The organism is Salirhabdus euzebyi, from assembly GCF_014207435.1.
Taxonomy (GTDB): domain Bacteria; phylum Bacillota; class Bacilli; order Bacillales; family Alkalibacillaceae; genus Salirhabdus; species Salirhabdus euzebyi.
This window is the reverse complement of sequence record NZ_JACHGH010000016.1, coordinates 1-55,934: the sequence shown is the minus strand read 5'-3', so window position 1 is coordinate 55,934 and position 55,934 is coordinate 1. Positions and strand designations below refer to the sequence as shown.

The 55,934-nt window shown below is 38.8% G+C and carries 70 protein-coding genes, 2 riboswitches and 1 other annotated feature (1 of these 73 running past the window's edge); of the genes, 68 read left to right on the top strand and 2 right to left on the bottom strand.

The features are described 5' to 3' along the window. The 66 genes from secE to salA form a co-directional block, all read left to right on the top strand. A protein-coding gene (secE, locus tag HNQ94_RS18200) for a preprotein translocase subunit SecE (protein ID WP_174497624.1) crosses the window boundary here: on the top strand, positions 1-30 show its end. Its footprint begins 150 nt before the window's first position; 30 of the gene's 180 nt are visible here — the last part of the coding sequence; its start codon lies beyond the left edge, outside the window; it ends in the stop codon at positions 28-30. A 174-nt stretch (positions 31-204) separates the two neighbouring features. Further along, a complete protein-coding gene (gene nusG, locus HNQ94_RS18195; RefSeq protein ID WP_174497688.1) occupies positions 205-738 on the top strand; it encodes a transcription termination/antitermination protein NusG in 534 nt (177 codons plus the stop codon). Between the two features lie 151 nt (positions 739-889). Next, the gene (gene rplK / locus HNQ94_RS18190) at positions 890-1,315 is read left to right on the top strand and encodes a 50S ribosomal protein L11 (RefSeq protein WP_174497625.1); all 426 of its coding nucleotides are present in this window, start codon (positions 890-892) and stop codon (positions 1,313-1,315) included. A 117-nt stretch (positions 1,316-1,432) separates the two neighbouring features. Next, complete coding sequence (gene rplA / locus HNQ94_RS18185; RefSeq protein WP_174497626.1) at positions 1,433-2,131, top strand: 50S ribosomal protein L1; 699 nt, start codon at positions 1,433-1,435, stop codon at positions 2,129-2,131. A 45-nt stretch (positions 2,132-2,176) separates the two neighbouring features. After that, positions 2,177-2,336, top strand: a sequence feature (ribosomal protein L10 leader region). Positions 2,337-2,387: 51 nt separating this feature from the next. After that, entirely contained in the window at positions 2,388-2,888 is a 501-nt protein-coding gene (gene rplJ, locus HNQ94_RS18180) for a 50S ribosomal protein L10 (RefSeq protein ID WP_174497627.1), read from the top strand. 52 nt (positions 2,889-2,940) lie between these two features. Continuing rightward, on the top strand, positions 2,941-3,303 hold the full coding sequence (rplL, locus tag HNQ94_RS18175) for a 50S ribosomal protein L7/L12 (protein ID WP_174497628.1): 363 nt from the start codon (positions 2,941-2,943) through the stop codon (positions 3,301-3,303). A gap of 109 nt (positions 3,304-3,412) precedes the next feature. Then, positions 3,413-4,018: a class I SAM-dependent methyltransferase gene (locus HNQ94_RS18170; RefSeq protein WP_174497629.1), complete on the top strand. Its 606-nt coding sequence runs from the start codon at positions 3,413-3,415 to the stop codon at positions 4,016-4,018. A 605-nt stretch (positions 4,019-4,623) separates the two neighbouring features. Beyond that, positions 4,624-8,178 (top strand): DNA-directed RNA polymerase subunit beta, encoded by a 3,555-nt coding sequence (gene rpoB / locus HNQ94_RS18165; RefSeq protein ID WP_174497630.1) that lies wholly within the window; start codon positions 4,624-4,626, stop codon positions 8,176-8,178. 144 nt (positions 8,179-8,322) lie between these two features. After that, positions 8,323-11,937, top strand: coding sequence for a DNA-directed RNA polymerase subunit beta' (gene rpoC / locus HNQ94_RS18160; protein WP_174497631.1), 3,615 nt, complete (start codon positions 8,323-8,325; stop codon positions 11,935-11,937). 161 nt (positions 11,938-12,098) lie between these two features. After that, positions 12,099-12,350: a 50S ribosomal protein L7ae-like protein gene (locus tag HNQ94_RS18155; RefSeq protein WP_174497632.1), complete on the top strand. Its 252-nt coding sequence runs from the start codon at positions 12,099-12,101 to the stop codon at positions 12,348-12,350. 100 nt (positions 12,351-12,450) lie between these two features. Next, on the top strand, positions 12,451-12,867 hold the full coding sequence (gene rpsL / locus HNQ94_RS18150) for a 30S ribosomal protein S12 (RefSeq protein ID WP_174497633.1): 417 nt from the start codon (positions 12,451-12,453) through the stop codon (positions 12,865-12,867). Between the two features lie 48 nt (positions 12,868-12,915). Beyond that, positions 12,916-13,386, top strand: coding sequence for a 30S ribosomal protein S7 (rpsG, locus tag HNQ94_RS18145; RefSeq protein WP_174497634.1), 471 nt, complete (start codon positions 12,916-12,918; stop codon positions 13,384-13,386). Between the two features lie 44 nt (positions 13,387-13,430). Next, a complete protein-coding gene (gene fusA, locus HNQ94_RS18140) occupies positions 13,431-15,509 on the top strand; it encodes an elongation factor G (protein WP_174497635.1) in 2,079 nt (692 codons plus the stop codon). A 131-nt stretch (positions 15,510-15,640) separates the two neighbouring features. Continuing rightward, on the top strand, positions 15,641-16,831 hold the full coding sequence (gene tuf, locus HNQ94_RS18135; protein WP_174497636.1) for an elongation factor Tu: 1,191 nt from the start codon (positions 15,641-15,643) through the stop codon (positions 16,829-16,831). Positions 16,832-17,269: 438 nt separating this feature from the next. Continuing rightward, positions 17,270-17,578, top strand: coding sequence for a 30S ribosomal protein S10 (gene rpsJ, locus HNQ94_RS18130; protein ID WP_174497689.1), 309 nt, complete (start codon positions 17,270-17,272; stop codon positions 17,576-17,578). Between the two features lie 35 nt (positions 17,579-17,613). Next, complete coding sequence (rplC, locus tag HNQ94_RS18125) at positions 17,614-18,240, top strand: 50S ribosomal protein L3 (RefSeq protein WP_174497637.1); 627 nt, start codon at positions 17,614-17,616, stop codon at positions 18,238-18,240. A gap of 28 nt (positions 18,241-18,268) precedes the next feature. Beyond that, a complete protein-coding gene (rplD, locus tag HNQ94_RS18120; protein ID WP_174497638.1) occupies positions 18,269-18,889 on the top strand; it encodes a 50S ribosomal protein L4 in 621 nt (206 codons plus the stop codon). Then, a complete protein-coding gene (rplW, locus tag HNQ94_RS18115) occupies positions 18,889-19,179 on the top strand; it encodes a 50S ribosomal protein L23 (RefSeq protein ID WP_174497639.1) in 291 nt (96 codons plus the stop codon). Before rplD ends, rplW begins: the two co-directional genes overlap by 1 nt. Before the next feature lie 36 nt (positions 19,180-19,215). Further along, the gene (gene rplB / locus HNQ94_RS18110) at positions 19,216-20,049 is read left to right on the top strand and encodes a 50S ribosomal protein L2 (protein ID WP_174497640.1); all 834 of its coding nucleotides are present in this window, start codon (positions 19,216-19,218) and stop codon (positions 20,047-20,049) included. Between the two features lie 57 nt (positions 20,050-20,106). Then, positions 20,107-20,385, top strand: coding sequence for a 30S ribosomal protein S19 (rpsS, locus tag HNQ94_RS18105; RefSeq protein WP_174497641.1), 279 nt, complete (start codon positions 20,107-20,109; stop codon positions 20,383-20,385). 18 nt (positions 20,386-20,403) lie between these two features. Continuing rightward, positions 20,404-20,745 carry a 50S ribosomal protein L22 gene (rplV, locus tag HNQ94_RS18100; RefSeq protein ID WP_174497642.1) on the top strand — a complete coding sequence of 114 codons (342 nt, stop codon included), beginning with the start codon at positions 20,404-20,406 and terminating at the stop codon, positions 20,743-20,745. 3 nt (positions 20,746-20,748) lie between these two features. Continuing rightward, positions 20,749-21,390 carry a 30S ribosomal protein S3 gene (gene rpsC / locus HNQ94_RS18095; RefSeq protein ID WP_174497643.1) on the top strand — a complete coding sequence of 214 codons (642 nt, stop codon included), beginning with the start codon at positions 20,749-20,751 and terminating at the stop codon, positions 21,388-21,390. Positions 21,391-21,408: 18 nt separating this feature from the next. Further along, complete coding sequence (gene rplP / locus HNQ94_RS18090; protein WP_174497644.1) at positions 21,409-21,843, top strand: 50S ribosomal protein L16; 435 nt, start codon at positions 21,409-21,411, stop codon at positions 21,841-21,843. Next, complete coding sequence (gene rpmC, locus HNQ94_RS18085) at positions 21,833-22,036, top strand: 50S ribosomal protein L29 (protein ID WP_174497645.1); 204 nt, start codon at positions 21,833-21,835, stop codon at positions 22,034-22,036. Before rplP ends, rpmC begins: the two co-directional genes overlap by 11 nt. A gap of 20 nt (positions 22,037-22,056) precedes the next feature. Continuing rightward, entirely contained in the window at positions 22,057-22,320 is a 264-nt protein-coding gene (gene rpsQ, locus HNQ94_RS18080; protein WP_174497646.1) for a 30S ribosomal protein S17, read from the top strand. A gap of 42 nt (positions 22,321-22,362) precedes the next feature. Further along, entirely contained in the window at positions 22,363-22,731 is a 369-nt protein-coding gene (gene rplN, locus HNQ94_RS18075) for a 50S ribosomal protein L14 (protein WP_174497690.1), read from the top strand. A 41-nt stretch (positions 22,732-22,772) separates the two neighbouring features. Next, the gene (gene rplX / locus HNQ94_RS18070) at positions 22,773-23,084 is read left to right on the top strand and encodes a 50S ribosomal protein L24 (RefSeq protein WP_174497647.1); all 312 of its coding nucleotides are present in this window, start codon (positions 22,773-22,775) and stop codon (positions 23,082-23,084) included. 27 nt (positions 23,085-23,111) lie between these two features. Then, positions 23,112-23,651 carry a 50S ribosomal protein L5 gene (rplE, locus tag HNQ94_RS18065; protein ID WP_174497648.1) on the top strand — a complete coding sequence of 180 codons (540 nt, stop codon included), beginning with the start codon at positions 23,112-23,114 and terminating at the stop codon, positions 23,649-23,651. Between the two features lie 25 nt (positions 23,652-23,676). Beyond that, positions 23,677-23,862, top strand: coding sequence for a type Z 30S ribosomal protein S14 (locus tag HNQ94_RS18060; RefSeq protein ID WP_153729912.1), 186 nt, complete (start codon positions 23,677-23,679; stop codon positions 23,860-23,862). 30 nt (positions 23,863-23,892) lie between these two features. After that, the gene (gene rpsH / locus HNQ94_RS18055) at positions 23,893-24,291 is read left to right on the top strand and encodes a 30S ribosomal protein S8 (RefSeq protein WP_174497649.1); all 399 of its coding nucleotides are present in this window, start codon (positions 23,893-23,895) and stop codon (positions 24,289-24,291) included. A gap of 32 nt (positions 24,292-24,323) precedes the next feature. Next, positions 24,324-24,860, top strand: a complete 537-nt coding sequence (gene rplF / locus HNQ94_RS18050; protein ID WP_174497650.1) for a 50S ribosomal protein L6 — start codon at positions 24,324-24,326, stop codon at positions 24,858-24,860. A gap of 33 nt (positions 24,861-24,893) precedes the next feature. Beyond that, a complete protein-coding gene (gene rplR, locus HNQ94_RS18045) occupies positions 24,894-25,256 on the top strand; it encodes a 50S ribosomal protein L18 (RefSeq protein ID WP_174497651.1) in 363 nt (120 codons plus the stop codon). Positions 25,257-25,277: 21 nt separating this feature from the next. Then, on the top strand, positions 25,278-25,781 hold the full coding sequence (gene rpsE, locus HNQ94_RS18040; protein WP_174497652.1) for a 30S ribosomal protein S5: 504 nt from the start codon (positions 25,278-25,280) through the stop codon (positions 25,779-25,781). 13 nt (positions 25,782-25,794) lie between these two features. After that, complete coding sequence (gene rpmD / locus HNQ94_RS18035) at positions 25,795-25,977, top strand: 50S ribosomal protein L30 (RefSeq protein WP_174497653.1); 183 nt, start codon at positions 25,795-25,797, stop codon at positions 25,975-25,977. A 27-nt stretch (positions 25,978-26,004) separates the two neighbouring features. Continuing rightward, positions 26,005-26,445 carry a 50S ribosomal protein L15 gene (gene rplO / locus HNQ94_RS18030; RefSeq protein ID WP_174497654.1) on the top strand — a complete coding sequence of 147 codons (441 nt, stop codon included), beginning with the start codon at positions 26,005-26,007 and terminating at the stop codon, positions 26,443-26,445. Positions 26,446-26,447: 2 nt separating this feature from the next. Continuing rightward, entirely contained in the window at positions 26,448-27,737 is a 1,290-nt protein-coding gene (gene secY / locus HNQ94_RS18025) for a preprotein translocase subunit SecY (protein WP_174497655.1), read from the top strand. A gap of 48 nt (positions 27,738-27,785) precedes the next feature. Beyond that, positions 27,786-28,439: an adenylate kinase gene (locus HNQ94_RS18020; RefSeq protein WP_174497656.1), complete on the top strand. Its 654-nt coding sequence runs from the start codon at positions 27,786-27,788 to the stop codon at positions 28,437-28,439. Then, a complete protein-coding gene (gene map, locus HNQ94_RS18015; protein ID WP_174497657.1) occupies positions 28,436-29,182 on the top strand; it encodes a type I methionyl aminopeptidase in 747 nt (248 codons plus the stop codon). The genes HNQ94_RS18020 and map overlap by 4 nt, the downstream gene beginning before the upstream one ends. Positions 29,183-29,198: 16 nt before the next feature. Beyond that, positions 29,199-29,534, top strand: coding sequence for a KOW domain-containing RNA-binding protein (locus HNQ94_RS18010; protein WP_174497658.1), 336 nt, complete (start codon positions 29,199-29,201; stop codon positions 29,532-29,534). Beyond that, a complete protein-coding gene (infA, locus tag HNQ94_RS18005; RefSeq protein ID WP_174497659.1) occupies positions 29,512-29,730 on the top strand; it encodes a translation initiation factor IF-1 in 219 nt (72 codons plus the stop codon). Before HNQ94_RS18010 ends, infA begins: the two co-directional genes overlap by 23 nt. 35 nt (positions 29,731-29,765) lie before the next feature. Beyond that, positions 29,766-29,879 (top strand): 50S ribosomal protein L36, encoded by a 114-nt coding sequence (gene rpmJ, locus HNQ94_RS18000; RefSeq protein ID WP_003156543.1) that lies wholly within the window; start codon positions 29,766-29,768, stop codon positions 29,877-29,879. A 17-nt stretch (positions 29,880-29,896) separates the two neighbouring features. Beyond that, on the top strand, positions 29,897-30,262 hold the full coding sequence (gene rpsM, locus HNQ94_RS17995) for a 30S ribosomal protein S13 (RefSeq protein ID WP_174497660.1): 366 nt from the start codon (positions 29,897-29,899) through the stop codon (positions 30,260-30,262). A 22-nt stretch (positions 30,263-30,284) separates the two neighbouring features. After that, complete coding sequence (gene rpsK, locus HNQ94_RS17990) at positions 30,285-30,680, top strand: 30S ribosomal protein S11 (protein ID WP_174497661.1); 396 nt, start codon at positions 30,285-30,287, stop codon at positions 30,678-30,680. A 189-nt stretch (positions 30,681-30,869) separates the two neighbouring features. Beyond that, on the top strand, positions 30,870-31,814 hold the full coding sequence (locus HNQ94_RS17985) for a DNA-directed RNA polymerase subunit alpha (RefSeq protein WP_174497662.1): 945 nt from the start codon (positions 30,870-30,872) through the stop codon (positions 31,812-31,814). A gap of 41 nt (positions 31,815-31,855) precedes the next feature. Continuing rightward, positions 31,856-32,218: a 50S ribosomal protein L17 gene (gene rplQ / locus HNQ94_RS17980; RefSeq protein ID WP_174497663.1), complete on the top strand. Its 363-nt coding sequence runs from the start codon at positions 31,856-31,858 to the stop codon at positions 32,216-32,218. A gap of 305 nt (positions 32,219-32,523) precedes the next feature. Continuing rightward, a complete protein-coding gene (locus HNQ94_RS17975; RefSeq protein WP_174497664.1) occupies positions 32,524-33,360 on the top strand; it encodes an energy-coupling factor ABC transporter ATP-binding protein in 837 nt (278 codons plus the stop codon). After that, the gene (locus tag HNQ94_RS17970; RefSeq protein WP_174497665.1) at positions 33,336-34,208 is read left to right on the top strand and encodes an energy-coupling factor ABC transporter ATP-binding protein; all 873 of its coding nucleotides are present in this window, start codon (positions 33,336-33,338) and stop codon (positions 34,206-34,208) included. Before HNQ94_RS17975 ends, HNQ94_RS17970 begins: the two co-directional genes overlap by 25 nt. After that, complete coding sequence (locus HNQ94_RS17965; protein WP_174497666.1) at positions 34,201-34,998, top strand: energy-coupling factor transporter transmembrane component T family protein; 798 nt, start codon at positions 34,201-34,203, stop codon at positions 34,996-34,998. Before HNQ94_RS17970 ends, HNQ94_RS17965 begins: the two co-directional genes overlap by 8 nt. Before the next feature lie 14 nt (positions 34,999-35,012). Further along, a complete protein-coding gene (gene truA, locus HNQ94_RS17960; protein ID WP_174497667.1) occupies positions 35,013-35,780 on the top strand; it encodes a tRNA pseudouridine(38-40) synthase TruA in 768 nt (255 codons plus the stop codon). Positions 35,781-35,849: 69 nt separating this feature from the next. Continuing rightward, positions 35,850-35,951, top strand: a riboswitch (purine riboswitch). A gap of 103 nt (positions 35,952-36,054) precedes the next feature. After that, on the top strand, positions 36,055-36,546 hold the full coding sequence (purE, locus tag HNQ94_RS17955) for a 5-(carboxyamino)imidazole ribonucleotide mutase (RefSeq protein ID WP_174497668.1): 492 nt from the start codon (positions 36,055-36,057) through the stop codon (positions 36,544-36,546). Then, the gene (gene purK / locus HNQ94_RS17950; protein ID WP_174497691.1) at positions 36,537-37,685 is read left to right on the top strand and encodes a 5-(carboxyamino)imidazole ribonucleotide synthase; all 1,149 of its coding nucleotides are present in this window, start codon (positions 36,537-36,539) and stop codon (positions 37,683-37,685) included. Before purE ends, purK begins: the two co-directional genes overlap by 10 nt. Continuing rightward, positions 37,682-38,977 (top strand): adenylosuccinate lyase, encoded by a 1,296-nt coding sequence (gene purB / locus HNQ94_RS17945; RefSeq protein ID WP_174497669.1) that lies wholly within the window; start codon positions 37,682-37,684, stop codon positions 38,975-38,977. The genes purK and purB overlap by 4 nt, the downstream gene beginning before the upstream one ends. A 25-nt stretch (positions 38,978-39,002) precedes the next feature. Next, positions 39,003-39,722, top strand: coding sequence for a phosphoribosylaminoimidazolesuccinocarboxamide synthase (purC, locus tag HNQ94_RS17940; protein ID WP_174497670.1), 720 nt, complete (start codon positions 39,003-39,005; stop codon positions 39,720-39,722). Further along, positions 39,715-39,966 carry a phosphoribosylformylglycinamidine synthase subunit PurS gene (gene purS / locus HNQ94_RS17935; RefSeq protein ID WP_174497671.1) on the top strand — a complete coding sequence of 84 codons (252 nt, stop codon included), beginning with the start codon at positions 39,715-39,717 and terminating at the stop codon, positions 39,964-39,966. Before purC ends, purS begins: the two co-directional genes overlap by 8 nt. Continuing rightward, positions 39,963-40,649 carry a phosphoribosylformylglycinamidine synthase subunit PurQ gene (gene purQ / locus HNQ94_RS17930; protein WP_174497672.1) on the top strand — a complete coding sequence of 229 codons (687 nt, stop codon included), beginning with the start codon at positions 39,963-39,965 and terminating at the stop codon, positions 40,647-40,649. Before purS ends, purQ begins: the two co-directional genes overlap by 4 nt. After that, complete coding sequence (gene purL / locus HNQ94_RS17925; protein WP_174497673.1) at positions 40,633-42,864, top strand: phosphoribosylformylglycinamidine synthase subunit PurL; 2,232 nt, start codon at positions 40,633-40,635, stop codon at positions 42,862-42,864. The genes purQ and purL overlap by 17 nt, the downstream gene beginning before the upstream one ends. Beyond that, positions 42,840-44,264 carry an amidophosphoribosyltransferase gene (gene purF / locus HNQ94_RS17920; RefSeq protein ID WP_174497674.1) on the top strand — a complete coding sequence of 475 codons (1,425 nt, stop codon included), beginning with the start codon at positions 42,840-42,842 and terminating at the stop codon, positions 44,262-44,264. Before purL ends, purF begins: the two co-directional genes overlap by 25 nt. A gap of 29 nt (positions 44,265-44,293) precedes the next feature. Beyond that, complete coding sequence (purM, locus tag HNQ94_RS17915; RefSeq protein WP_174497692.1) at positions 44,294-45,319, top strand: phosphoribosylformylglycinamidine cyclo-ligase; 1,026 nt, start codon at positions 44,294-44,296, stop codon at positions 45,317-45,319. Further along, the gene (purN, locus tag HNQ94_RS17910) at positions 45,315-45,884 is read left to right on the top strand and encodes a phosphoribosylglycinamide formyltransferase (RefSeq protein WP_174497693.1); all 570 of its coding nucleotides are present in this window, start codon (positions 45,315-45,317) and stop codon (positions 45,882-45,884) included. The genes purM and purN overlap by 5 nt, the downstream gene beginning before the upstream one ends. 11 nt (positions 45,885-45,895) lie before the next feature. After that, complete coding sequence (purH, locus tag HNQ94_RS17905; RefSeq protein WP_174497675.1) at positions 45,896-47,434, top strand: bifunctional phosphoribosylaminoimidazolecarboxamide formyltransferase/IMP cyclohydrolase; 1,539 nt, start codon at positions 45,896-45,898, stop codon at positions 47,432-47,434. A gap of 21 nt (positions 47,435-47,455) precedes the next feature. Then, complete coding sequence (gene purD, locus HNQ94_RS17900) at positions 47,456-48,724, top strand: phosphoribosylamine--glycine ligase (RefSeq protein WP_174497676.1); 1,269 nt, start codon at positions 47,456-47,458, stop codon at positions 48,722-48,724. Positions 48,725-48,729: 5 nt separating this feature from the next. Further along, a riboswitch (ZMP/ZTP riboswitch) is annotated at positions 48,730-48,814 on the top strand. Positions 48,815-48,880: 66 nt separating this feature from the next. Beyond that, on the top strand, positions 48,881-49,720 hold the full coding sequence (locus HNQ94_RS17895) for a bifunctional 5,10-methylenetetrahydrofolate dehydrogenase/5,10-methenyltetrahydrofolate cyclohydrolase (protein WP_174497677.1): 840 nt from the start codon (positions 48,881-48,883) through the stop codon (positions 49,718-49,720). A 177-nt stretch (positions 49,721-49,897) separates the two neighbouring features. Then, positions 49,898-50,335, top strand: a complete 438-nt coding sequence (gene rplM / locus HNQ94_RS17890) for a 50S ribosomal protein L13 (RefSeq protein WP_174497678.1) — start codon at positions 49,898-49,900, stop codon at positions 50,333-50,335. Positions 50,336-50,356: 21 nt separating this feature from the next. Further along, positions 50,357-50,749: a 30S ribosomal protein S9 gene (rpsI, locus tag HNQ94_RS17885; RefSeq protein ID WP_174497679.1), complete on the top strand. Its 393-nt coding sequence runs from the start codon at positions 50,357-50,359 to the stop codon at positions 50,747-50,749. 258 nt (positions 50,750-51,007) lie between these two features. Continuing rightward, complete coding sequence (gene cwlD, locus HNQ94_RS17880) at positions 51,008-51,733, top strand: N-acetylmuramoyl-L-alanine amidase CwlD (protein ID WP_174497680.1); 726 nt, start codon at positions 51,008-51,010, stop codon at positions 51,731-51,733. 78 nt (positions 51,734-51,811) lie between these two features. Continuing rightward, positions 51,812-52,867, top strand: coding sequence for an iron-sulfur carrier protein/transcriptional regulator SalA (gene salA, locus HNQ94_RS17875; RefSeq protein ID WP_174497681.1), 1,056 nt, complete (start codon positions 51,812-51,814; stop codon positions 52,865-52,867). A 78-nt stretch (positions 52,868-52,945) separates the two neighbouring features. On the opposite strand, the gene gerD is transcribed toward salA, so the two are convergent. Next, positions 52,946-53,602, bottom strand: coding sequence for a spore germination lipoprotein GerD (gene gerD / locus HNQ94_RS17870; protein WP_174497682.1), 657 nt, complete (start codon positions 53,600-53,602; stop codon positions 52,946-52,948). A 146-nt stretch (positions 53,603-53,748) separates the two neighbouring features. Here gerD and HNQ94_RS17865 point away from each other — a divergent pair, with 146 nt between their 5' ends. Continuing rightward, positions 53,749-54,411, top strand: coding sequence for a KinB-signaling pathway activation protein (locus HNQ94_RS17865; RefSeq protein WP_174497683.1), 663 nt, complete (start codon positions 53,749-53,751; stop codon positions 54,409-54,411). A 23-nt stretch (positions 54,412-54,434) separates the two neighbouring features. Here HNQ94_RS17865 and pdaB read toward each other — a convergent pair whose 3' ends face one another. Beyond that, positions 54,435-55,199, bottom strand: a complete 765-nt coding sequence (gene pdaB, locus HNQ94_RS17860; protein ID WP_174497684.1) for a polysaccharide deacetylase family sporulation protein PdaB — start codon at positions 55,197-55,199, stop codon at positions 54,435-54,437. 138 nt (positions 55,200-55,337) lie between these two features. Between pdaB and HNQ94_RS17855 the strand changes: the two genes are divergently transcribed. Then, positions 55,338-55,586: a hypothetical protein gene (locus HNQ94_RS17855; protein WP_174497685.1), complete on the top strand. Its 249-nt coding sequence runs from the start codon at positions 55,338-55,340 to the stop codon at positions 55,584-55,586. Positions 55,587-55,934 lie beyond the last annotated feature (348 nt).

Here is a 55,934-nt window from a genome sequence, read left to right as displayed (position 1 = left end):
TCGCAATTCCTTGAACTATTTTTTGAATAAACATATGAAATTTATGTTATAATGTAAAATATAGTATGTTTGGTAAAAAAACCCGTTATGCGGGTTTTTTCATATTGTCTCGTTTTTTGCTGCTTTATATGCAGAATGAGCTAGGTGAATGATCGTTTTAATTTTTAAATAAGGGAGGGAAGGGCAAGCCATTTGTCCTATTCTATGGAAAAACATTGGTATGTTGTTCATACTTACTCCGGGTATGAAAATAAAGTAAAAGCTAATCTTGAAAAACGTCTCGAATCAATGGGGATGACTGATAAAATATTTCGTGTTATTGTCCCTGAAGAGGAAGAGACAGAAATTAAAAATGGTAAGAAGAAAACGTCAAAGAAAAAGTTCTTTCCAGGTTATGTCCTAGCTGAAATGGTCATGACAGACGATTCGTGGTATGTAGTTCGTAATACTCCAGGAGTAACTGGTTTCGTTGGATCAACTGGTTCTGGTTCAAAGCCAACCCCTCTCTTACCGGAAGAAGTAGAAACCATTTTGAAACGTCTAGGAATGGAAGAAACTGTAACAGATATTGATATTGAAATGAAGGAAAACGTTCGAGTAACAGAAGGACCGTTTGCGAACTTTACTGGTACTGTTGAGCATATTGATATAGATAAGCAAAAACTTAAAGTTCATGTGAATATGTTTGGACGGGAAACACCTATAGAATTAGACTTCTCACAAATAGAAAAGATATAAGTTTTACAAATTACACTTGCATTCAATTTGTAAAAATGCTAAAATTCTTATGTTCTTTATGCCTCGAGTATAAATGGATTTACATTAGATAGGAATGAGTGGGAGGGGGAAACCCCATTTACCACATCACGGACTTAAGGAGGTGTGTCTCGTGGCTAAAAAAGTAATTAAAGTAGTAAAATTGCAAATCCCTGCAGGTAAAGCAAACCCAGCGCCACCGGTAGGACCTGCATTAGGTCAAGCTGGTATTAATATCATGGGCTTCTGTAAGGAATTTAATGCACGTACAGCAGAACAAGCTGGTTTGATTATTCCGGTAGAAATTACGGTTTTTGAAGACCGTTCATTTACATTTATTACGAAAACCCCGCCTGCTGCAGTTCTTCTTAAGAAAGCAGCTGGTATTGAATCTGGATCAGGTGAACCGAACCGCAATAAAGTCGCAACTGTAAAGCGTGATAAAGTACGCGAAATTGCTGAAACAAAAATGCCTGATTTAAATGCTGCTGACGTGGAAGCTGCTATGCGTATGGTTGAAGGTACAGCGCGTAGTATGGGTATTGTTATCGAAGACTAATCCCACAACGGCTTTCAAGGATGCTAAAAAGGTTGCGGGGGTATAATAATAACCCTTACGCAACCTTTTATAGTGGGAGGTAAAACCGTTAAAACCACATTTTGAGGAGGAAAAGGTATGGCTAAAAAAGGTAAAAAGTATGTAGAAGCTTTAAATCTTGTTGACCGTACAAAGTCTTACGAGATTTCAGAAGCGATTGAGCTTGTTAAGAAAACAGCAACAGCGAAGTTTGATGAATCAGTAGAAGCGGCATTCCGTTTAGGAGTTGACCCTAAGAAAGCTGATCAACAAATTCGTGGTGCGATGGTACTACCAAATGGTACTGGTAAAACACAAAAGGTTTTAGTGTTTGCTAAAGGTGAAAAAGCGAAAGAAGCAGAAGCTGCTGGCGCTGATTATGTAGGAGATGCTGATTACATTAGCAAAATCAACCAAGGTTGGTTTGAATTTGATGTAGTTGTAGCTACTCCAGACATGATGGCTGAAGTTGGTAAGCTTGGACGTGTTTTAGGACCAAAAGGCTTAATGCCAAATCCTAAAACAGGAACAGTTACTTTCGAGGTGGAAAAAGCAGTTAACGAAATTAAAGCTGGTAAAGTTGAATACCGTGTTGATAAATCCGGTAACATCCATGTTCCAGTTGGAAAAGTATCTTTTGAAGATGCTAAGCTACAAGAAAACTTCGTAGCTTTAGTAGAGCAATTGCTAAAAGTTAAGCCTCAATCTTCAAAAGGAACTTATATGCGTAATGTTACAATTGCTTCTACTATGGGTCCTGGTATCCGTGTAGATGTATCTGGATTAGTTCGTAAATAGTATTTGACTTTTAATATAAAGTCCAATATAATATTTTACGTTGCTTAATTAAATATAAAATTACCGTAGACAGTAGGTGCGAGTGATCGCTTAATTTCCTGCCGAGGTGTATTGAATCTATATATTACGTACATGAATAGTGTATGTTTGTGGATATAAATACAATGCCTCCATGGTCTACATGGAGGCATTTTTATTTGTCTCTTATGACACAATGCGCATAAAACGGTATGAAATAGTTACAGGAGGTGGAAGGATGAGCAAAATAGTTGAACAGAAAAAACAAATCGTTACAGAAATTGCTGACAAGTTTAAAGAAAGCAAATCGACAATTTTTGTTGACTATCGTGGGCTAGATGTTGCGGAAGTAACAGAACTACGTCAAAAACTACGTGAAGCTGATGTTGAATTCAAAGTATATAAAAATACAATGACACGTCGTGCATCTGCAGAAGTAGGATTTGAAGGTCTGGAAGAAGTTTTAGTTGGTCCTACAGCTATTGCTTTTAGTACAGAAGATGTAGTTGCTCCAGCGAAAGTGTTAAATACTTTTGCGAAAGACCATAAAGATCTGGAAATCAAGGGTGGAATTATTGAAGGTAATATTGCAACTCTTGATCAAATTAAGGAACTTGCAGATCTTCCATCATACGAAGGTCTACTATCTATGCTACTCAGCGTGCTACAAGCACCTGTACGCAATTTCGCTTATGCAACAAAGGCTATTGCGGACCAAAAAGAAGAAGCGGGCGCTTAATTGCCTGACATACGTGATATAAAAAAACAAAAATTCTAAGGAGGAACAAAAAATGACAAAAGAACAAATTATTGATGCGATTAAAGAAATGACAGTTCTTGAATTAAACGATCTTGTAAAAGCTATCGAAGAGGAATTTGGTGTAACTGCTGCTGCTCCAGTTGCTGTTGCTGGTGCTGCTGGTGGAGAAGCTGCTGAAGAGCAAACTGAATTTGATGTTGTTCTTGAAAGTGCAGGAGCTTCAAAAATTAAAGTTGTTAAAGCAGTTCGTGAAATCACAGGTCTTGGTTTGAAAGATGCTAAGGATCTTGTAGATAACGCTCCTAAAGCTGTTAAAGAAGGAATCGCTAAAGAAGAAGCAGAAGAAATTAAAGCTAAACTTGAAGAAGCGGGTGCTTCTGTAGAAGTTAAGTAATTCTAGATATAAAGATAGCAAAGCTCGCTGTATAGGCGGGCTTTTGCTGTTTTGATGGAAGATGTCAGAATAGTGTACGCTAAAATTATTGGTTAGCGGGGTAGATAAGATGCCAGAACATTATTACTCGAAAAAACCGTCTTCAAAAAGTGAAAGAACGAAGTGGGATTTTGTTTTAAGGGGCAATAATTTTACATTTACCTCCGATTACGGTGTTTTTTCGAAAAATGAAGTCGACTTCGGATCTAGATTGCTTGTCGAATCTTTTGAAGAGCCGAAGGTAGAGGGAAATATATTAGATGTTGGTTGTGGATATGGTCCTATAGGGTTAAGTCTTGCCAAATCATTTCCTACTCGTCATGTTCATATGGTAGATGTTAATCAGCGGGCTATTGAGTTAGCGCGATTGAATGCGACTAATAATGAGGTTGCAAATGTTTCTGTTTTTGAAAGTAATCTTTTTGAGAATGTGAAGGATACAAAATATGCTGCAATCTTAACAAATCCTCCAATACGTGCAGGGAAGCAAGTGGTGCATAGCATTCTAGTAGAAAGTTATGATTATTTGGCTGAAAAAGGAACGTTGTGGGTAGTCATTCAAAAGAAGCAAGGTGCTCCCTCGGCGATGAAAAAATTAGAGGAAATTTTTGAGCAAGTAGATGTTGTAAAAAAGGATAAAGGATACTTTATTTTAAGGGCGGAAAAGTTTGACTGACCTATTATCGTATGCTAATATTAAAAAATGCCAATAGAAATTTTTCTTTGTCAAGTGAAATTTTTAACCAATTTAGCGTATATTTCACTTTCTTTACCGGTAATACTGGTAAAATCAAAGAAATAATAAGGTTGTTCTGTATGGCTTTTCTTTTTTTACGTATAAAAAGAAACAAAATGAATGGCCAATTTCAGTATAATGCAAATTGTTGGGATGGTCTAGTATCAACTTTTACATACGTGCATACTGGGATCTGGCAAATGAACTTCTTTGTTTAATATATCAAAGAAGTGATGAAAGGAACACTCATTCGTAGATTTTTTTTACGAATGTTTAATAAAATGCTTCTGTAGTATAAAAATTCTACAGTAAGCACGTTCGGCATGCCTTTTGCCGGACCGTTTGTTTTTTATACTTTTTAGTTACATAAAAGGCTTGAAAGTATGAGGAAATAAGGTGTGGGTTTGTCTTTTGGCATTACTCCATCTTTCTAATACTTTATGAAAATTAACTTTGTTAATCGATTAAAGTATTTGAAGAACGCAGCTTTCGCTAGCAATGGCGAACAGCTCATGTTTTTCCAAATAAATTAGCTTGTTTGAGGGGTGAATCAGTTGACAGGTCAACTAGTTCAATACGGTCGACTTCGCAAACGTAGAAGTTACGCGCGCATCAGTGAAGTATTGGAATTACCAAACCTTATCGAAATCCAAACTGCATCTTATGAGTGGTTTCTTGAAGAAGGTTTGAAAGAAATGTTTCATGACATTTCCCCAATTGAGGACTTTACAGGCAACTTATCTTTAGAGTTTGTCGACTACAGTCTTGGAGAACCTAAATACCCAGTAGATGAAACAAAAGAGCGAGATGTCACGTATTCTGCTCCTCTACGCGTGAAGGTTCGTTTACTTAACAAAGAAACAGGGGAAGTAAAAGAGCAAGAAGTGTTTATGGGAGATTTTCCACTCATGACAGATACTGGCACGTTTGTTATTAATGGAGCAGAACGTGTAATTGTATCACAGCTAGTACGTTCACCAAGTGTTTACTTCAGTGATAAAATCGATAAAAACGGTAAAAGAGGCTATACAGCAACTGTTATCCCTAATCGTGGAGCATGGTTAGAATTTGAAACAGATGCTAAAGATGTTGTTCATGTGCGAATTGATCGTACAAGAAAGCTTCCTATTACTGTATTACTTCGTGCTTTAGGTTTTGGTACAGATGAAGAAATCATTGATTTAATCGGTGAAAATGAATATTTGAAAAACACATTAGATAAAGACAACACAGAAAATAGTGAGAAAGCCTTACTAGAAATATATGAACGCCTTCGTCCGGGAGAACCGCCAACAGTGGATAACGCAAAAAGTCTACTTGTTTCACGTTTCTTTGACCCGAAGCGATATGATTTAGCGCACGTTGGACGATACAAGATGAACAAAAAACTTCATATTAAAAATCGTTTGTTCAATCAGACATTGGCCGAAACGGTTGTAGATGAAGAAACAGGAGAAGTTCTTGGTAGAAAGGGCGACAAGATTGATCGCCGTCTACTAAACAAACTACTACCTTATTTAGAAGGTTCAGATGAAAACTTCGGGGATCAAATTCTAGAGCCGCATGAAGGTGTATTAGAAGACCCTGTTCGTGTACAGTCTATCAAAATTATGGATCCTTCAGATAAAGAGGGAGAAAGAACTTTAAATGTAATCGGTAACGCGGGTGTTGAAAATGCAATTAAGCATATTACTCCTGCTGACATCATTGCATCTATAAGCTATTTCTTTAACTTGTTGCATCAAGTTGGAGATACCGATGATATTGATCATTTAGGTAATCGCCGACTACGTTCTGTTGGTGAATTGTTACAAAACCAGTTCCGTATCGGGTTATCTCGTATGGAACGTGTGGTACGCGAGCGCATGTCCATCCAAGATACGAATTCCATCACACCACAACAATTAATCAATATTCGTCCAGTTATAGCTTCTATGAAAGAGTTTTTCGGAAGCTCTCAATTGTCTCAATTTATGGATCAAACAAACCCGTTGGCTGAATTAACGCATAAACGTCGTCTATCAGCTCTAGGGCCTGGTGGTTTAACGCGTGAGCGTGCAGGCTTTGAAGTTCGTGACGTTCACTATTCCCATTATGGTCGTATGTGTCCAATTGAGACACCAGAGGGTCCAAACATTGGTTTGATTAACTCCTTATCTTCTTATTCAAAAGTTAATAAGTTCGGTTTTATTGAAACGCCATATCGTCGGGTTGATCCGGATACTGGTAAAGTCACAGACCAAATTGATTATTTAACTGCTGACGAAGAAGATAACTATGTAGTTGCACAGGCTAATGCGAAACTAGGCGATGACGGATCATTTTTAGATGATGAAGTTATAGCTCGTTTCCGTGGAGAGAACACAGTTGTACCACGTGAAAAACTTGACTACATGGATGTTTCTCCTAAACAAGTTGTTTCTGCTGCAACGGCATGTATTCCTTTCTTGGAAAACGATGACTCGAACCGCGCATTGATGGGTGCGAACATGCAACGTCAGGCGGTACCTTTGTTACAGCCAAGATCACCAATTGTCGGAACTGGTATGGAATATGTATCCGGTAAAGACTCTGGTGCTGCTGTTATCAGTCTCCATGACGGGATAGTGGAAAGAGTAGAGGCAAAAGAAGTTCATGTACGTCGTATTTCTATGGTAGATGGTAATGAAGTAAAAGGTGACGTTGATCGTTACAAATTACAAAAGTTCATCCGTTCTAACCAAGGAACATGTTACAACCAAAAACCGATTGTTGAAAAAGGAGAACGAGTGAAGAAGGGTGATATCCTTGCTGATGGTCCTTCCATGGAACAAGGTGAGCTTGCCTTAGGTCAAAACGTTCTTGTAGCCTTTATGACATGGGATGGTTATAACTATGAGGATGCCATCATCATGAGTGAACGTCTTGTAAAAGACGATGTGTATACATCTGTTCATATTGAAGAATATGAATCAGAAGCTCGTGATACGAAACTAGGCCCTGAAGAAATTACACGTGATATACCGAACGTTGGGGAAGATGCTCTTAAGAACCTTGACGAACGTGGAATTATCCGTGTTGGTGCTGAAGTATCAGATGGTGATTTATTAGTAGGTAAGGTTACGCCTAAAGGTGTAACAGAACTTACTGCTGAAGAAAGATTATTACATGCGATATTTGGGGAAAAGGCTCGCGAGGTGCGAGACACATCCTTAAGAGTTCCTCATGGTGGGGGCGGTATCGTTTTAGATGTTAAAATATTTAATCGCGAAGATGGCGATGAATTACCTCCGGGTGTAAACCATCTAGTGCGTGTATATGTTGTTCAGAAGCGTAAAATTTCTGAAGGGGATAAAATGGCGGGTCGACACGGAAACAAAGGTGTTATTTCCCGAATTTTACCTCAAGAGGATATGCCGTATTTACCAGATGGCACTCCTGTAGATATTATGCTTAATCCATTAGGGGTACCTTCCCGTATGAACATTGGTCAGGTGTTAGAACTTCACCTCGGTATGGCGGCAAGAAAGCTAGGTATTTATGTAGCTTCTCCTGTATTTGATGGTGCGAGGGAAGAAGATGTTTGGGAAACGCTTGAAGAGGCAGGACTCCCAAGAGATGCAAAAACAGTTCTTTATGATGGAAGATCTGGTGAGCCATTTGATAATCGTGTGTCTGTTGGTGTTATGTATATGATTAAACTTGCACACATGGTTGATGATAAACTTCACGCTCGTTCAACTGGACCTTACTCACTTGTTACGCAACAGCCACTTGGTGGTAAAGCGCAATTTGGAGGACAGCGTTTTGGAGAGATGGAGGTATGGGCGCTTGAAGCTTATGGTGCAGCATACACTCTTCAAGAGATTTTAACCGTAAAATCAGATGACGTTGTTGGTCGTGTGAAAACATATGAAGCTATCGTTAAAGGTGATAATGTTCCAGAACCAGGTGTTCCGGAGTCATTCAAGGTATTAATTAAAGAACTTCAAAGTCTTGGCATGGATGTAAAAATTCTTGCTGCTGATGAAACAGAAATTGAAATGCGAGACAGTGAAGATGATGACCATTCAGCTGAGCAGTTGAATGTAAATATGGAACAACGAGAAGATGCTAACTAATTCTAATAAAGAAAACTAGGCTTAGCGTCAAGTTTATGACGAAAGCCTAAGTCTTTCTTGTACTATCATTCGACTCAACACATGAAAATCCGATAGTAGAACAAATTTAGGGTAAACCTGGATACTATAAGGGAGGTAGGCCCCTTGTTGGACGTAAATAACTTTGAATTTATGAAAATTGGTTTGGCTTCACCCGACAAGATTCGATCTTGGTCACATGGTGAGGTAAAGAAACCTGAAACGATTAACTATCGTACACTAAAACCAGAAAAAGACGGTTTGTTTTGTGAAAGAATTTTTGGCCCACAAAAAGACTGGGAATGCCATTGTGGCAAGTACAAACGCGTACGCTACAAAGGTATTGTTTGTGATCGTTGTGGTGTAGAAGTAACAAAATCAAAAGTGCGACGAGATCGTATGGGTCACATTGAACTGGCGGCTCCAGTTTCTCACATTTGGTATTTTAAAGGTATCCCAAGTCGAATGGGCTTGGTTTTGGATATGTCGCCTCGAGCTTTAGAAGAAGTTATCTACTTTGCGGCATATATCGTTACTGATGTAGGTGATACGCCTTTAGAGAAGAAACAATTACTCTCTGAAAAAGAATATCGCCAATACCGTGAGAAATATGGTCAAACGTTCCAAGCTCAGATGGGTGCAGAAGCAATCCGCAAACTATTACAAGATATCGATCTTGTTAAAGAGGTTGAAGCACTAAGAGAAGAACTTAAAACAGCCCAAGGACAACGGAGAACACGCGCTATCAAGCGTTTAGAAGTACTAGAATCATTCCGTCATTCTGGCAATAATCCTTCTTGGATGATTTTAGACGTGTTACCAGTTATCCCTCCTGAACTACGACCAATGGTTCAATTGGATGGTGGGCGTTTTGCTACTTCTGACTTGAATGATTTATATCGTCGTGTAATAAATCGTAACAACCGCTTAAAGCGTTTGTTAGATTTAGGTGCACCAAGTATTATTGTGCAAAATGAGAAGCGTATGTTACAAGAAGCTGTAGATGCGTTAATTGATAATGGACGAAGAGGTCGACCTGTAACCGGACCAGGTAACCGTCCGTTGAAATCACTTTCACATATGTTGAAAGGTAAGCAAGGGCGTTTCCGTCAAAACTTACTTGGAAAACGTGTTGACTATTCAGGTCGTTCTGTAATTGTTGTAGGGCCTAATTTGAAAATGTACCAATGTGGTCTTCCTAAAGAAATGGCGATTGAGTTATTTAAACCTTTTGTCATGAAAGAACTGGTTGATCGTGGCTTGGCTCATAATATTAAGTCTGCAAAACGCAAAATTGAAAGATTACATCCGGAAATTTGGGATGTGCTTGAGGAAGTTATCCGAGAGCATCCGGTATTATTAAACCGTGCACCAACGCTTCACCGTTTAGGTATTCAAGCGTTTGAACCTACATTGGTAGAAGGTCGTGCAATTCGTTTGCATCCATTAGTATGTACAGCATACAACGCTGACTTTGATGGAGACCAAATGGCTGTTCACGTTCCTTTATCAGCGGAGGCGCAAGCGGAAGCTCGTATTCTAATGCTTGCTGCACAAAACATTCTTAATCCTAAGGATGGTAAGCCGGTAGTAACACCGTCACAGGATATGGTGTTAGGAAACTACTACTTAACGTTAGAACGTAAAAATGCAGTTGGTGAAGGAATGGTATTTAAGGATCTTAACGAGGCAGTTATTGCTTATCGTAACGGCTACGTACATTTACACACTCGTGTAGCAGTACATGCGGGATCTTTAAATAATCAAACTTTTACAGAAGAACAAAAAACGATGTTGATTTTAACGACAGTAGGGAAGTTAATCTTTAATGAAATGCTACCAAATGAATTCCCGTATATTAACGAACCTACAGCAAGTAACTTGGAAGTAAAGACACCTGAAAAATACTTTGTACCTAAAGGGACAAATATTAAAGAAGAAATTGCTAGTCGTGAACTCATTCCGCCGTTTAAGAAAGGTATCCTAGGAGATATTATTGCGGAAGTGTTTAAGCATTATAAGATTACAGAAACTTCTAAAATGCTTGACCGCATGAAGGACCTAGGTTTTGAATACTCTACAAAAGCTGGTATTACAGTAGGTGTTTCTGACATCGTTGTATTACCTGAAAAACAAGAAATTCTTGATAGATCACAAGAGAAGATTGATAAAGTGATGAAGCAGTTCCGTCGTGGTTTAATTACTGGCGAAGAACGCTATGATCGAGTGATTGCAATTTGGACAGAAGCAAAAGATGAAATTCAAAACAAATTAATGCAATCACTAGATACATCAAATCCAATCTTTATGATGAGTGATTCTGGTGCTCGTGGTAACGCATCTAACTTTACACAGTTAGCAGGTATGCGTGGTCTAATGGCAAACCCGTCTGGACGAATTATTGAACTTCCAATCAAATCGAGCTTCCGTGAAGGATTAACTGTATTAGAATACTTTATCTCTACTCACGGTGCGCGTAAAGGTCTTGCGGATACAGCCTTAAAGACAGCTGACTCAGGTTACTTAACTCGTCGTCTAGTTGATGTTGCTCAAGACGTAATTGTTCGTGAAGACGATTGTGGTACGGATAGTGGTTTAACCGTTAGCACGTTAAGAGATGGAGATGAAATTATCGTTCCATTGATTGACCGTTTAATTGGCCGTACAGCATTTAAAACAATTAAACACCCTGAAACAGGTGAAGTAATTGTTAGTCGGAATGAATTGATTACAGAAGATATTGCGAAAGAAATTATTAATGTAGGTATTGAAGATGTCTATATCCGCACAGTATTTACTTGTGATACGAAGCATGGCGTATGTAAAAAATGTTACGGACGAAACCTTGCTACAGGACAACAGGTTGAGGTTGGTGAAGCGGTTGGTATTATTGCCGCTCAATCAATCGGTGAACCTGGTACACAGTTAACAATGCGTACATTCCATACAGGTGGGGTTGCCGGTGATGATATTACACAAGGTCTTCCTCGTATCCAAGAAGTATTCGAAGCGCGTAATCCGAAAGGGCAAGCTGTTATTAGTGAAGTGCTAGGAACTGTTAGCGAAATCAATGAAGTCAAAGACAAAGTTGAGATTGTTGTACAGGGTGAAGTAGAATCACGTACGTATACAGCACCATATAATGGACGCCTAAAAGTTGGAGTCGGTGACAAGGTGGAAGCTGGTCAAGAATTGACTGAAGGTTCCATCGACCCTAAAGAACTATTGAAAGTTAAAGGTACTAGAGGGGTTCAACAATATTTATTAAAAGAAGTACAAAAAGTTTATCGTATGCAAGGTGTAGAAATTAGCGATAAGCATATTGAGGTAATGGTAAGACAAATGCTTCGCAAGATTCGAGTTATTGAATCTGGAGATACAGAAGTGTTACCTGGATCCCTTATTGAAATTCATCAATTTAAAGAAGCTAATAGAGAAGTATTAATTAACGAGGAACAACCAGCAATTGGGAGACCAGTTCTTCTTGGTATTACGAAGGCTTCTCTTGAAACAGATTCATTCTTATCTGCGGCATCTTTCCAAGAAACAACTAGAGTTCTTACAGATGCAGCAATTAAAGGTAAGCGTGATGAATTGTTAGGATTGAAAGAAAATGTCATTATTGGTAAACTAGTTCCTGCTGGTACAGGAATGAATAGATACCGAAAAATTGATATGAAGAAAAATGAAGAACAAGAAATTGTTTCTGATGTAGTTACAGAAGAAATTACAACTCAGTAACAAGTGTTTACTAGGTAAATGGGAAGTGCCTTGATATTACCTAAACAAGGTGATAAACAACTATTATTCATACTTTGAGAATTCCATTGACATTCACAATGTAGGATGATAATATATTCAAGGTGCTTCCGTTTAACCTTGTTACTTTGGAGGATTTATTAATGTCTTATGAAAAAGTGACACAGGCTAAGTCGAAAGTAATTATAGGTACAAAGCAAACTTTAAAGGCCATGAAAAATGGCGAAATAAAAGAAGTTGTTGTTGCGGAAGACGCAGAACAACGAGTGACAGAAAAGGTAGTGCGCTTAGCGAAAGAATTAAACATTCCGGTTTTACCTGTTCATTCTATGAAAGAACTAGGAAAATCATGTGGGATAGATGTTGGTGCAGCTACGGTCGCTATTAAAAGATAAGGATTTGGCAGATTCCTCTGCTGAAACTTTGTTTTTTTGCTTTTTTATGAACCACCTGGATGTGTGGTATTACAATATGAATGAAAGGAGGACACATATCATGCCTACAATTAACCAACTTGTGCGTAAAGGTCGTACTTCTAAAACAAAGAAATCTGACTCTCCAGCACTAAACAAAGGTTATAACAGCTTCAAAAAAGCTCAAACTAATTTATCTTCTCCACAAAAACGTGGTGTTTGTACACGTGTAGGTACCCTTACACCTAAGAAACCGAACTCAGCTTTGCGTAAATATGCACGTGTTCGTTTAACTAACGGAATTGAGGTTACTGCGTATATCCCAGGAATTGGCCATAACCTTCAAGAGCATAGTGTTGTATTGATCCGTGGTGGTCGTGTAAAAGACTTACCAGGTGTTCGTTACCACATCGTACGTGGTGCGCTTGATACTGCAGGTGTTGAAGGTCGTCAACAAGGCCGTTCTAAGTACGGTACGAAAAGACCTAAACAAAAATAATAGAATACAATCTAGAATTCTATAGCAAACTTGAAAGGAGGGTATCGCATGCCTCGTAAAGGACCAGTAGCTAAACGTGATGTATTGCCAGACCCAATTTATAATTCTAAGCTTGTAACAAAATTGATCAATCAAATCATGGTTGATGGTAAACGTGGAACTGCACAAAAGATTCTATATAGAGCTTTTGAATTAGTGAAAGAACGCAGTGGCCAAGAGCCAATGGAAGTATTTGAGCAAGCAATGAAAAACATTATGCCAGTATTGGAAGTGCGCGCTCGTCGTGTTGGTGGATCAAACTACCAAGTACCGGTTGAAGTTCGCCCTGAGCGTCGTCAAGCATTAGGACTTCGTCACATTGTTCTTTATTCTCGCCAACGTGGAGAGAAAACAATGGAAGAGCGTCTTGCTAACGAAGTTTTAGATGCAGCAAACAATACAGGTGCATCTGTTAAAAAGCGTGAAGATATGCATAAGATGGCAGAAGCAAACAAAGCATTTGCTCACTATCGTTGGTAGAATATTAATTCAACTAAATTTTACTCTAGGAAGGAGAAAGATTCATGGCTAGAGAGTTCTCCTTGGAAAGAACGCGTAATATTGGTATCATGGCTCACATCGATGCCGGTAAAACAACTGCAACAGAGCGTATTCTTTTCTATACAGGAAGAATCCATAAAATTGGGGAAACTCACGAAGGTGCTTCCCAAATGGACTGGATGGAACAAGAACAAGAACGTGGAATTACAATCACTTCTGCTGCTACGACAGCTCAATGGAAAGATCATAGAATCAACATTATCGATACTCCAGGGCACGTAGACTTCACAGTGGAGGTAGAGCGTTCACTACGTGTACTAGACGGTTCAGTTGCGGTACTAGACGCTCAGTCTGGTGTTGAACCACAAACAGAAACAGTGTGGCGCCAAGCAACAACTTATGGCGTACCACGTATTGTTTTCGTTAACAAGATGGATAAAATCGGCGCAGATTTCCTATATTCTGTAGGAACTATGCATGATCGTCTTGGAGCTAACGCTCACCCAATTCAACTTCCAATTGGTGCGGAAGATGAATTTGAAGGTATTATCGATCTTATTGAGATGGAAGCATTTTTCTATCTTGATGATTTAGGTACTCGTGCAGAGGCTCGCCCTATTCCTGATGAATATAAGGATCAAGCGGAAGAGTATCGCACTAAGTTAATCGAAGCAGTGGCTGAATTAGATGAAGATCTAATGATGCGTTATTTAGAAGGGGAAGAAATTTCAAACGAAGAACTTAAAGCTGCTGTACGTAAAGCAACTTTAACTGTTGAATTCTACCCTGTACTATGTGGATCAGCCTTCAAAAACAAAGGTGTTCAGCTTTTAATTGATGCAGTAATTGATTACTTACCATCACCATTGGATGTACCTGCAATTGAAGGTCATATTCCTGACACTGATGAAAAAATTGTTCGTAAATCTGATGATAAAGAACCATTCTCAGCACTTGCATTTAAAGTTATGACGGATCCATATGTAGGTAAACTTACATTCTTCCGTGTGTACTCTGGTACATTAGATGCAGGTACTTACGTTCAAAACTCAACGAAAGATAAGCGTGAGCGTGTAGGACGTATTCTACAAATGCATGCGAACTCTCGTGAAGAAATTGCAACAGTTTACTCAGGTGATATTGCTGCGGCTGTTGGTTTGAAAGATACTAGTACTGGTGATACTTTATGTGACGAGAAAAGCCTTGTTATCTTAGAGTCTATGGAATTCCCTGAACCAGTTATTTCAGTAGCGATTGAGCCTAAGTCAAAAGCAGACCAAGACAAAATGTCTGTAGCACTTGGTAAACTTGCTGAAGAAGATCCAACATTTAAGACAGAAACAAACCCTGAAACAGGTCAAACAATCATCTCTGGTATGGGTGAACTTCACTTAGATATCATTGTTGATCGTATGAGACGTGAATTCAAGGTTGAAGCAAATGTTGGTGCTCCGCAGGTTGCGTACCGTGAAACTTTCCGTTCTTCTGCTGAAGTTGAAGGTAAGTTTGTACGTCAGTCCGGTGGTCGTGGTCAGTTTGGTCACGTTTGGGTTAAATTCGAACCAAACGAAGAAGGCGCTGGCTTTGAATTCGTAAACGCAATCGTTGGTGGTGTTGTACCACGTGAATACATCCCTTCTGTTGAGGCTGGTATTAAAGAGTCTCTAGAAAACGGTGTATTAGCTGGTTATCCACTAATCGATGTTAAAGCAACATTATATGATGGTTCTTACCATGATGTTGACTCTAGTGAAATGGCGTTTAAAGTTGCAGCTTCTATGGCATTAAAAGCAGCTAAGAATAAGTGTAGTCCTGTTATTCTTGAGCCTATGATGAAAGTAGAAGTTGTTATCCCAGAAGAATACATGGGTGATATCATGGGTGACATCACGTCACGTCGTGGCCGTGTAGAAGGTATGGGTGCTCGTGGTAATGCGCAAGTTGTTAATGCGTTCGTACCACTTTCAGAAATGTTTGGATACGCAACTGCATTACGTTCTAACACGCAAGGTCGTGGAACATATACAATGCACTTCAGTCACTATGAAGAAGTTCCAAAATCAATTTCTGAAGAAATTATTAAGAAAAATAGTGGACAGTAATTGATTTTTCTTTAACTATCCATTATAAAGTAGTTATAAGCTTGGAAGTGTGCGAAAAACACTGTACACTTCCGAGTATATATAAATACAAAAATCCATAAGATTATTTATTTTTGAAGGAGGAAATATAAATGGGTAAAGCAAAATTCGATCGTTCTAAGCCCCACGTTAACGTTGGTACAATTGGACACGTTGACCACGGGAAAACTACTTTAACTGCAGCAATCACTACTACTCTTTTCAACAAATACGGTAGAGGTGAAGCACGCGCATACGATTCTATCGATGGTGCTCCAGAAGAGCGCGAGCGTGGTATCACAATCTCAACTGCACACGTTGAGTATGAAACTGACAACCGTCACTATGCACACGTAGACTGCCCAGGTCACGCTGACTATGTTAAAAACATGATCACTGGTGCTGCACAAATGGACGGAGCTATCCTAGTTGTATCTGCAGCTGATGGCCCAATGCCACAAACTCGTGAGCACATTCTACTTTCTCGTCAAGTAGGTGTACCTGCGATCGTAGTATTCTTAAACAAATGTGACATGGTAGATGACGAAGAGCTTCTTGAACTAGTAGAAATGGAAGTTCGCGACCTATTAACTGAGTATGACTTCCCTGGTGATGATGTACCAGTTATTAAAGGTTCTGCTCTTAAAGCTCTTGAAGGTGAAGAGCAATATGTTAACGCTATTTTTGAATTAATGGAAGCTGTGGATGAGTATATCCCAACTCCAGAACGTGATACTGACAAGCCATTCATGATGCCAGTTGAGGATGTATTCTCAATCACTGGTCGTGGTACAGTTGCAACTGGCCGTGTTGAGCGTGGTCAAGTTAAAGTTGGTGACGAAGTTGAGATCATTGGTCTTGCTGAAGCTCCATCTAAAACAACTGTAACTGGTGTTGAAATGTTCCGTAAACTTCTTGATTACGCTGAAGCTGGTGACAACATTGGTGCTCTACTTCGTGGGGTTTCTCGTGATGACATCAACCGTGGCCAAGTTCTTGCTAAGCCAGGAACTATTACTCCACACACTAACTTCAAAGCTGAAGTTTATGTACTATCTAAAGAAGAAGGTGGACGTCATACTCCATTCTTCACAAACTACCGTCCGCAGTTCTACTTCCGTACAACTGACGTAACTGGTATTTGTCAACTTCCTGAAGGCGTTGAAATGGTAATGCCTGGCGATAACGTTGAAATGACAGTTGAACTTATTTCACCAATCGCTATCGAAGACGGAACTAAGTTCTCTATTCGTGAAGGTGGACGTACAGTAGGCGCTGGCGTTGTTGCAAAAATCGAAAAGTAAGTTTTACTTACTAATCTATATGAAAACAGGTGGATTATTATTAATCCGCCTGTTTTTTTGTGCCAAGACAGCCGGATGAACAGAAAAAAATGCAGTGCACAAATGCCAGGCACTCGGGGACTGAACGCTTTTTGTGCTCCGCATACGGTGCGGTGCTAGCAGTTGTTTTTGTGATTTTTTTTCGTATGCAAAAAACAACCGCTTTTTTCCATTTGAATTTATTTTCGAATGTATGTATAATATTTTGAGTGTCAATGATGAATATAGAAATTCATGGTTGCATAACGCCTTTAAATTCTATATAATATGTAATGTTGGTCATAAAAGGCGATGATGCGGAAGGTTGCTGACACACCCGGCCCCTTTGCCATGGCGGGTGTAAGGAAATTTTCGCGGAGAATGTCTATTTAAAAAATGGGCGAAGAAGGAGGGAAAATAATGGCAAAAGAAAAGATTCGTATTCGTTTGAAGGCTTATGATCACAGAATTCTTGATCAATCAGCTGAGAAAATTGTAGAGACAGCGAAACGTTCTGGTGCAAATGTTTCAGGACCAATTCCGTTGCCTACAGAAAAAACAGTTTACACAATCCTACGTGCGGTGCACAAATATAAGGATTCACGTGAGCAATTCGAGATGCGTACACATAAGCGTCTAATCGATATTGTGAACCCGACACCACAAACTGTCGATTCTTTAATGCGTTTGGATCTACCATCCGGCGTGGACATTGAAATTAAACTATAAAAAATAAAATTTGATTTAATTAGGAGGTGTAACGGATGGCGAAAGGAATCTTAGGTCGAAAAATTGGAATGACTCAACTTTTCAATGAGGAAGGCGAATTAGTACCAGTGACTGTTGTTCAAGCTGATCCTAACGTAGTATTACAAGTTAAGACAGTTGAAAATGACGGTTATGAAGCTATTCAGTTGGGTGTATCAGATAAAAAACCAGTTCGATCAAACAAACCTGAAAAGGGTCATGCTGAAAAAGCAAATACAACCCCTAAGCGCTACATTCGCGAAATCCGTAATGCAGATCTTGGCAACTATGAAGTTGGTCAAGAAGTGAAAGTAGATATTTTTGAAGCTGGAGAAAAGATTGATGTAACAGGTACTTCTAAAGGGAAAGGTTTCCAAGGTGCTATTAAGCGTCATAACCAGTCTCGTGGACCTATGAGTCACGGTTCTCGTTATCACAGACGCCCAGGTACTATGGGTCCTATTGATCCTATGCACGTATTGAAAGGGAAAAAACTTCCTGGACAAATGGGTGGCGAAACGGTAACAATTCAAAACCTAGAAGTTGTTAAAGTAGATACTGAAAACAATCTATTACTTATTAAAGGTAATGTTCCAGGTGCGAAAAAATCTTTCATTCAAATTACAAGTGCGGTAAAGGCGTAATAACTATTAAATGAAGGGAGGATATGTCATGCCTAAAGTAGCACTATTTAAACAAGATGGCACAAAAGCTGGTGATATCGAACTAGCAGAAGCTGTTTTTGGTATTGAGCCAAACACACATGTTTTACATGAAGCTGTTCATGCACAGCGTGCGTCATTGCGTCAAGGTACGCATAAAGTTAAAAATCGTTCTGAAGTAAGCGGTGGTGGCCGTAAGCCATGGAGACAAAAGGGAACTGGCCGTGCACGTCAAGGTTCTATTCGTTCTCCTCAATGGGTTGGTGGAGGAACAGTATTTGGTCCTACTCCAAGAAGCTACAGCTATAAACTACCGAAAAAGGTTCGTCGCTTAGCTTTAAAATCTGCTCTATCTAGTAAAGTTGTAGAAGAAAACATTATTGTTTTAGATGCTCTTTCTATTGAAGCTCCAAAAACAAAAGATGTTATTAAATTACTAGAAGGCTTAAAAGTTGAAAGTGCATTAATTGTTACTGCTGATTTAGATGTAAATGTTGAGCGTTCTGCTAACAACATTCAAGGAGTTAAAGTGTTGACTGTTGATCAAGTTAACGTACTTGATTTGTTAACGCATGACACACTAGTAATCACTAAAGATGCAGCCGATAAAGCAGGGGAGGTGCTTGCGTAATGAAAGATCCGCGTGATATTATTAAGCGCCCTGTAATTACTGAGGCATCAGCTGATTTAATGGCAGAAAAGAAATATACATTCGAAGTGGACCCTAGAGCTAACAAAACAGAAATCAAAGTTGCAGTTGAACTGATTTTTGGAGTAGAAGTTGATAAGGTTAACACATTGAATAAAAAAGGTAAGTTTAGAAGAATGGGTCGTCACGGAGGATATCGTCCGGACCGCAAGAAAGCAGTTGTAACTTTAACACCTGATAGCAAAGAACTAGACTTCTTTGAAGGTGTTTAATCGTAAATAGACTATTACTGAAGGAGGGAATTTGAGATGGCGATCAAAAAATACAAGCCAACCTCAAACGGTCGTCGTGGAATGTCAGCTTCTGATTTTGCTGAGATTACTACGAGTCAACCTGAGAAATCCTTGCTTGCACCGCTTAGCAAAAAAGCTGGTCGTAACAACCAAGGTAAGTTGACTGTTCGTCATCAAGGTGGCGGCCACAAGCGTAAGTACCGTATTATCGACTTCAAACGTGATAAAGACGGAATACCAGGACGCGTTGCTACTATTGAATATGATCCGAACCGTACATCTAACATCGCATTAATTAACTATGCAGATGGTGAAAAACGTTATATTCTAGCACCAAAAGGTCTAGAAGTAGGTCATGAAATTCAGTCTGGTGAAGGTGCTGACATTAAAGTTGGTAACGCACTAGAACTTAGAACAATCCCTGTGGGTACAATTATCCACAATATCGAGTTAAAACCAGGACGTGGTGGACAGTTAGTTCGTTCAGCTGGAGCACAAGCTCAAATCCTTGGTAGAGAAGATAAATACGTTCTTGTACGTTTAACTTCTGGTGAAACACGTATGATCTTAGGAACTTGCCGTGCTACTATCGGTCAAGTAGGTAACCTTGATCATGAGCTTATCAATATTGGTAAAGCTGGACGTAATCGCTGGAAAGGCAAACGCCCAACTGTACGTGGATCTGTTATGAACCCAGTTGATCACCCACACGGTGGTGGTGAAGGTCGTGCACCAATCGGTAGACCATCTCCAATGTCACCATGGGGCAAACCAACTCTTGGTCTTAAAACGCGTAAGCGTAACAAAGCTTCTGATAAGTTTATCGTTCGTCGTCGTAAGAAAAAATAGCGTGATTGAAAGACGATAACAGATATTAGTCTGTCAATTGCGAAGGGAGGTTTATTCATGGGTCGTAGTTTGAAAAAAGGACCTTTCGTTGATGATCATTTGATGAAAAAAGTGGAAAATTTAAACGAAGCTGATAAGAAACAAGTTGTTAAAACTTGGTCTCGTCGTTCAACAATTTTCCCAAACTTCGTGGGACACACGATTGCAGTATATGATGGACGCAAGCATGTACCGGTATATGTTACGGAAGATATGGTCGGCCATAAATTAGGTGAATTCGCACCTACTCGTACGTATAAAGGCCATGCTGGCGACGATAAGAAAACAAAACGCTAATGAGAGGAGGCACACAAGATGCAAGCTAAAGCAGTTGCAAAAACCGTTCGTATTGCTCCTCGTAAGGCTCGTTTAGTGGTTGACTTAATTCGAGGAAAAGATATTGGCGAAGCTTTTGCTATATTAAGCCATACTAATCGTGCGGCTTCTCCAATTGTTGAGAAAGTTCTAAAATCAGCTATAGCAAACGCTGAGCACAATTATGAGCTAGACCCTGAAAGTCTATTTATTTCAGAGGCATTCGTGGATGAAGGTGTTACATTGAAACGTTTCCGTCCTCGTGCGATGGGTCGTGCATCACAAATTAACAAACGCACTAGCCATATTACGGTTATTGTATCAGAAAAGAAGGAGGGATAATCTGTGGGTCAAAAAGTTAACCCGATAGGTCTACGAGTTGGTATTATTCGTGACTGGGAATCAAAATGGTACGCTGGAAAAGATTTTTCAGACTTACTTCATGAAGATATTAAAATTCGTGAATATATTGAAAACCGTCTAAAAGACGCGGCTCTTTCCTCTGTAGAAATCGAACGTGCAGCTAGCCGTGTTAACATTACTATCCATACTGGAAAGCCGGGTATGGTAATCGGTAAAGGTGGATCTGAAGTAGAAGCACTTCGTAATTCACTTAACAACCTTACAGGTAAAAAAGTTCATATCAACATCGTTGAGGTGAAAAGACCTGAATTAGATGCTACTCTTGTAGCTGATAACATTGCACGTCAGTTAGAAAATCGTGTTTCTTTCCGTCGTGTCCAGAAGCAAGCTATTCAACGCGCTATGCGTGCCGGTGCTAAAGGTATCAAAACTCAAGTATCAGGACGTCTAGGCGGTGCAGATATTGCTCGTGCTGAACATTATAGTGAAGGAACTGTACCACTACACACTCTTCGTGCAGATATTGATTATGGAACTGCAGAAGCAGACACAACTTACGGTAAACTAGGTGTTAAAGTGTGGATTTATCGTGGAGAAGTCCTTCCAACTAAGAAAAACAAATAAGGAAGGGGGATTTGCAATATGTTAATGCCTAAACGCGTAAAGTATCGTAAACAATTTCGCACAAGCTTAAAAGGTAAAGCAAAAGGTGGCACTAACGTTTCATTTGGTGAGTATGGATTACAAGCTTTAGAAGGTGCTTGGATCACTAGCCGTCAAATCGAAGCTGCACGTATTGCCATGACACGTTATATGAAACGTGGAGGTAAAGTGTGGATTAAAATCTTCCCAGATAAGCCGAAAACAGCTAAACCTTTGGAAGTACGTATGGGTTCTGGTAAAGGTGCTCCTGAAGGATGGGTTGCAGTAGTAAAACCTGGTAAGATCATGTTTGAAATTGCAGGTGTTTCTGAGGAAGTAGCTCGTGAAGCATTACGTCTTGCTTCTCACAAATTACCGGTTAAAACGAAATTTGTAAAACGTGAAGAAATTGGTGGTGAAAATAATGAAGGCTAATGAAATAAGAGAATTAACCACTGCCGAAATCGAACAAAAAGTTAAATCATTAAAAGAAGAGCTCTTTAACTTACGCTTTCAATTAGCTACAGGACAACTTGAAAATACTGCACGTATTCGTGAGGTACGTAAGGCGATTGCTCGTATGAAAACCGTTGTTCGTGAGAGAGAGTTAAGTACAAATAATCGATAATTGAGAGGAGGTCTGCCTCAATGAGTGAACGCAGCGATCGTAAGGTTTATACTGGCCGCGTTGTTTCAGACAAGATGGATAAAACAATCACTGTCTTAGTAGAAACATATAAATTCCATAAGCTTTATGGAAAACGTGTAAAATACTCAAAGAAATTTAAAGCGCATGATGAAAATAATCAAGCGAAACAAGGCGATATCGTAACGATTATGGAGACTCGCCCACTATCTGCTACAAAACGTTTTCGTTTAGTAGATGTTATTGAAGAAGCAGTAATCATTTAATAAAGTTCGCTCGGAATGTTTCCGAAGGGAGGTAACAACGGTATGATTCAACAAGAAACACGTTTGAAAGTTGCTGATAATTCTGGTGCTCGTGAAGTTCTAACTATTAAAGTACTAGGCGGATCAGGCCGTAAAACTGCCAATATTGGTGATGTAATTGTTTGCACAGTAAAACAAGCAACACCAGGTGGCGTTGTCAAAAAAGGTGACGTGGTGAAAGCTGTTATTGTCCGTACAAAGAGTGGAGTTCGTCGTAAAGATGGTTCTTATATCAAGTTTGACGAAAATGCTGCCGTTATTATCCGTGACGATAAAAGCCCGCGCGGTACACGTATATTTGGACCTGTTGCGCGTGAGCTTCGTGACAATAAATTTATGAAAATAGTTTCTTTGGCTCCAGAAGTTCTATAGAAACTAATTTTGATCAGGCCTTGTAAGGAGGTGCACTAAACATGCATGTAAAAAAGGGCGATAAAGTGTTAGTTATAACTGGTAAGGATAAAGGCAAACAAGGAAATGTCCTTGAAGCTTATCCGAAGAAAAATCGTGTTCTTGTAGAAGGTGTTAATCTTGTTAAAAAACACGCAAAACCTTCTCAAGACAATCCACAAGGTGGAATCTTAACACAAGAAGCTGCAATTCACGTTTCTAACGTGATGCCAGTAGATCCTAAATCTGGCGAACCAACACGTGTTGGATATGATAATGTTAACGGAAAAAAAGTGCGTATCGCAAAAAAATCCGGTGAACCATTAGATAAATAAGTCTAACGGCGAAAGGAGGGCTATCTGATGAACGAACTTAAGTCTAAATATCAAGATGAAATCGTTCCATCTTTAATGGAAAAGTTCAACTATGACTCAGTTATGGAAGTACCTAAAGTAGAAAAAATCGTAATTAACATGGGTGTTGGTGACGCAGTACAAAACGCAAAAGCTCTTGATAATGCGGTAGAGGAACTAACCCTAATTTCAGGTCAAAAACCTGTAGTAACACGTGCGAAGAAGTCAATCGCTGGTTTTCGTCTTCGTGAAGGCATGCCAATCGGCGCGAAAGTAACAATTCGTGGCGAGCGTATGTATGAATTCCTTCATAAGCTTGTTGCTGTATCACTACCACGTGTACGTGATTTCCGTGGTATTTCAAACAAAGCTTTTGACGGACGTGGAAACTACACTCTAGGTGTTAAAGAACAATTGATTTTCCCTGAGATTGAGTACGATAAAGTCGATAAAGTACGTGGTATGGACGTTGTAATCGTAACTACTGCGAACACAGATGAAGAAGCGCGTGAACTTTTAACTCAACTCGGAATGCCTTTTAAAAAGTAGCCCCGAGTTACAAAGGAGGTAAATTATGGCGAAAAAATCCATGATTGCGAAACAAAAACGCGACCAAAAGTTTAAAGTGCGTGAGTACACTCGTTGTGAGAGATGTGGCCGTCCACATTCTGTAATTCGTAAATTTAAACTTTGCCGTATATGTTTCCGTGAATTAGCATATAAAGGTCAAATTCCAGGCGTTAAAAAAGCTAGCTGGTAAACCCCCATATAGGGAAGGAGGTAATTGACAATGACAATGACAGATCCGATTGCAGATATGCTTACTCGTATCCGTAATGCCAACATGGTACGTCATGAAAAACTAGAAGTGCCTGCTTCTAAATTGAAGAAGGAAATTGCTGATATTTTAAAGCGTGAAGGTTTTATTCGTGATTATGAGTTCGTAACGGATGAAAAGCAAGGTCTTCTTCGCTTATTCCTTAAATTCGGACCTAATAACGAACGTGTTATTACAGGCCTTAAGAGAATTAGTAAACCTGGTCTTCGTGTTTATGCGAAATCAGATGAGCTACCAAGAGTTCTTAACGGATTAGGTATTGCTGTAGTATCAACTTCAAAAGGTCTATTAACGGATAAAGAAGCACGTCAACAAGCTGTTGGTGGCGAAGTGCTTGCATATGTTTGGTAATTGATAACCCAGAGTGACAGGAGGTGTAAGGAATGTCTCGTGTAGGTCTTAAACCATTAGAGATCCCTGAAGGGGTAGAAGTTAAGGTTAACGGTGAGAATGTAACAGTCAAAGGTCCTAAAGGAGAATTGACTCAAAACTTCCACCAAGACATGACTATTAAAATAGAAGGTAACGTTCTTACAGTAGAGCGTCCATCTGATAATAAAGAACATCGTGCTTTGCACGGAACTACTCGAAGCATCATCGGAAACATGGTTGAAGGTGTATCAAAAGGTTACGAAAAGAGCCTTGAAATCATCGGTGTTGGATACCGTGCACAAAAACAAGGAAACAAAGTTATTGTGAACGCTGGTTATTCTCATCCAGTAGAAGTTGATGAAGTAGAAGGTATTGAAGTAGAAGTACCAGCTAACACAAAAATTATCGTTAAAGGTATCGATAAAGAAAAAGTTGGAGCTGTTGCTGCTAACATTCGTGCAATCCGTCCACCAGAGCCTTATAAAGGTAAAGGTATTCGTTATGAGGGCGAAGCTGTACGTCGTAAAGAAGGTAAAACTGCGAAATAATGTTCACGTAAGGAACAGAAAGGAGTGACCTAGATGATCACTAAGCAAGACAAAAACGTTGTACGTAAAAAACGTCATGCGCGTGTACGTCGTAATCTTTTTGGTACTGCTGAACGTCCACGTCTTAATGTGTATCGTTCTAACAAGCACATTTATGCTCAGCTAATTGATGATCTGAATGGTGTAACAGTTGCAAGTGCTTCTACAGTTGACAATGAAGTAGCAGTAGAAGGCTCTAGTAATGTAGACGCTGCTAAGAAAGTCGGAGAAATCCTTGCGAAACGCGCTTTAGATAAAGGCCACAAATCAGTTGTGTTTGATCGCGGAGGTTACTTATATCACGGACGTGTTAAAGCTCTAGCAGATGCTGCTCGCGAAGCTGGTCTTGAATTTTAAACGTAAAAAGGAGGGAAAAACATGCGCACAAACATTGATCCTAACAAATTGGATCTTGAAGAACGTGTAGTTACTGTTAACCGTGTAGCTAAGGTTGTAAAAGGTGGACGTCGTTTCCGTTTTACTGCTTTAGTTGTAGTAGGTGATAAAAATGGCCATGTAGGTTTCGGAACAGGGAAAGCTCAAGAAGTACCTGACGCAATCCGCAAAGCTATTGAAGATGCTAAGAAAAACTTAATTACAGTACCTATCGTTGGTACAACAATTCCTCATGATATTATCGGTGAGTTTGGTGCAGGAAATATTCTTCTTAAACCAGCTTCTGAAGGTACAGGAGTAATTGCTGGTGGCCCGGTACGTGCGGTACTAGAACTTGCTGGTGTTGGTGATATCTTGTCTAAGTCATTAGGCTCTAACACACCAATCAACATGGTTCGTGCTACAGTAAATGGACTAAAGTCACTTAAACGTGCAGAAGAAGTTGCAAAACTACGTGGTAAGTCAGTAGAAGAACTGTTAGGATAAGGAGGGAAAAAACATGGCAACTAAATTAGAAGTTACCCTCACTAGAAGCCTGATCGGAAGACCTGAGGATCAACGTAAAACAGTAAAAGCTTTAGGACTTAGAAAAATCCGTCAAACAGTGGTTCATGAAGATTCACCTGCAATTCGTGGTATGGTGAATAAAGTGTCCCATCTTGTTTCGGTAAAAGAAGCTTAATCATAAAAGCTAAGAGGAGGTGCTACCATGAAACTCCATGAATTAAAATCTGCAGAAGGAACTCGCAAAAAGCGTAACCGAGTAGGACGCGGGATGGCATCTGGTAACGGTAAGACTGCTGGTCGTGGCCATAAAGGTCAAAACGCTCGTTCAGGTGGTGGTGTTCGCCCAGGTTTTGAAGGTGGTCAAATGCCATTATTCCAACGTCTTCCTAAGCGTGGATTTACAAACATTCACCGTAAAGAGTTCGCAATTGTTAATTTGGATACGTTAAACCGTTTTGATGAAGGTACAGAAGTTACTCCGGAATTGTTGATCGAAACTGGAGTAGTGAGCAACATGAAGTCAGGCGTTAAAATTCTGGCTAAAGGTAATTTGGAAAAGAAATTAACTGTAAAAGCTCACAAGTTCTCTGCTTCAGCTAAAGAAGCTATTGAAGCAGCGGGCGGTCAAACTGAGGTGATTTAATCATGTTCCGTACACTCTCCAATTTTATGCGCGTAACAGACATTAGACGGAAAATTCTATTCACCTTAATGGCCTTAGTAATTTTTCGCCTTGGTACGTTTATCCCTGTGCCATTTACAAATAAAGATGCAATAGACTTTATGAATGAAACAAATGTATTTGGTTTTCTAGATACATTTGGAGGTGGAGCATTAAGTCAATTCTCTATCTTCGCAATGGGGATTATGCCATACATTACAGCTTCCATCGTCATGCAATTATTGCAAATGGATGTTGTACCAAAATTCGCTGAGTGGAAAAAACAAGGTGAAGTAGGGCGTAAAAAGCTAGCTCAGTTTACTCGTTACGGTACTGTTGTATTGGCTTTTGTTCAAGCAATCGTTATGTCAGTTGGTTTTAACGCTATGACTGGTGGTCAATTAATTGGTAACCCTGGATTTTTCACTTACTTGATTATTGCCATTGTGTTAACTGGTGGTACTACTTTCCTGATGTGGTTAGGTGAACAAATTACCGCTAACGGTGTAGGTAATGGAATTTCCATTCTAATCTTTGCTGGTATCGTTGCTGCTATTCCAACAGGGGTAAACCAGTTGTATGAAAAATACATCACTGGTGCAGGCGACCAGTTATTTATAAATCTTGTAATTGTAGCATTGATCGTGTTAGTAGTTCTTGCAATTGTAGTTGGAGTAGTGTTCATTCAACAAGCATTACGTAAAATTCCAGTACAATATGCAAAACGACAAGTGAATCGTTCTCCAGTTGGTGGACATTCAACACATCTACCATTGAAAGTTAATGCTGCGGGAGTTATTCCAGTAATCTTTGCTATATCATTTCTTATTGCTCCTAGAACAGTCGCAGGATTTTTCGAAGGACCAGTAGCAGATTTTATAGAAAGAATCTTTAACTACGAAGAACCTATTGGAATGCTAATCTATGTAGCTCTAATCATTGCATTCACATACTTCTATTCATTTGTTCAAGTTAATCCTGAGCAAATGGCAGAAAACCTAAAGAAACAAGGCGGGTATGTTCCAGGTATTCGTCCAGGTAAAAATACAGAAACGTATTTGACTCGAGTAATGTATCGTTTAACTTTTGTTGGGGCTATATTCCTTGCAGCCATTTCTGTTTTACCAATTGTTTTAGGGTCGTTAGCAGGCTTACCATCAGCTGTTCAAATTGGAGGAACGAGCTTGTTAATCGTAGTAGGTGTTGCACTTGAGACAATGAAACAACTAGAGAGTCAATTAGTAAAACGCCACTATAAAGGTTTTATTAAATAAACAGCCCATTATGCTTGGTATGGTTAAATGAGAGCGAGGGGAAAGAACTTGAATTTAATTTTAATGGGACTGCCTGGTGCCGGCAAAGGTACACAAGCAGAAAAAATTGTTGAAAAGTATGGAATCCCTCATATCTCAACAGGAGATATGTTCCGTTCTGCCATTAAAGAAGGAACAGAGTTAGGTAATAAAGCAAAATCTTTTATGGATAAAGGTGAACTTGTACCAGATGAAGTAACGATTGGTATTGTTCGTGAACGTTTAGGCAAACCTGATTGTAAAAAAGGTTTTCTGCTAGATGGATTTCCTAGAACGATAGCGCAAGCAGAAGCTCTAGAAAATCTATTAACAGATATGGATTCTAACATTGATTATGTTGTTCATATTCGAGTTCCACTGGAGAAGCTAATTGACCGTTTAACAGGACGACGAATTTGTCCGACTTGCGGTGCTACCTATCACGTTGAATATAATCCTCCTAAACAAGAGGGGTTATGTGATATAGATGGAAGCGAACTAATTCAACGGGACGATGACAAACCTGCAACAGTTAAGAATCGCCTTGATGTTAACATGGAACAAGCGCAACCTTTGTTAGACTTTTATGATCAAAAAGGTTACTTGGTTACGATTAATGGTGATCGAGAAATTAACGAAGTTTTCGTAGAAATTGATCAAAAGCTCGGAGGAATTTCTTCATGATCATTTGCAAAACACCACGTGAAATCGAAATTATGCGTGAGGCTGGTAGAATCGTTGCTTTAACGCATCAGGAGCTACAAAAGAATATACAGCCAGGTATCACAACAAAAGAATTGGATGTTATTGCTGAGAAGTTGATTCGCAGCATGGATGCAATTCCTTCCTTTAAAGGGTATAATGGTTTCCGTGGAAGTATTTGCGCTTCTGTAAATGAGGAATTGGTTCATGGGATTCCAGGTAATAGAAAGCTTAATGAAGGTGACATCATCAGTATTGACATTGGTGCTAAATACAACGGTTACCACGGTGATTCTGCATGGACGTATCCGGTAGGGGAAATAGATGATGAAACACAAAGACTGTTAGATGTTACAGAAAAGTCTTTATTTAAGGGCTTAGATGAAGCGAAGGCTGGAGTGAGGTTATCTAATATTTCTCACGCCATTCAGTCCTACGTCGAGCCAAAGGGATTTTCTATTGTGAGAGAATATGTTGGTCATGGAGTTGGTCAAGAACTGCATGAAGATCCACAAATTCCACACTATGGTCCTCCTAATAAAGGACCAAAGTTGAAACCAGGAATGGTTTTAGCAATAGAACCAATGGTTAACGCAGGTGAAAGATATGTTCAAACGTTAGAAGATCAATGGACCGTTGTAACTGTTGATGGTAAACGCTGCGCTCATTTTGAGCATACAATAGTCGTTACAGAAGATGGTTTTGATATATTAACAAAAGCCTAAGTGATGGTGATGATTTTTGAGTGAAACTGATTCGAGTCCGCGAATAGGTCAGATTGTTCGTATCGTTCAGGGCCGTGAGTTTGGACAGTTTGCGATTATTATAGATATAGTCAATGAACGTCTCGTTTTATTGGCAGACGGTGAGAAACGCAAATTTGACAAACCAAAATTAAAAAACTTGCAACATATTGAGCTGTGTGAGTATGTTTCACCGGAAGTTAGAAGTAGTTTATTAGAAACTGGTCGAGTTACAAACGGTAAATTGCGTTTTGCCTTATCAAAATTTGTCAATGAAAATTTGATTGATTTGAAGAAGGGAGATCAACTCGATGGCGAAAGACGATGTAATTGAAATGGAAGGTACAGTAATTGATACTTTACCTAACGCGATGTTTAAAGTGGAATTAGAGAATGGCCATACTGTATTGGCACACATTTCTGGGAAGATGCGAATGCACTTCATTCGTATTTTAGCTGGTGACAAAGTAACAGTGGAACTTTCACCTTATGATTTATCAAAAGGTCGAATTGTTTACCGTTACAAGTAAAAGTGAATGCTCCGAGTAAAAAGGAGGTAAGAGAAATGAAAGTAAGACCGTCTGTTAAACCGATTTGTGAAAAATGTAAAGTTATTCGCCGTAAAGGGAAAGTAATGGTTATTTGCGAAAATCCAAAACACAAACAGAAACAAGGATAAAGGAGGTGCGTCTCTAAATGGCACGTATTGCAGGTGTTGACATTCCTCGTGATAAGAGAATTGTTATATCTTTAACTTACATCTATGGTATTGGTAAAACAACAGCAGAAAAAATCGTTGAAGCATCAGGTGTTTCTAGTGAAACACGTGTACGCGATTTAACAGAAGATGAGTTAGGCCGAATCCGTACAGCAGTTAACGATTTTACTGTTGAAGGTGACCTTCGTCGTGAAATTTCATTAAATGTTAAACGTTTAATTGAAATCGGTTCTTATCGTGGAATCCGCCATCGTCGTGGATTACCAGTAAGAGGACAGAATACGAAGAATAACTCCCGTACGCGTAAAGGTCCTAAACGTACAGTTGCGAATAAGAAAAAATAACGCAAAGGAGGTAAGCTAAATAATGGCTCGTAAAACTACAGCAACACGTAAAAAACGTAAAGTCAAAAAGAATATTGACTCGGGTGTGGCTCATATCCGATCAACATTCAACAACACAATTGTAACAATTACAGATACACATGGTAATGCAATTGGATGGAGCAGTGCTGGTGCTTTAGGATTTAAAGGTTCTCGTAAATCTACACCATTTGCTGCACAAATGGCTGCTGAAGCTGCTGCAAAATCTTCTATGGAACATGGTTTGAAAACGATAGAAGTAGCAGTTAAAGGCCCTGGTGCAGGACGTGAAGCAGCAATTCGTGCTCTTCAAGCTGCAGGCCTTGAAGTAACAGCGATTGTTGATGTTACACCGGTACCTCATAACGGGTGCCGCCCACCAAAACGTCGTCGTGTTTAATATCGTTTTGTATAGACATTTGTCACCCTGTCTATAATGGGTTATGATAGCTAAAAACACCATGGCACGGACAACAGGACATTCCGGTTTCACGTGCAAGCACGGGGGACTTGCCTACCTGAGGAATTTCGGTTAGACACCAGTGCTTGTCTAGCCGGGGTTTCGACGTTTTGAAGGAGGGTTTTATTGATGATTGAAATTGAAAAACCAAAAATTGAGACGGTTAAAGTAAGCGAAGATGCGACATTTGGTAAATTTGTTGTGGAACCACTAGAACGTGGTTATGGAACAACAATGGGTAACTCACTAAGACGTATCCTATTATCCTCTCTTCCAGGAGCAGCAGTAACATCTATACAAATTGACGGAGTTCTTCATGAGTTCTCAACAGTTGATGGTGTAGTAGAAGATGTTACAACCATTATTTTAAATCTGAAGAAGTTGGCTTTAAAAATCTATTCTGATGAACCTAAAACAATGGAAATTGATGTTCAAGGAGAAGGAAAAGTTACGGCTGCAGACATTACGCATGATAGTGATGTGGAAATCCTAAATCCGGATTTGCATATTGCTACACTATCAAGCAATGCTCATTTGCGTATGCGTATTTTTGCAGAACGTGGACGTGGGTACCGTCCTGCAGAGGACAACAAGCGAGAAGACCAACCAATCGGCGTTATCCCTGTTGACTCAATCTTCACACCTGTATCACGTGTGACTTTCCAAGTGGAAAACACTCGTGTTGGTCAAGTGGCAAATTTTGATAAGTTAACATTAGATGTATGGACAGATGGCAGTATTCGACCAGAAGAAGCAGTATCGTTAGGTGCAAAAATATTCACAGAACATCTCAATATATTTGTAGGTCTTACAGATGAAGCTCAAAACGCAGAAATCATGGTAGAAAAAGAAGAAGATCAAAAAGAGAAAGTACTTGAAATGACTATTGAAGAACTTGATCTTTCTGTTCGATCTTACAACTGTTTGAAACGCGCTGGAATTAATTCGGTTCAAGAACTAGCTCAAAAATCTGAAGAAGATATGATGAAAGTTCGTAACCTTGGCCGTAAATCACTTGATGAAGTAAAAATTAAATTGCAAGACCTTGGATTAGGCTTGCGTAATGATGATTAATTAAGGCATCTTAAGATTTTCCGAAAAAGGAGGGAATCGATATGGCTAAAGCTAAGCTTGGTCGTACAACTGATCAACGCATGGCATTACTCCGTAACCTTGCCACAGATTTAATTGTACATGAGCGGATTGAAACTACTGAGGCGAAAGCAAAAGAGCTTCGTTCAGTTGTAGACAAAATGATTACTCTTGGTAAACGCGGTGATTTGCATGCGCGCCGTCAAGCTGAATCATTTTTGCGTAAAGTAGAAGCAGGTGAAGAGGAAACTCAAACTGCTTTGCAAAAACTTTTCGCAGAAGTTGCACCACGTTATGAAGACCGTCAAGGTGGTTATACACGCATCCTTAAATTAGGTGCGCGCCGTGGAGACGGAGCTAACATGGTGATCATTGAACTAGTTTAATGATACGATACGATAAAAGGGTAGGACAGCATCTTTAACAAGAGGTTGGTTCCCACCCTTTTTTTGTTGCTCTTATATTGAAAATCAAAATCAGTATAGCTGGACCTAAACCACCTCTATATATCGAGGAATATGATAGTTTTTAGTATAGGGCAATGACGCTCTTAAATATAAATGCACTTACCAAAAAATATGTGTACATTTCATTTAAGAAATAATCTTTCCTTTTGTGATAAAATGGGAACAAGTATTATATTACCCGGGAAATACAAGTGTGAGAAGAGAAGAGCGGAGGGAAGAAATAGATGAGCAGCTTTATAGAATTTAAACACATACACTTTAAGTATCAGCAAGGCGAGGATTGGGCTTTAAAGGATGTATCCTTTCATATAGAAGATAATGAGTGGGTAGCTATTATTGGTCATAATGGTTCAGGGAAGTCCACTATAGCTAAATTAATGAATGGCCTTCTATTTCCACAGGAGGGAGAAATACGAGTTCAAGACTTAGTTGTGAATGAAGAAACGATATGGGATGTTAGAAAGAAAGTTGGGATGGTATTTCAAAATCCTGATAATCAGTTTGTTGGGACAACCGTTGTAGATGATGTTGCTTTTGGATTAGAAAATCATGGTATACCCCGAGAAGAAATGATTACACGTATAGATAATAGCTTACGTGCTGTTAATATGGAAGATTATTATAATCATGAACCTCATCGACTATCTGGGGGGCAAAAACAGCGTGTTGCTATCGCTAGCGTATTGGCTGTGGCACCGGAACTTGTTATTTTTGATGAGGCAACGGCTATGCTAGACCCAAAAGGAAGAGCGACCATTATGGAAACGGTCCAACAGGTAAGAGAGACTAAAAATGTTTCTATTGTAACGATTACCCATGATCTAAATGAGGTTACTTTTGCTGATCGTGTTATTGTCATGAACGAAGGAAAAGTCTGGTTTGAAGGAACACCAAGAGAAGTCTTTAAGCAACACGAAGAACTTCAGAAGATTGGTTTAGATACTCCTTTTGTAACACAAGTTTCAAGGGTGCTAGAATCGAAAGGAATCAACTTAGTAAAAGAACCTATAAATCATAAGGAATTGATGGATGAGCTATGGACATTATATTCAATAAAGTAAGTCATATATATCAACCGAACACACCCTTTGAATTTAAAGCTTTAGAGAATGTGTCTTTTCACATACAATCAGGCTCTTATGTAGCTATAATTGGTCACACGGGTTCAGGAAAGTCTACCCTCATTCAGCACCTTAACGGTTTAGTTAAACCAACTAGTGGTGAAGTAAAGATTGGTGATTATGTCATAACACCCGAGAAAAAACTGAAGGACGTTATGACATTAAGAGAGAAAGTCGGCATTGTTTTCCAATACCCTGAACATCAACTATTTGAAGAAACTGTGGAGAAGGATATATCATTTGGTCCACAAAATTTCAATATAGCTCAAGAGGTTGTTCAAAAGCGCATCCCTGAATTATTAAAGGCTGTTCAATTACCAGAAAACATTTTACAGCGATCCCCATTTGATTTGAGTGGCGGTCAGATGAGGAGAGTAGCTATTGCTGGTGTTCTAGTTATGGATCCAAAGATTCTCGTGTTGGATGAGCCGACAGCCGGTCTAGATCCAAGGGGGCAAAAGGAAATAATGGATATGTTTTATCGAGTACATCAAGAAGAAGAAAGAACGACGATACTCGTAACACATAGTATGGAAGATGCCTTAAAATATGCGGATCATGTTATTATAATGGATCACGGAAAAGTTTACATGGAGGGTCCTCCTTTAGAAATATTTAAAGATCAGGAAGCTTTAAATAACGTTGGATTAGACATACCAGAAGTCATACAATTTTTAAATAAATTAGAATCAAAATTTCATATTAGTATCCCTTTTCGGGGACAGTCCGTCGAACAGTTAGGCAAGGAAGTGGCGGAAGCGTTCAAAAGGGGGGATAAGAGTGAGTAACTCTTTTATTATAGGGCAATATGTACCAGGAAGTTCAATTGTCCATCGATTAGACCCCCGCACGAAAATTACGATTATTTTCTTTTTTGTCATTATCATATTTTTTGCAAATAATTTACTCAGTTATGGCGTTCTTGCGTTTTTCGCGCTATTAAGTATGTTTACTACGAAGATAAAAATATCGTATATATTAAAAGGGTTAAAACCTGTTTGGTTTATTGTTATTTTTACCTTTATCCTTCATTTACTTGTAACGAAGGATGGCGAAGTGTTGTTTTCTATATTTTCTTTTGAAGTGTACTCGGGAGCTTTATATAAGGGGTTAGAAATTTCTTTGCGTTTTACCCTATTAATTTTGATGACTAGCCTCCTCACACTCACCACAACGCCTATTTCGATTACAGATGGAGTAGAAAGCATGTTAAACCCTTTACGAAAAATTCATTTTCCTGTACATGAACTCGCTTTAATGATGTCTATTTCGTTACGTTTCATTCCAACGCTAATGCAAGAAACGGAAAAGATTTCAAAAGCACAGGCTTCAAGGGGTGTTGACTTCCGTACGGGAAAGATGAAAGAAAGAATAAAAGCCGTTGTCCCACTTTTAGTTCCTTTATTTGTTAGTGCCTTTAAACGAGCGGAAGAACTAGCTATGGCAATGGAAGCCAGGGGATACAATGGTGGGGAAGGTAGAACAAAGTTTCGGGAGTTAAAGCTACAACGTGTTGATGCTTTTATTTTCATCTTCTCAGCATTAATTTTAGTCGTTTTTTTCTTTACTAGAGTATAAAAAGGATGAGATGGATGCAAAGAGTGAAATGTACCATTCGGTATGATGGAACAAACTTTTATGGGTTTCAAGTACAACCAAATAAACGAACAGTCCAATTAGAGGTAGAGAATGCACTACAGAAGATGCATAATGAGTTGATTAGAATAATCCCTTCTGGTAGAACAGATACTGGAGTGCATGCTGTTGGACAGGTTATTCATTTTGATAGTCCTTTAACTATTGATGAAAAAGGTTGGAAAAAAGCACTAACTTCATTACTTCCATCTGATATTCAAATAGTAGACGTAAAAAAAGTAGAGGATTCTTTTCATGCTCGGTATGATGTGCAACAAAAGGAGTACCGCTATCGAATCCACAATTTTTCCGAAAGAGATATTTTCAGAAGAAATTATGTGTGTTATGTCCCAGAGTTGCTTCATATTGATAAAATGGAAGAGGCGTGCACGTATTTAAAGGGCACACATGATTTTACATCTTTTAGTTCAGCCAAGTCGACTGTCAAAGGTGATAAAATTAGAACATTGTATGACGTTCGTTGTTTGAAGGAAGGAAATGATATTGTCATTCGGGTAGTAGGAAGTGGATTTCTTTACAATATGGTTAGAATTATAGCTGGAACATTAATTGAAATAGGCAAAGGAAAAAGGTTACCAGAGGATATTCAACCTATTATAGAGGGTAAGGACCGGTCGCTTGCTGGTAAAACAGCACCACCTCAAGGGTTATACTTATGGCACGTATCTTATAATGAGGACTTTACGAACATTAAATATAAATAAAATAAATTTGTTCGTAAAAATAGATGAAATCAATATTGTGCCGTGTTATAATGTCGATGAATCCATTAAAAATATATAATATATACCTCTCATATAAAGTTGGGAATATGGCCCAAAAGTTTCTACCTAGTTACCGTAAATAACTAGACTATGAGGGGAAGTGTATCTATGCTTTGAATAGAATTTTTCAAGGTGCAGTCTACTTTCTCTCGTTTATTTGAGGGATTGTGACTGCACTTTTTTGCTTTATAAAACATAGTGGAGTGGTGATAAAGTGAAACCGTTAGTTGGCGTTATTATGGGGAGTACATCTGATTGGGAAACAATGATTCATGCCTGCAAAATACTTGAAGAATGTGGAGTGCCGTATGAGAAAAAGGTCGTATCAGCCCATCGCACTCCTGACTACATGTTCCAATATGCTGAAAATGCAAAAAAGAAAGGTTTAAAAGTAATTATTGCTGGAGCCGGTGGCGCTGCCCATTTACCAGGAATGGTAGCTGCTAAAACAACTCTTCCTGTCATCGGGGTGCCAGTTAAAACAAGTACATTAAATGGGTTAGACTCGTTACTATCGATTGTTCAAATGCCTGGAGGTGTTCCAGTAGCAACAGTCGCTATTGGTAAGGCAGGTGCAACAAATGCAGGTTTATTAGCATGCCAAATACTAGCTACGCAATATAAAGAGTTTGATGAAAAAATAGAGCAGCGTCGTGAAGAAACGAAACAAAAAGTGGAACAAAGCAGTGAGGAGCTATCGTTGTGAAAACAATTTTACCTGGACAGACAATAGGCATTATTGGTGGGGGTCAACTCGGTAGAATGATGGCTATTGCCGCAAAAGAAATGGGCTATAAAATTGCTGTGCTAGACCCTACTAAAAATTCTCCTACTGGACAAATAGCTGATATGGAAGTGGTTGCGCCTTTTCATGACCTAGATGCAGCAAAACGTCTAGCTGAAACGAGCGATATTATTACATATGAATTTGAAAACATTGATGTAGGAGTTTTAGCTTGGCTCGAGGACCATGCTTACTTACCCCAAGGAAGTGAGCTAATAAGAACGACGCAAGATCGTGCTTATGAAAAAGAGGCTATAGAAAAAAGTAATGCTAAAGTTGTTCCTTATTATCTAGTAAATACGTTAGAAGACTTAACTAAAGCGACACAAATTATTGGTATTCCTTCCGTTTTAAAAACACGAAGAGGCGGATATGATGGCAAAGGTCAAGTAATGATTCGTGATGAGGCAGACGTAAAAGAGGCAAAAACACTATTAAAGTATGGCCCTTGTATTTTGGAAAAGTTTTTAGACTTTGAACAGGAAATTTCTGTTGTTGTCAATCGGAGTGTAGCTGGGGAAACAAAGGCTTTTCCAGTAGCTGAAAATATTCATGTGGACCATATTCTAATGCAATCTATTGTACCTGCAAGAATTTCCGAAAACATCAAAACCCAGGCAGAGAGTTTAGCTATTAATTTAGCGGAATCTATGCAAATGGTTGGTACTTTAGGTGTTGAAATGTTTTTAACGAGAGACGGAGACATTTTCATTAATGAACTCGCACCTCGCCCGCACAATTCGGGTCACTACACAATGAATGGTTGTAACACTTCACAGTTTGAACAACACATAAGAGCTATTTGTAATTGGCCATTAGGCTCTACTAAGCTTATAGATCCTATTGTTATGATGAACATTCTCGGTGAACATATGGAAAAAACGATTGAAGCAATACCGCAATTTGACTCCTGTAAGCTCCATTTATATGGCAAGGATGAAGTAAAACACAAGCGTAAAATGGGTCACCTTAACATATTAGGTGAAGATGTTGAAAGCATCATTGAAAAAATAAATACACTTACTATTTGGTTGCCAGATAAACAGGAGGCTAAACAATGATTGAAAGATATACACGACCAGAAATGGGAGCAATTTGGACAGAGGAAAACAAATTTCAAGCTTGGTTAGAGGTAGAAATATTAGCTTGTGAAGCTTGGTCCGAGTTAGGAGTTATTCCGAAAGAAGACGTAGAAAAGCTTCGTGAAAAAGCATCTTTCCAAATAGAACGAATTCATGAAATTGAAGAGGAAACTAGACATGATGTGGTTGCTTTTACACGCGCTGTTTCGGAAACAGTAGGGGAAGAAAGAAAATGGGTCCATTACGGGTTAACTTCAACAGATGTTGTAGATACAGCCCTGTCTTATTTAATAAAACAGGCTAATAACATATTACGGTTAGACATCCATCGCTTTATCGATATTTTAAAAGAGAAAGCAAAGGAACATAAATATACCTTGCAAATGGGACGTACACACGGAGTTCATGCAGAACCAACAACATTTGGATTAAAGCTTGCTCTTTGGTATGAAGAAATGAAAAGAAATTTAGAACGATTCGATCATGCAGCTAAAGGGATAGAGTTCGGTAAAGTTTCTGGAGCTGTTGGGACGTATGCAAACATTGACCCGTTCGTAGAGCAATACGTATGTGAAAAGTTAGGGTTAACGCCTGCCCCAATATCAACACAAACACTTCAACGAGACAGACATGCTCATTATTTAGGTGCGTTGGCTTTAATTGCAACGTCTATTGAAAAAATGGCAGTAGAAATACGAGGATTGCAAAAAAGTGAAACACGTGAAGTGGAAGAGTTTTTTGCTAAAGGGCAAAAGGGCTCCTCTGCAATGCCGCATAAACGTAATCCTATTGGATCGGAAAACATGACTGGGTTATCCCGTGTTATAAGAGGATATATGCTAACGGCCTATGAAAACGTTCCTTTATGGCATGAAAGGGATATTTCTCACTCGTCTGCCGAACGAATTATTTTACCTGATGCAACGATTGCCCTCAACTATATGTTAAATCGTTTTGGCAACATTGTGAAAAACTTAACTGTATTTGCGGACAACATGAAACAAAATATGGAGCGGACATACGGATTGATATTTTCACAACGTGTGCTTCTTCGTTTAATTGATAAAGGAATGGTGAGAGAAGAAGCGTATGACCTTGTTCAGCCGCTTGCCATGGAAGCTTGGGAGACAAAGATGCCTTTTAAACATTTAGTTCAAGCAAATAAAACAATTACTTCTGTATTAAGTGATGGGGAAATAGAAGACTGCTTTGATTATAAATACCATTTAAGTAAAGTAGATATGATATTTGAGCGTTTAGATTTAGTTTAAAAAGCCAAGAAAAGGGATGGTTTTTATGCAAAAAGGTCAGCTCGTATATGAGGGTAAAGCAAAAAGATTGTATGAAACAGACCAACCTGATGTGTTGTGGGTTGAGTATAAGGATAGTGCAACTGCTTTTAACGCGGCCAAAAAAGCAACGATTGTAGGTAAAGGTAGATACAATAATGAGATTTCATCCCTCATTTTTCGTATGCTTCATAATCGGGATGTTACGAATCACTTTATCCAACAGTTATCGGAAACGGAGCAACTAGTACAAAGAACTACTATTGTACCTATAGAAGTTGTCGTCCGTAATGTTATTGCAGGTAGCTTAGCAAAACGTTTAGGGAAAGATGAAGGCATCTATCTTCCTAAGCCAATTGTGGAATATTACTACAAGGATGACGCTCTAGGTGACCCACTTATTAATGAAGATCATATTGACTATTTACAAATTGCTTCACAGCAGCAGCTGATGGACATTAAAAACCAAGCCCTAAAGGTGAATGACATTTTATCGGATATTTTCACTAGTTGTAATGTTAGATTAGTTGATTTCAAACTAGAGTTTGGGATAGATAGAGCAGGTAACGTATTACTGGCAGATGAAGTTTCACCAGATACTTGTCGTCTTTGGGATATAGAAACGAATAAGAAATTAGACAAGGATGTCTTTAGACGAGATATTGGAAGTCTTACAGAAGCATACGATATCATTTTACAACGATTAAAGGGGGAGCAAAATGTATAAGGTAAAAGTTTTCGTGACGTTAAAAAATGGTGTGTTAGATCCTCAAGGGAAGGCTGTAAAGGGAGCTTTACATAGTATGGAATATACAGCTGTACATGATGTACGTATCGGAAAATATATGGAATTAGAAATAGAGCAATTAGACAATATTGAAAAGACAGTAGAAGAAATGTGTCATCGCCTGTTAACAAATCCTGTAATGGAAGACTATCGTTATGAGGTTGAGGAGGTTATTACTCCATGAAATTCGCTGTAGTAGTGTTTCCTGGATCTAATTGTGACATCGACATGTTCCACGCTGTTCAGGACGGGTTAGGAGAAGAGGTCGAATATGTTTCCCACACGACAACAGATTTAACTGGCTATGATGCTATTTTACTTCCTGGTGGGTTTTCCTATGGCGATTATTTACGTACAGGCGCTATCGCACAGTTCTCTCCGATCATGGCAGCAGTTAAGGAAGCGGTTGAACAAGGTAAACCTATCTTAGGTGTATGCAATGGCTTTCAAATTTTATTAGAATCAGGCATTTTACCTGGTGCTATGAAGCGAAACGAACATTTAAAATTTTTGTGCCAAAATGTTCAGTTAAAAGTAGTAAACAATGAATCTATGTTCACGAGCAGATATGAAAAGGAAGAAATCATAACCATCCCGATTGCACATGGAGAAGGAAACTATGATTGTGATCAGGAAACATTAGATCAATTGAAGAAAAACAACCAAATTTTATTTCAGTATGAGGGTGTAAATCCGAATGGTTCCAAAGAAAACATTGCAGGGATTATGAATAAAAGCGGAAACGTGTTAGGAATGATGCCACACCCAGAGCGTGCGGTTGACTCATTACTTGGATGTGCTGATGGTTTACGTTTGTTTCAGTCTATTCTTACATACTGGAGGGAAAAACATGTCATTACTTCTTGAGCCAAATACAACAAAAATTAAAGAAGAGAAGCTGTATCGAGAAATGGGTTTAAGTGATGAAGAATTCTCTAAGATAGAAGAACTTCTAGGTAGAGTGCCAAACTACACGGAAACAGGTTTATTTTCTGTTATGTGGTCAGAACATTGTAGCTATAAAACGTCTAAACCGATATTAAAGAAGTTTCCTACAAAAGGTGATCGCGTTTTACAAGGGCCTGGTGAAGGTGCTGGTATTGTGGATATAAACGATGGGCAGGCAGTTGTATTTAAAATTGAGAGCCATAACCATCCATCTGCCATTGAACCATATCAAGGTGCTGCAACTGGTGTTGGAGGTATTATCCGTGACGTATTCTCAATGGGTGCTAGACCAATTGCATTATTAAACTCGCTTCGTTTTGGCAAGCTCGATAACCCAAGAGTAAAGTATTTGTTTGAAGAAGTAGTGGCAGGAATTGCTGGCTACGGCAACTGTATTGGCATTCCTACTGTCGGTGGAGAAATTCAATTTGATGATTGCTATAAAGGAAATCCACTTGTTAACGCCATGTGTGTAGGCTTAATTAATCATGAGGATATACAAAAGGGTCAAGCAAAAGGAATCGGTAATACGGTAATGTATGTAGGGGCATCGACTGGCCGGGATGGCATTCATGGTGCAACTTTTGCATCGGATGAATTAACAGATGTTTCAGATGAGGATCGTCCAGCAGTACAAGTAGGAGATCCCTTTATGGAAAAGTTATTAATGGAAGCGTGTTTAGAATTGATTAAGTCAGATGCACTTGTCGGTATTCAAGATATGGGAGCAGCTGGTTTAACTTCTTCTGCAAGTGAAATGGCAAGTAAAGCAGGAACTGGTATTGAACTTAATTTAGATGAAGTGCCACAACGGGAACTAAACATGACTCCTTATGAAATGATGTTATCTGAATCCCAAGAACGAATGTTAGTAGTTATAAAAAAAGGTCGTGAGCAAGAGGTAGTAGACTTGTTTAAAAATTACGATCTAGAAGCGAAATCAGTGGGTGTAGTAACAGATAACCAACGCTTCCGTCTTTTTCATAAAGGAGAAGTTGTCGCTGATGTTCCAGTTGATGCTTTAGCGGAAGATGCACCTGTTTATTATATGCCTTCAAAAGAACCAGCTTATTTCAAGGAAATGCAGGAACTAGAAATAGCCATACCACAAGTGAGCAATTACAATGAAATGCTACTAAAACTCTTAACGCAGCCTACCATTGCAAGTAAAGAGTGGGTTTATAATCAATATGACTATATGATTCGAACAAATACGGTTGTTGCTCCTGGCTCCGATGCTGCCGTTTTACGAATAAGAGGGACGAATAAGGCGTTAGCGATGACAACGGATTGTAATAGTAGATATTTATATTTGGATCCGGAAACAGGTGGGAAAATTGCTGTAGCGGAAGCGGCTCGAAATATAGTATGTTCCGGTGGAGAACCGTTGGCAATCACAGATGGAATCAATTTCGGAAATCCAGAAAAACCAGAAATCTTCTGGCAGCTTGAAAAAGCAACAGATGGAATGAGCGAAGCGTGTGAAAGGTTACAAACTCCTGTCATTGGTGGGAACGTATCCCTTTATAATGAAACGAATGGAAAGGCTATCTATCCTACTCCTATCGTTGGGATGGTTGGATTGGTTCACGATGTTGAGCATATTACGACCCAATCCTTTAAAGATGTGGGAGATCTTATTTATGTCATTGGTGAAACGAAGCCTGAATTTGGAGGTAGTGAGCTTCAACAAATAGTAGATGGGGATTACAGTGGGAAAGCACCTACTATTGATTTGCAGGTAGAAGCTAAACGACAAAAACAGCTTTTAGAGGCGATTCAAGCAAATGCAGTTGCATCTGCACATGACCTTTCAGAAGGTGGTTTTGCGGTAGCTTTGGCAGAATGTTTAATGGGTACGTCCTCGTTAGGAGCATATGTACAAGTGACAGGTGAGGAAGTCTCTGCACTGTTTAGTGAAACGCAATCACGTTTTGTCGTATCTGTATCACCAAATAAAAAAGAAGCGTTTGAACAAAAAGTAAAAGAGGCTATATGTATAGGCCATGTAACAAATAACGGATTGATCACGATTATAAACGAAAATGGAAATCCTCTTGTCGAAATGAATGTGTCAGAAATGAACAAAGCTTGGAAAGGGGCTATCCCATGTTTGCTGAAATCAGAGGCTTAAACGAGGAATGTGGCTTGTTCGGTGTGTGGGGTCATAAGGACGCTTCGCATTTAACGTACTATGGCTTACATAGTATGCAGCATCGCGGACAAGAGGGGACGGGTATTGTCGTTTCCGATCAACAACAATTGAAACAAAAAAAGGGTTTGGGCTTAGTAACAGAAGTATTTAATGAACAAATCTTAAATGAATTAACAGGAGATGCTGCTATCGGCCATGTTCGTTATTCTACTGCAGGAGGGGGCGGCTATGAAAATGTTCAGCCCTTCCTTTTTCACTCACAAACAGGATCGCTCGCTTTAGCACATAACGGCAATCTAGTAAACGCAATGGCATTAAGAAAGCAATTAGAAGGTGATGGGAGTATTTTTCAAACAACCTCTGATACAGAAGTGTTGGCCCACTTAGTAAAGAAAAGTAACTATTTACCGTTAGAAGTACGGATAAAAAATTCGTTACCTTTATTAAAAGGTGCATTTGCTTTTCTCATAATGACAGAAAATGAATTATACGCTGCATTAGATCCATTAGGTATGAGACCATTATCATTAGGAAAAATGGATGGAGCTTGGGTTGTGGCGTCTGAAACGTGTGCCTTTGATGTTGTTGGAGCCGAGTATGTCCGTGAAATAGAGCCAGGAGAACTAGTAATTATTGATCAACATGGCGTTAGATCTGAACAATATATTACGAAAGAAGAGCGGGCGATTTGCTCCATGGAGTATGTGTACTTTGCTCGACCTGATAGTAATGTAGACGGGATTAATATTCACTCCGCACGAAAAGCACTAGGTAAACAATTAGCCAAAGAGGCGCCTATTGAAGCGGACGTTGTGACAGGTGTTCCGGATTCTAGTATTTCAGCAGCTATAGGCTTTGCAGAAGAATCCCATATTCCTTATGAGTTAGGGTTAATTAAAAATCGGTATGTTGGTCGAACGTTTATAAAGCCTTCTCAAGAACTTCGGGAAAAAGGGGTACAAATGAAACTATCTCCGGTCCGAAAAATAGTAGAAGGCAAGCGCGTCGTGATGGTAGATGACTCTATCGTACGGGGCACGACATCACGGAGGATTGTAAACATGCTACGTGAAGCGGGGGCAAAGGAAGTACACGTGCGGATTAGTTCCCCGCCAATTACTCACCCTTGTTACTACGGGATTGATACATCCTCTTCAGAAGAGTTAATTGCTTCCTGGAACAGTGTAGAGGAAATTCGCCAAATAATTGGGGCCGATTCTCTTCGCTTTCTATCAATTGATGGAATGCTAGAAGGTATTGGTAGACCTAGTTTGATGAAAAACTGTGGACAATGTTTGGCTTGCTTTACCGGAAAGTATCCGACAGAAATATATAAAGATACAGTACGTCCGCACGAAAAGGTAGGGCTTACTTACTAATATAGGAACGGGAATAGGAGCGATTCATGATGGTAGATGCATACAAAAAGGCTGGGGTAGATATTGAAGCGGGTTATGAATCCGTTCGCCGAATGAAAAAACATATTCAAAAAACAAATAGACCAGAAGTTCTTGGGGCTATTGGTGCTTTTGGAGGTATGTTTGATTTATCTGCTCTAAATATGAAAGAACCTGTACTCGTTTCTGGAACAGATGGAGTCGGAACAAAGCTGATGCTAGCATTCCAAATGAATAGGCATGATACAATAGGCATTGATGCAGTTGCAATGTGTGTGAATGATATTGTTGTACAAGGAGCAGAGCCATTATTCTTTTTAGATTATCTTGCATTAGGGAAAGCAGATCCTGCGAAAATTGAGCAGATTGTAAAAGGGATTTCGGAAGGGTGCATGCAGGCAGGTTGTTCGCTTGTTGGTGGAGAGACAGCTGAAATGCCGGGAATGTACGCACCTGAAGAGTATGATGTGGCAGGTTTTGCAGTTGGAGCGGTAGAGAAATCTAAAATCATCAGTGGTGCAAACATTGAAGCTAAAGATGCATTGATTGGTATACGATCTAGTGGACTACATAGTAACGGCTTTTCTTTAGTAAGAAAAGTATTACTTGATGAAGGTGGTTTTCAGTTAGAAGACTACTATTCCAAATTTGATAAAACAATTGGAGAAGAATTACTCACTCCAACTCGTATATATGTAAAGACAATTATAGAACTGTTGCAAAAATATGAAGTAAAGGGTATGGCCCATATAACTGGTGGGGGTTTTTATGAAAATATTCCAAGAATGTTACCAAATGGTTTAGGTGCCAAAATTGGCTTAGGCACTTGGAACCCACATCCAATTTTTGAACTACTTCAACAGACGGGACAATTATCCAAAGAAGAAATGTTTTCCGTTTTTAATATGGGGATAGGTATGGTGTTGGCTGTTTCCGCTAACGTTGCAGACGAGGTGATTGACACACTTATAGCTTTGGGGGAGAAGGCCTATAAAATTGGTGAAGTATCCGCAGAGAGTGGTGTCGAACTTGATTAAAAAGAAAATTGCTGTGTTTGCATCAGGGAGCGGTACTAATTTTCAGTCCATTGTAGATGCAGGATTAAAAGAATCTACAGCTTTTAAGGTCGAAATACTCGTTTGTGATAAGCCAAATGCTAAAGTAATAGAACGTGCCACGATAGCAAATGTTCCTTGTTTTGTGTTTGATCCTAAAACGTATGATAGTAAAAGGGATTTTGAAAAACAAATCCAAAAACAACTAGAACAAAAACAAATAGACTTGGTAGCACTTGCCGGTTACATGCGACTAATAGGCCCCACTTTATTAACGGCATTCGAAGGGAAAATTATCAATATCCATCCTTCCTTGCTCCCGGCTTTTCCTGGGAAGGATGCTATTGGCCAAGCTTTTGATAAAAAGGTTAAAATAACTGGGGTAACAATTCATTATGTGGATGCAGGAATGGATACTGGCCCAATAATTGAGCAAGAGGCTGTTCGGATTGAAAGAGAAGATACAAGGGAAGTCGTCCAAGAGAAAATTCAACGAGTTGAGCATCAACTCTTTCCAGAAATATTACATAACTTATGTGTTAGATAGGGGGAAAAAAGTTGTCCATAAAAAGAGCTTTAATAAGTGTTTCTGATAAAGAAGGTGTTGTGGAATTTGCGAAAGCTTTACAGCAGCACGGTGTAGAAATTATTTCAACTGGTGGAACAAAAAATCTTCTTCAGCAAAATCATGTAAACGTAGTAGGAATCTCGGATCTAACAGGTTTTCCAGAAATCTTAGACGGAAGAGTCAAAACACTGCATCCTAATGTTTACGGTGGATTACTAGCCGTTCGTGATAATGAAGAGCATCAAGAGCAATTACAAAAGCATAACTTACAAACGATTGATTTAGTCGTTGTAAACTTGTATCCCTTTAAAGAAACGATTTCAAAACCGGAAGTAACATTTGAAGAGGCAATTGAAAATATTGATATAGGTGGTCCGACGATGCTGCGTGCTGCAGCTAAAAATCATCGTGATGTAACTGTAGTTGTGGATCCACAAGACTATGAAACTGTTTTAGCTGAGTTTTCCGATAACGGTACAACATCCTATGAGGTTAGACAACAATTAGCGGCGAAAGTATTTCGCCACACTGCACAATATGACGCCTTAATAGCTAAATATTTAACAGAAGCAACAGGAGAAGAGTATCCAGAATCGTTAACCGTTACATATGAAAAGAAACAAGATTTGCGTTACGGGGAAAACCCTCATCAAAAGGCTGCCTTTTACAGCAATGCTTTATCGGTAACTTCATCAATCGCTTCGGCAAAGCAGCTTCATGGGAAAGAGTTATCCTATAATAACATTAGCGATGCCAATGCAGCAGTTGCAATTGTAAAAGAATTTCAACAGCCTGCGGTAGTAGCGGTTAAGCATATGAATCCGTGTGGAGTTGGAATAGCTGAAAATATTGAACAAGCATATGACCGAGCTTATGAGGCAGACCCAATTTCCATTTTTGGTGGAATAATCGCAGCCAATCGAGAAATAGATGAAGCTACAGCGTTGAAAATGAAAGAAATATTTTTGGAAATTATTATTGCTCCCTCGTTTTCAGTTGAAGCACTAGAGGTGTTAAAAGGGAAGAAAAACCTTCGTCTATTACTGTTAGGAATGGATGGAAATGACGAAGTAGAAAAAGCTCTTACTTCAATACATGGTGGATTGTTAGTACAGGAGGAAGATAGTTTTACGTTAGAACAAGCGAATATTTCCATTCCTACGAAAAGAGAGCCTACAGACAAAGAGTGGGAAGATTTAAAGCTAGCTTGGAGTGTAGTGAAACATGTGAAGTCCAACGCAATTTTGCTAGCAAAAGATCAAATGACAATCGGTGTCGGCGCTGGTCAAATGAATCGAGTTGGAGCGGCAAAAATTGCACTAGAGCAAGCGGGTGAAAAAGCAAAAGGGTCAGCTATGGCTTCCGATGCGTTTTTTCCTATGGATGATACGGTAGAAGTGGCAGCTAAAGCGGGAGTAACTGCCATTATCCAGCCTGGAGGATCGATTCGCGATGAAGATTCTATTAAAAAGTGTGATGAATATGGAATTGCAATGGTGTTTACAGGAGTTCGTCACTTTAAACATTAATGCTTGAAAGAGGTGCAGAACATGAAAGTGTTGGTTATCGGGCGAGGTGGACGTGAACATACTATTGCGTGGAAATTTGTCCAAAGTAAATTAGTAGAAGAAGTATTTGTGGCACCAGGTAATGACGGTATGACAGATGTTGCAAATTTAGTACCTATTGATGAGATGGATCAAGATAACCTCATTTCGTTTGCAAAAGAAGAAAACATTGATTTGGTTTTTGTTGGCCCAGAGGCTCCACTTCTTGCAGGGTTGGTAGATCGTTTTCAAGCAGAAGGTTTTCTCGTTTTTGGTCCTACAAAAGCAGCAGCTCAAATCGAGGGATCAAAGTCTTTTGCTAAAGCATTAATGAGTAAATATAAGATTCCAACTGGGTATTCGAAGACATTCTCTGAATATAATGATGCAAAGGCCTACGTGTTGCAGGAAGGCGCGCCAATTGTGATTAAGGCCGATGGATTGGCAGCTGGAAAAGGTGTAACGGTAGCAATGACTATGGAAGAAGCTCTAGCCGCGTTAGACGAAATGATGGTGCAGCATAAGTTTGGTGATGCAAGTCAACAGGTTGTGGTGGAAGAGTATTTAGCGGGTGAAGAATTTTCTTTAATGGCTTTTGTAAATGGAGATAAAGTGTATCCGATGGTCATATCTCAGGATCATAAACGGGCATATGATCAAGATAAAGGCCCAAACACAGGGGGAATGGGTGCTTATTCACCGGTTCCACAAATTTCTTCTACTATTGTGCAGGAAACGATTGATTACATCATGAAGCCCATTGCTTCGGCATTAGTGGAAGAAAGAACTCCGTTTGTAGGTGTATTATATGGGGGAATTATTGCGACAGAGTCTGGACCAAAAGTAATTGAATTTAATGCTCGTTTTGGGGATCCAGAAACTCAAGTGGTTCTTCCTAGATTGGAAAGTGACCTAACAGAAGTAATTCTTCATATATTAAAGGATGAACCTGTTCACTTAACGTGGAATGAGCAGGCAGTTGTAGGTATTGTATTAGCAGCTGAAGGTTATCCAGAAAATTACGTGAAAAACAAGCGGATTATTGGATTAAACAACCTTACTCAAGATACAATGAATTTTCATGCAGGTACGAAAAGAACAGAAGAAGGATTTGTAACCAATGGTGGACGTGTCCTTTTACTAGCACGTATGGAAAATACACTTGAGGACGCCCAACGAAAGGTATATGAAGAAATAAAGAAACTGCAATCTGAACATGTGTTTTTTCGAACAGATATAGCAGAAAAAGCACTTGTAAAACAGAAAAAGTAAAAAAGTTACGACACAGTTACTGACGACGGAAGTGGAATAGACCATAAGGGAGCTGTGTTTGGGTAATAGCCGGTCGTCTGGGCCGAGATAGGAATATCTCGTTTGATTTTATTGACTAATGTTTGATTAGTTTTCTTTAAGTTAAGGAGGAAAATGATGGAAAATAAAATTATTCTAGACGGCAAACGTGTGGCAGATACGGTAAAAGAAAAGCTACAACCGCGGGTAGAAAAACTAAAAGAAAAAGGGATTGTTCCTTGTTTAGCAACTATATTAGTTGGTAATGACCCATCTTCAGCGACTTACATTCGGATGAAAGGGAATGCTTGTAAAAAAATAGGTATTGAATCGAAAAAAATCCATCTGCCTGAAGAAACAACAACGGAACAGCTTTTACAAACAATTTCGGATCTTAATGCAGATGAGCAAGTACACGGTATATTGTTACAACATCCTGTACCAGAACATATTGATGAAAGATTAGCTTTTGATACGATAGCTATAAACAAGGATGTTGATGGTGTAACAAGCACAGGATTCGGTGAAACGGCTTTTAATTTTGGGCGTTATCCAAGCTGCACTCCAGCCGCAATCCTACAATTAATCGACTTTTATCAGCTGCCACTGGAAGGGAAGCATGCCGTTGTCATCGGTCGAAGCCCTATTTTAGGGAAACCAGTTTCTATGATGCTTTTAAATAGAAATGCTACCGTAACAACGTGTCATTCGAAAACAATAGATTTACCTACTATTGTTCGACAGGCTGATATCGTCGTTGCAGCAGTTGGAAAACCAAATTTTGTTCAAGGTGACTGGATCAAAGAAGGGGCAGTTGTTATTGATGCAGGCTACAATCCAGGAAATATTGGGGACGTAGACTACGAAGCGTGCTCTAAAAATGCAGGAGCAATTACCCCTGTTCCAGGCGGAATTGGCCCAATTACCATTTCCATGCTTTTGAATCACACGGTTAAATCAGCAGAAGAATCGATTTAAAGTGGGAATTTTTACGTTTCTCCCACTTTTTCTCTTTATATCTTGACATTGGCACCCCACATATTATAATATTACCTATGGCATTTTATTTCATAACCACGTGATAGCCCCGGAAAGTTATTCGTGTTGAGATAATAAAATTCGTAAAAAAGATTGATTTAATTAGGAGGGAACGAAATGCGCACAACTTTCATGGCGAAAGATAAAGAAGTTGATCGCAAATGGTATGTTGTTGATGCAGAAGGAAAAACACTAGGTCGTTTAGCTAGTGAAGTTGCTTCTATCCTTCGTGGAAAACACAAACCAACATACACACCGCATGTAGACACTGGTGATCACGTTATCATCGTTAATGCTAATAAAGTACATTTAACTGGTAAAAAACTATCTGATAAAATGTATTACCGTCATTCAAACTATCCTGGTGGATTAAAATCTCGTACTGCTGACGAAATGCGTACGAACTATCCTGAAAAGATGCTTGAACTTACTATTTCAGGTATGTTACCAAAAAATAGCTTAGGTCGTAAAATGGCTAAGAAACTTCATGTTTACGCAGGTCCTGAGCACAAGCACCAAGCACAAAATCCAGAAGTTTATGAGCTTCGTGGGTAATTATTAAGGAGGTCGACTAGAGTGGCACAAGTACAATACTACGGTACTGGACGTCGTAAAAGTTCTGTTGCTCGTGTACGTTTAGTTCCAGGTACTGGTAAAGTAGTTGTTAATAAACGCGACGCAGAAGATTATTTTCCACATGAAACACTACGCCTTATCCTAAACCAACCATTAGAAGTTACAGAAACAAAAGGTAGCTATGATGTTGTTGTAACAGTTACTGGTGGAGGTTACACTGGTCAAGCTGGTGCAATCCGTTTAGGAATTGCTCGCGCATTACTTGAAGCTGATCCGGAATACCGTTCAACTCTAAAGAGCGCTGGATTACTTACTCGTGACGCACGTGCAAAAGAGCGTAAGAAATACGGTCTTAAAGCAGCTCGTCGTGCACCACAGTTCTCAAAACGTTAATTTATACGATCAAAACCCTTGGTATTTTACCGAGGGTTTTTTATATTTTACAAATATCTTCCTTCAACTTTCAAAAATGAAGCGAAACTACCTATGGAAGTAGGAATCGGCTATTTTTGATTACCTTCCTTACCCCACTAACATTTTAACCTACTCTATTCAATAAACAATTTAAATAAGTATTATTATTTGAAAAGCATATTCTCAACCCTTGTCCCATATAGTTAAAACGAGTGGGGATTATGGGGAGGAAAACGTATGAAAAAGGTTGTTTACATCGTATTGTGGTTTGCTGGATTATTTGCACTCATTTATTTGTTGCAATATCCAGTAACGACGAAAGAAGCGTGGGAGCCTTGGTCTTTGCCTTTATCTGGAAAAGTAGTAGTCATTGATCCTGGACATGGAGGGGTTGATGGTGGAGCGGTTGGGAAAGATGAAACCCTTGAAAAAGACATTGCTTTAAGTACATCTATTCTATTACGGGATTACTTACAAGAAGCTGGAGCTTTTGTATATATGACTAGAGAAAAAGATCAAGACTTAGCCGCAGAAGGTACCCAAGGGCTATCAAATCGCAAATCTGAAGATATTCGAAAAAGGGTTCAGTTTATACAAGATAAAGAACCCGATTTCTTTGTGAGTATTCATTTAAATGCAATCCCATCTGCAAAATGGTCTGGAGCCCAAACATTTTATTATCCTGCACTAGATGAAAGTGAGCATTTGGCGAAGTTTATTCAATCGGAGATTACTCGTAACTTGAGTAATACTACGAGAAAGGCTTTAGCACTTAATAATATGTATATTTTAAAGAACGTTAAAGCGCCTGGAGCTCTAGTAGAAATTGGTTTTCTATCTAATCCGCATGAACGGGATTTATTAAAAACTTCTAGTTATCAAGATAAAATGGCTGCATCTATTTATGAGGGGATGTTACGTTACGTAACAGAAAAAGAATTTCCTAATGAAGAACAATCTTAACGAGTATGTTAATCACTTAGCTATGGATACAAGTTATGTTATACTATCCTTGTACAATTCCCAAAGGATGGTGACGATATGTTAACACAAGATCAAGTAATAGATATATTAAAGAAGTTTAAGGACCCATATTTACATAAAACGTTTGAAGAAACGAACGCAATTCAGGAAATAACCATAAAAGAAGAAAAGAACCATGTGAGTGTAAAGCTAGCAATAGGAAACCCAAATTCTAAAGAGCAGATGCAATTACAACAGGAAATTGTAGCGGCTTTAAAAAAAGAAGGGGTTACTACCGTTGGGTTGCGTTTCTCTAAACTTCCTGATGACGTAATGGGAAAATATGAAGAGGCTGCAAAGAAACAACAGGAGGCTAGCCTTTTAGGTGGTACTTCTAAAACGAACTTTATTGCTGTAGCTAGTGGAAAAGGTGGAGTTGGTAAGTCTACTGTTACAGTAAACTTGGCTGTAGCGTTAGCTCGATTAGGTAAAAAAGTCGGCATTATTGATGCGGATATATATGGATTCAGTGTTCCTGATATGATGGGAATAGAAAATCGTCCCCAAGTAAGAGGGGAAAAAATCATTCCGGTAGAACGTTTTGGTGTAAAAGTAGTTTCCATGGGCTTTTTCGTTGAGGATAACTCTCCAATTATTTGGCGTGGCCCAATGCTAGGAAAAATGTTAACAAGCTTCTTTAAGGAAGTGGAGTGGTCGGATTTAGATTTCTTATTATTAGATCTACCACCAGGAACAGGTGATATGGCTCTAGATGTACATGCTATGCTACCTTCCTCTAAAGAAATAATTGTAACGACTCCACATCCAACTGCTGCTTTTGTTGCAGCTCGTGCTGGACAAATGGCCTTGCAAACAGATCATGAAATTTTAGGTGTAGTCGAAAATATGTCTTATTTTGAAAGTACATTAACAGGCCAAAAAGAGTATGTTTTCGGACAAGGTGGGGGAGATAAACTTGCTGAAGTTCTAAAAACAGAAGTTTTAGGCCGTTTACCGTTGCACCAGCCATATGATGATGAAGATGACTTTGCACCAGGTGTATATCAAGAGGATCATCCAACGAGCAAAGTATTTTTAGCTATGGCAAACAAAGTATTGAAAAAATATAAATAATTAGAAAACCCTTGTCGATATTAATCGACAAGGGTTTTTGTTAAAAAATGGAACTTAGTACGTAGATCAGTATTAGAATCATGAGCCTGATCCCCCAGATCCGCCTTCACCTTCACTGCCTTGACCGCCACCTTCTCCACCTTGTTGCTGTTCGCTTTGTTGTTGCCCTTGTTGGCCTTGTTGACCTTGCTGACCTTGCATTTCTTCGGCTGCTTTCAGAAGGGTTTCAGTCATTTTGGCTTTAAACACTGGGCTTTCCAATGTTTCTTGGATTGTTTGTTCTAAATGCTCTCGAAATTGCTGGCTTTTCAATGTAGTCGCCATCATTTCCTGCATTTCAGGATTTTGAAATAATTCGAGCATTTTCTTTTGGTATTCCGAATCAGTGAGAAGGCCCTTCATCAAATCTTTTTGTGCATCTTCAATTGATTTCGTGTAAGTTTGGACGAATTTTGGATCCTCAAATAATTTATTCCAAAATTCTTTCCCTTGATCGGAAGTTAAAGTACTGTTGATAGCCTGCTTGACAGTTTCGGATTCCATCACTAGTTCTTGCTTCATTTTATCGTCAGTCAGTACTTCCTGTAAGGCGGTTTTGCCTTCATCCGTTTTTATTATATCTACAACCATTTTTTTGGTTGTCTCATATTGAGCATCACCTTGTGACGCATTACCATTTCCACCACAAGCTACTAAAAAAACTAAAGTTGTGAAAATAGGTATCCATTTTATCATTTTGGACCTCTCCTTCATAAAGACATCCTATTTGTTAATATGGAAGTGCAGTAAAAAAATATACATGACTAAAAGAGGAAATATAAGATAAAAAGTGATAAAATACGATAGGATAGAGAATTCATTACTGTGGGAGGATTTTTTTAGTGACTAGTCGTAAATGGGTCCGTTTATTTTTAACAACTTTATTTCTCGGTGTTTTAGCTACATTAATAACAAGCTTTTTCGTAAAAGCCGATTCGTATAGCATGTTCTTAAGTCCTTTAAATATTTGGGAAATTTTTGGGGCGCTGTTATGGTTTACTGGCGTCGGTTTAATATTCAGTATCGTAAGCCAAATGGGCTTTTTTGCCTATTTATGGATAAACCAATTTGGTTTAAGTCTATTTCGTAGTTTATGGAATCCCGTTCAGATTATTTTAATTGCATTTGTTTTGTTTGATCTTGTTTATTTTCGATTCAACGATGCACCTGAAGGGTCCTCTATCGTTCCATACTTAACAACTGCTGCTGTTCTTTTTGTTTTTGGATATGCTGTTTCTTATGTAAAGGCCAAAGAGACAAACAAGAGAGCTTTTATTCCTGCTTTGTTTTTTATGATTGTCGTCACCACTATTGAGTGGATACCAGTGTTACGTACGAATGATCCTGACTGGATGATGTTAATGATTGTTCCTCTTTTGGTTTGTAATACATATCAATTGTTAGTATTGCATCGTATTGTTGGTTTTAAAACCCAAGAGCAACAAGATAATTCAACTGTTAAACAGACAAATGTTAGTAAATCAAATAAAAAAAAGAAAAAGTAGGGAAACCGTGTTCCCTGCTTTTTCTATTCTATCGTCTTACTATTTGCTGAACTATTTGAAATGATTTCAGATATCGTAACAAATTCAAGTTTTTTCTCTTTAATAGAAGGAATAATTTGTTCCAATGCTTTTTCCGTTTGCTTTATAGCGTCAGAAGCGTGTAATAGAACGATGTCACCATCAGAAGTTTGCTCTAATACAGTATTAACAATTTTTTCAGTTCCTGGATTTTTCCAATCATTAGGATTAACACTCCAATATATTACTGAAAAGCCCATTTTTTCTGCTGTATTAAGTATTTCTTCGTTAAAATGTCCATTAGGGGGCCGGAGTAATTTTGTATCAGAATAGCCTAATTTGTTAAAAACTTCACGAGCTTGACGCAGATCTTTTTTCACTTGCTCTATATCTTGTTGAACATAACTCTTATAACGGTAACCTAACATGCCTATCTCGTGATTATCTTCCGCTATTTTCTTTAAAATATCAGGATGTCTCTCAGCCCATTCCCCGCTAACAAAAAAGGTAGCATGTACATTTTCCTTTTTAAGGACATCTAGCACGTCATATACTTTTTCCTGCCCCCAACTAATATTAAAGGTTAGTGAAACTTGCTTTGAATCTTCTTGTCCACTTTTAACTAAAGCTTGTGGTCCATTTTCTGTTGAAAAGACGGAATAAGTACTTGTCGTCTCTGTCAGTAAGTATACAGCTGCAAAAAACGACATGCCAATAACCAAAGCCCATCTTTTCCATTTAGTGAATTTAAAAACAAAGAAATGCTGCAATCTTTGTCCCCCCTATTACCAAGATAATATATTCTATGAATGCATGTACACAGTTATGTGAATTTAAAACAATACTAATAAAAAGGACAAAAATGGAGAAAATGTTAAGGCAATCATTTCACATTGAGGAGAATGGGCATGTTTGGATTAATCATCAATGATGTTGAAAAAAAAGAATTTGAATACTTGTTGAAAAGAGAAATGGAAGAGTTAATTCATGATTTAACAAATAGACATATTGACCAAATTGTAAAAAGAGCCATGAGAGAAAGATATAATATTTTGTTTAAACTATTTAAACGTTTTGCGGACAAATCAGATTGTATTAAATATATGCCATCAAAATACTTTTCTTCTAGTTTAAATGAAAAGGACGTTTATAAGTAAGGTTTTGCATAACTGGTTTTTGTTGAGACCAGTAAATTTGTTTCGGTAATTGATTACCCTGAATTTTCACAAATGTTTAGAGCTTAATAAGCTTTTCAAAAATGTGTCTAAATCGATTGACATATTTCTTTATTCATGTTAAATTAATGTTCGTCGCCAAATAAGGCGCGAAAAACACAAGAAAAATATGTTGACAATGATAGTTCAGCATGTTATATTTATAAAGTCGCCATTTTGAGCGACGCAAGCTTTCGAACTTTGAAAACTGAACAAAATAACCAGTACGTCAATTCGCTATTTTTTAAATAGCAAAGCAACAAAACGAGTTACAAGGATGTCAGCATCCAA

Bases quoted from the DNA above. Each gene is read 5' to 3' on its own strand.
- nusG (WP_174497688.1), top strand. From the start codon at position 205: ATGGAAAAACATTGGTATGTTGTTCATACTTACTCCGGGTATGAAAAT.
- rplA (WP_174497626.1), top strand. From the start codon at position 1,433: ATGGCTAAAAAAGGTAAAAAGTATGTAGAAGCTTTAAATCTTGTTGAC.
- rplJ (WP_174497627.1), top strand. From the start codon at position 2,388: ATGAGCAAAATAGTTGAACAGAAAAAACAAATCGTTACAGAAATTGCT.
- rplL (WP_174497628.1), top strand. From the start codon at position 2,941: ATGACAAAAGAACAAATTATTGATGCGATTAAAGAAATGACAGTTCTT.
- HNQ94_RS18170 (WP_174497629.1), top strand. From the start codon at position 3,413: ATGCCAGAACATTATTACTCGAAAAAACCGTCTTCAAAAAGTGAAAGA.
- HNQ94_RS18155 (WP_174497632.1), top strand. From the start codon at position 12,099: ATGTCTTATGAAAAAGTGACACAGGCTAAGTCGAAAGTAATTATAGGT.
- rpsL (WP_174497633.1), top strand. From the start codon at position 12,451: ATGCCTACAATTAACCAACTTGTGCGTAAAGGTCGTACTTCTAAAACA.
- rpsG (WP_174497634.1), top strand. From the start codon at position 12,916: ATGCCTCGTAAAGGACCAGTAGCTAAACGTGATGTATTGCCAGACCCA.
- fusA (WP_174497635.1), top strand. From the start codon at position 13,431: ATGGCTAGAGAGTTCTCCTTGGAAAGAACGCGTAATATTGGTATCATG.
- tuf (WP_174497636.1), top strand. From the start codon at position 15,641: ATGGGTAAAGCAAAATTCGATCGTTCTAAGCCCCACGTTAACGTTGGT.
- rpsJ (WP_174497689.1), top strand. From the start codon at position 17,270: ATGGCAAAAGAAAAGATTCGTATTCGTTTGAAGGCTTATGATCACAGA.
- rplC (WP_174497637.1), top strand. From the start codon at position 17,614: ATGGCGAAAGGAATCTTAGGTCGAAAAATTGGAATGACTCAACTTTTC.
- rplD (WP_174497638.1), top strand. From the start codon at position 18,269: ATGCCTAAAGTAGCACTATTTAAACAAGATGGCACAAAAGCTGGTGAT.
- rplW (WP_174497639.1), top strand. From the start codon at position 18,889: ATGAAAGATCCGCGTGATATTATTAAGCGCCCTGTAATTACTGAGGCA.
- rplB (WP_174497640.1), top strand. From the start codon at position 19,216: ATGGCGATCAAAAAATACAAGCCAACCTCAAACGGTCGTCGTGGAATG.
- rpsS (WP_174497641.1), top strand. From the start codon at position 20,107: ATGGGTCGTAGTTTGAAAAAAGGACCTTTCGTTGATGATCATTTGATG.
- rplV (WP_174497642.1), top strand. From the start codon at position 20,404: ATGCAAGCTAAAGCAGTTGCAAAAACCGTTCGTATTGCTCCTCGTAAG.
- rplP (WP_174497644.1), top strand. From the start codon at position 21,409: ATGTTAATGCCTAAACGCGTAAAGTATCGTAAACAATTTCGCACAAGC.
- rpmC (WP_174497645.1), top strand. From the start codon at position 21,833: ATGAAGGCTAATGAAATAAGAGAATTAACCACTGCCGAAATCGAACAA.
- rpsQ (WP_174497646.1), top strand. From the start codon at position 22,057: ATGAGTGAACGCAGCGATCGTAAGGTTTATACTGGCCGCGTTGTTTCA.
- rplN (WP_174497690.1), top strand. From the start codon at position 22,363: ATGATTCAACAAGAAACACGTTTGAAAGTTGCTGATAATTCTGGTGCT.
- rplX (WP_174497647.1), top strand. From the start codon at position 22,773: ATGCATGTAAAAAAGGGCGATAAAGTGTTAGTTATAACTGGTAAGGAT.
- rplE (WP_174497648.1), top strand. From the start codon at position 23,112: ATGAACGAACTTAAGTCTAAATATCAAGATGAAATCGTTCCATCTTTA.
- HNQ94_RS18060 (WP_153729912.1), top strand. From the start codon at position 23,677: ATGGCGAAAAAATCCATGATTGCGAAACAAAAACGCGACCAAAAGTTT.
- rpsH (WP_174497649.1), top strand. From the start codon at position 23,893: ATGACAATGACAGATCCGATTGCAGATATGCTTACTCGTATCCGTAAT.
- rplF (WP_174497650.1), top strand. From the start codon at position 24,324: ATGTCTCGTGTAGGTCTTAAACCATTAGAGATCCCTGAAGGGGTAGAA.
- rplR (WP_174497651.1), top strand. From the start codon at position 24,894: ATGATCACTAAGCAAGACAAAAACGTTGTACGTAAAAAACGTCATGCG.
- rpsE (WP_174497652.1), top strand. From the start codon at position 25,278: ATGCGCACAAACATTGATCCTAACAAATTGGATCTTGAAGAACGTGTA.
- rpmD (WP_174497653.1), top strand. From the start codon at position 25,795: ATGGCAACTAAATTAGAAGTTACCCTCACTAGAAGCCTGATCGGAAGA.
- rplO (WP_174497654.1), top strand. From the start codon at position 26,005: ATGAAACTCCATGAATTAAAATCTGCAGAAGGAACTCGCAAAAAGCGT.
- secY (WP_174497655.1), top strand. From the start codon at position 26,448: ATGTTCCGTACACTCTCCAATTTTATGCGCGTAACAGACATTAGACGG.
- map (WP_174497657.1), top strand. From the start codon at position 28,436: ATGATCATTTGCAAAACACCACGTGAAATCGAAATTATGCGTGAGGCT.
- infA (WP_174497659.1), top strand. From the start codon at position 29,512: ATGGCGAAAGACGATGTAATTGAAATGGAAGGTACAGTAATTGATACT.
- rpmJ (WP_003156543.1), top strand. From the start codon at position 29,766: ATGAAAGTAAGACCGTCTGTTAAACCGATTTGTGAAAAATGTAAAGTT.
- rpsM (WP_174497660.1), top strand. From the start codon at position 29,897: ATGGCACGTATTGCAGGTGTTGACATTCCTCGTGATAAGAGAATTGTT.
- rpsK (WP_174497661.1), top strand. From the start codon at position 30,285: ATGGCTCGTAAAACTACAGCAACACGTAAAAAACGTAAAGTCAAAAAG.
- HNQ94_RS17985 (WP_174497662.1), top strand. From the start codon at position 30,870: ATGATTGAAATTGAAAAACCAAAAATTGAGACGGTTAAAGTAAGCGAA.
- rplQ (WP_174497663.1), top strand. From the start codon at position 31,856: ATGGCTAAAGCTAAGCTTGGTCGTACAACTGATCAACGCATGGCATTA.
- HNQ94_RS17975 (WP_174497664.1), top strand. From the start codon at position 32,524: ATGAGCAGCTTTATAGAATTTAAACACATACACTTTAAGTATCAGCAA.
- HNQ94_RS17970 (WP_174497665.1), top strand. From the start codon at position 33,336: ATGGACATTATATTCAATAAAGTAAGTCATATATATCAACCGAACACA.
- truA (WP_174497667.1), top strand. From the start codon at position 35,013: ATGCAAAGAGTGAAATGTACCATTCGGTATGATGGAACAAACTTTTAT.
- purB (WP_174497669.1), top strand. From the start codon at position 37,682: ATGATTGAAAGATATACACGACCAGAAATGGGAGCAATTTGGACAGAG.
- purC (WP_174497670.1), top strand. From the start codon at position 39,003: ATGCAAAAAGGTCAGCTCGTATATGAGGGTAAAGCAAAAAGATTGTAT.
- purS (WP_174497671.1), top strand. From the start codon at position 39,715: ATGTATAAGGTAAAAGTTTTCGTGACGTTAAAAAATGGTGTGTTAGAT.
- purQ (WP_174497672.1), top strand. From the start codon at position 39,963: ATGAAATTCGCTGTAGTAGTGTTTCCTGGATCTAATTGTGACATCGAC.
- purL (WP_174497673.1), top strand. From the start codon at position 40,633: ATGTCATTACTTCTTGAGCCAAATACAACAAAAATTAAAGAAGAGAAG.
- purF (WP_174497674.1), top strand. From the start codon at position 42,840: ATGTTTGCTGAAATCAGAGGCTTAAACGAGGAATGTGGCTTGTTCGGT.
- purM (WP_174497692.1), top strand. From the start codon at position 44,294: ATGGTAGATGCATACAAAAAGGCTGGGGTAGATATTGAAGCGGGTTAT.
- purD (WP_174497676.1), top strand. From the start codon at position 47,456: ATGAAAGTGTTGGTTATCGGGCGAGGTGGACGTGAACATACTATTGCG.
- HNQ94_RS17895 (WP_174497677.1), top strand. From the start codon at position 48,881: ATGGAAAATAAAATTATTCTAGACGGCAAACGTGTGGCAGATACGGTA.
- rplM (WP_174497678.1), top strand. From the start codon at position 49,898: ATGCGCACAACTTTCATGGCGAAAGATAAAGAAGTTGATCGCAAATGG.
- cwlD (WP_174497680.1), top strand. From the start codon at position 51,008: ATGAAAAAGGTTGTTTACATCGTATTGTGGTTTGCTGGATTATTTGCA.
- salA (WP_174497681.1), top strand. From the start codon at position 51,812: ATGTTAACACAAGATCAAGTAATAGATATATTAAAGAAGTTTAAGGAC.
- gerD (WP_174497682.1), bottom strand. From the start codon at position 53,602: ATGATAAAATGGATACCTATTTTCACAACTTTAGTTTTTTTAGTAGCT.
- HNQ94_RS17855 (WP_174497685.1), top strand. From the start codon at position 55,338: ATGTTTGGATTAATCATCAATGATGTTGAAAAAAAAGAATTTGAATAC.